This window comes from Mangrovibacter sp. MFB070, assembly GCF_000705335.1.
GTDB classification, from domain to species: domain Bacteria; phylum Pseudomonadota; class Gammaproteobacteria; order Enterobacterales; family Enterobacteriaceae; genus Mangrovibacter; species Mangrovibacter plantisponsor.
Map to the genome: position 1 here is coordinate 459,561 of NZ_JJMI01000025.1, position 57,671 is coordinate 517,231.

Annotated in this window: 53 protein-coding genes (2 of these 53 cut by a window edge); 25 read left to right on the forward strand and 28 right to left on the reverse strand. The window is 51.8% G+C overall.

Going from position 1 to position 57,671, the window contains the following annotated elements; genetic code table 11:
- The 3 genes from DT73_RS14330 to DT73_RS14340 all read right to left on the reverse strand — a co-directional run.
- On the reverse strand, positions 1 to 855 hold the 5' portion of the coding sequence (locus tag DT73_RS14330; RefSeq protein WP_036110813.1) for an NADH:flavin oxidoreductase/NADH oxidase. 264 nt of this gene lie to the left of the window's left edge; the window shows 855 of its 1,119 coding nt (coding positions 1-855); the start codon lies at positions 853 to 855; its stop codon lies beyond the left edge, outside the window.
- Positions 856 to 929: 74 nt separating this feature from the next.
- Entirely contained in the window at positions 930 to 1,925 is a 996-nt protein-coding gene (locus DT73_RS14335; RefSeq protein WP_036110174.1) for a zinc-binding dehydrogenase, read from the reverse strand.
- An 18-nt stretch (positions 1,926 to 1,943) separates the two neighbouring features.
- Positions 1,944 to 2,444 carry a lactoylglutathione lyase family protein gene (locus tag DT73_RS14340; RefSeq protein ID WP_036110176.1) on the reverse strand — a complete coding sequence of 167 codons (501 nt, stop codon included), beginning with the start codon at positions 2,442 to 2,444 and terminating at the stop codon, positions 1,944 to 1,946.
- Positions 2,445 to 2,536: 92 nt separating this feature from the next.
- Between DT73_RS14340 and DT73_RS14345 the strand changes: the two genes are divergently transcribed.
- Positions 2,537 to 3,427 carry a LysR family transcriptional regulator gene (locus tag DT73_RS14345; protein WP_036110179.1) on the forward strand — a complete coding sequence of 297 codons (891 nt, stop codon included), beginning with the start codon at positions 2,537 to 2,539 and terminating at the stop codon, positions 3,425 to 3,427.
- 56 nt (positions 3,428 to 3,483) lie between these two features.
- On the opposite strand, the gene malZ is transcribed toward DT73_RS14345, so the two are convergent.
- From malZ to phoB, 5 genes are all read right to left on the reverse strand, one after another.
- Positions 3,484 to 5,301, reverse strand: a complete 1,818-nt coding sequence (malZ, locus tag DT73_RS14350) for a maltodextrin glucosidase (protein WP_036110189.1) — start codon at positions 5,299 to 5,301, stop codon at positions 3,484 to 3,486.
- Positions 5,302 to 5,465: 164 nt separating this feature from the next.
- A complete protein-coding gene (gene proY / locus DT73_RS14355; RefSeq protein WP_036110193.1) occupies positions 5,466 to 6,851 on the reverse strand; it encodes a proline-specific permease ProY in 1,386 nt (461 codons plus the stop codon).
- A 69-nt stretch (positions 6,852 to 6,920) separates the two neighbouring features.
- Complete coding sequence (gene brnQ, locus DT73_RS14360; RefSeq protein ID WP_036110195.1) at positions 6,921 to 8,240, reverse strand: branched-chain amino acid transporter carrier protein BrnQ; 1,320 nt, start codon at positions 8,238 to 8,240, stop codon at positions 6,921 to 6,923.
- 480 nt (positions 8,241 to 8,720) lie between these two features.
- Positions 8,721 to 10,031, reverse strand: coding sequence for a phosphate regulon sensor histidine kinase PhoR (phoR, locus tag DT73_RS14365; RefSeq protein WP_036110198.1), 1,311 nt, complete (start codon positions 10,029 to 10,031; stop codon positions 8,721 to 8,723).
- A 22-nt stretch (positions 10,032 to 10,053) separates the two neighbouring features.
- Positions 10,054 to 10,743: a phosphate response regulator transcription factor PhoB gene (gene phoB / locus DT73_RS14370; RefSeq protein WP_036110201.1), complete on the reverse strand. Its 690-nt coding sequence runs from the start codon at positions 10,741 to 10,743 to the stop codon at positions 10,054 to 10,056.
- 252 nt (positions 10,744 to 10,995) lie between these two features.
- Between phoB and sbcD the strand changes: the two genes are divergently transcribed.
- Together sbcD and sbcC are read left to right on the forward strand one after the other, a co-directional pair.
- Positions 10,996 to 12,204, forward strand: a complete 1,209-nt coding sequence (gene sbcD, locus DT73_RS14375) for an exonuclease subunit SbcD (RefSeq protein WP_036110203.1) — start codon at positions 10,996 to 10,998, stop codon at positions 12,202 to 12,204.
- Positions 12,201 to 15,359 carry an exonuclease subunit SbcC gene (sbcC, locus tag DT73_RS14380; RefSeq protein WP_036110206.1) on the forward strand — a complete coding sequence of 1,053 codons (3,159 nt, stop codon included), beginning with the start codon at positions 12,201 to 12,203 and terminating at the stop codon, positions 15,357 to 15,359. The genes sbcD and sbcC overlap by 4 nt, the downstream gene beginning before the upstream one ends.
- Before the next feature lie 275 nt (positions 15,360 to 15,634).
- Here sbcC and mak read toward each other — a convergent pair whose 3' ends face one another.
- Complete coding sequence (gene mak, locus DT73_RS14385) at positions 15,635 to 16,546, reverse strand: fructokinase (protein WP_036110208.1); 912 nt, start codon at positions 16,544 to 16,546, stop codon at positions 15,635 to 15,637.
- 126 nt (positions 16,547 to 16,672) lie between these two features.
- Here mak and rdgC point away from each other — a divergent pair, with 126 nt between their 5' ends.
- On the forward strand, positions 16,673 to 17,590 hold the full coding sequence (gene rdgC / locus DT73_RS14390; protein ID WP_036110212.1) for a recombination-associated protein RdgC: 918 nt from the start codon (positions 16,673 to 16,675) through the stop codon (positions 17,588 to 17,590).
- Between the two features lie 161 nt (positions 17,591 to 17,751).
- On the opposite strand, the gene ppnP is transcribed toward rdgC, so the two are convergent.
- The 3 genes from ppnP to aroL all read right to left on the reverse strand — a co-directional run bounded on the left by ppnP (position 17,752) and on the right by aroL (position 19,691).
- Positions 17,752 to 18,036, reverse strand: coding sequence for a pyrimidine/purine nucleoside phosphorylase (ppnP, locus tag DT73_RS14395; RefSeq protein WP_036110215.1), 285 nt, complete (start codon positions 18,034 to 18,036; stop codon positions 17,752 to 17,754).
- 73 nt (positions 18,037 to 18,109) lie between these two features.
- Positions 18,110 to 18,793, reverse strand: coding sequence for an AroM family protein (locus tag DT73_RS14400; RefSeq protein WP_036110817.1), 684 nt, complete (start codon positions 18,791 to 18,793; stop codon positions 18,110 to 18,112).
- 361 nt (positions 18,794 to 19,154) lie between these two features.
- Positions 19,155 to 19,691: a shikimate kinase AroL gene (gene aroL / locus DT73_RS14410; protein ID WP_036110820.1), complete on the reverse strand. Its 537-nt coding sequence runs from the start codon at positions 19,689 to 19,691 to the stop codon at positions 19,155 to 19,157.
- Between the two features lie 334 nt (positions 19,692 to 20,025).
- Between aroL and DT73_RS14415 the strand changes: the two genes are divergently transcribed.
- Both DT73_RS14415 and proC read left to right on the forward strand, forming a co-directional pair.
- Positions 20,026 to 20,778, forward strand: coding sequence for a DUF2076 domain-containing protein (locus DT73_RS14415; protein ID WP_036110220.1), 753 nt, complete (start codon positions 20,026 to 20,028; stop codon positions 20,776 to 20,778).
- A 104-nt stretch (positions 20,779 to 20,882) separates the two neighbouring features.
- Positions 20,883 to 21,692 (forward strand): pyrroline-5-carboxylate reductase, encoded by an 810-nt coding sequence (gene proC, locus DT73_RS14420; RefSeq protein WP_036110223.1) that lies wholly within the window; start codon positions 20,883 to 20,885, stop codon positions 21,690 to 21,692.
- A gap of 83 nt (positions 21,693 to 21,775) precedes the next feature.
- On the opposite strand, the gene phoA is transcribed toward proC, so the two are convergent.
- The 3 genes from phoA to DT73_RS14435 form a co-directional block, all read right to left on the reverse strand.
- Positions 21,776 to 23,185: an alkaline phosphatase gene (gene phoA / locus DT73_RS14425; protein WP_036110225.1), complete on the reverse strand. Its 1,410-nt coding sequence runs from the start codon at positions 23,183 to 23,185 to the stop codon at positions 21,776 to 21,778.
- A 163-nt stretch (positions 23,186 to 23,348) separates the two neighbouring features.
- A complete protein-coding gene (gene iraP, locus DT73_RS14430) occupies positions 23,349 to 23,600 on the reverse strand; it encodes an anti-adapter protein IraP (protein ID WP_036110228.1) in 252 nt (83 codons plus the stop codon).
- A gap of 211 nt (positions 23,601 to 23,811) precedes the next feature.
- Entirely contained in the window at positions 23,812 to 25,026 is a 1,215-nt protein-coding gene (locus tag DT73_RS14435) for a multidrug efflux MFS transporter (RefSeq protein WP_036110231.1), read from the reverse strand.
- 328 nt (positions 25,027 to 25,354) lie between these two features.
- On the opposite strand from DT73_RS14435, the gene ddlA reads away from it, so the two are divergent.
- Positions 25,355 to 26,455 (forward strand): D-alanine--D-alanine ligase, encoded by a 1,101-nt coding sequence (ddlA, locus tag DT73_RS14440; protein WP_036110234.1) that lies wholly within the window; start codon positions 25,355 to 25,357, stop codon positions 26,453 to 26,455.
- 5 nt (positions 26,456 to 26,460) lie between these two features.
- Here ddlA and DT73_RS14445 read toward each other — a convergent pair whose 3' ends face one another.
- Positions 26,461 to 26,676, reverse strand: coding sequence for a DUF2754 family protein (locus DT73_RS14445; RefSeq protein ID WP_036110237.1), 216 nt, complete (start codon positions 26,674 to 26,676; stop codon positions 26,461 to 26,463).
- 257 nt (positions 26,677 to 26,933) lie between these two features.
- On the opposite strand from DT73_RS14445, the gene DT73_RS14450 reads away from it, so the two are divergent.
- A complete protein-coding gene (locus tag DT73_RS14450) occupies positions 26,934 to 27,230 on the forward strand; it encodes a DUF2755 family protein (protein ID WP_051691413.1) in 297 nt (98 codons plus the stop codon).
- 45 nt (positions 27,231 to 27,275) lie between these two features.
- Here DT73_RS14450 and sbmA read toward each other — a convergent pair whose 3' ends face one another.
- Both sbmA and DT73_RS14460 read right to left on the reverse strand, forming a co-directional pair.
- On the reverse strand, positions 27,276 to 28,493 hold the full coding sequence (gene sbmA / locus DT73_RS14455) for a peptide antibiotic transporter SbmA (RefSeq protein WP_036110240.1): 1,218 nt from the start codon (positions 28,491 to 28,493) through the stop codon (positions 27,276 to 27,278).
- A gap of 144 nt (positions 28,494 to 28,637) precedes the next feature.
- Positions 28,638 to 29,168 (reverse strand): isochorismatase family protein, encoded by a 531-nt coding sequence (locus tag DT73_RS14460; RefSeq protein ID WP_036110827.1) that lies wholly within the window; start codon positions 29,166 to 29,168, stop codon positions 28,638 to 28,640.
- 187 nt (positions 29,169 to 29,355) lie between these two features.
- Between DT73_RS14460 and ampH the strand changes: the two genes are divergently transcribed.
- A complete protein-coding gene (gene ampH, locus DT73_RS14465; protein ID WP_036110243.1) occupies positions 29,356 to 30,513 on the forward strand; it encodes a D-alanyl-D-alanine-carboxypeptidase/endopeptidase AmpH in 1,158 nt (385 codons plus the stop codon).
- A 109-nt stretch (positions 30,514 to 30,622) separates the two neighbouring features.
- Positions 30,623 to 31,600 carry a porphobilinogen synthase gene (gene hemB / locus DT73_RS14470; protein WP_036110246.1) on the forward strand — a complete coding sequence of 326 codons (978 nt, stop codon included), beginning with the start codon at positions 30,623 to 30,625 and terminating at the stop codon, positions 31,598 to 31,600.
- An 88-nt stretch (positions 31,601 to 31,688) separates the two neighbouring features.
- Here the strand turns inward: hemB and DT73_RS14475 are convergent, their stop codons facing one another.
- The 3 genes from DT73_RS14475 to DT73_RS14485 form a co-directional block, all read right to left on the reverse strand.
- A complete protein-coding gene (locus DT73_RS14475; RefSeq protein WP_036110249.1) occupies positions 31,689 to 31,988 on the reverse strand; it encodes a hypothetical protein in 300 nt (99 codons plus the stop codon).
- Between the two features lie 174 nt (positions 31,989 to 32,162).
- Entirely contained in the window at positions 32,163 to 33,530 is a 1,368-nt protein-coding gene (locus DT73_RS14480) for a PepSY domain-containing protein (RefSeq protein ID WP_152552524.1), read from the reverse strand.
- Between the two features lie 75 nt (positions 33,531 to 33,605).
- Positions 33,606 to 34,115, reverse strand: coding sequence for a DUF2946 domain-containing protein (locus DT73_RS14485; protein WP_036110835.1), 510 nt, complete (start codon positions 34,113 to 34,115; stop codon positions 33,606 to 33,608).
- A 165-nt stretch (positions 34,116 to 34,280) separates the two neighbouring features.
- On the opposite strand from DT73_RS14485, the gene DT73_RS14490 reads away from it, so the two are divergent.
- Both DT73_RS14490 and DT73_RS14495 read left to right on the forward strand, forming a co-directional pair.
- Positions 34,281 to 35,990 (forward strand): lysophospholipid acyltransferase family protein, encoded by a 1,710-nt coding sequence (locus tag DT73_RS14490; RefSeq protein WP_036110838.1) that lies wholly within the window; start codon positions 34,281 to 34,283, stop codon positions 35,988 to 35,990.
- A gap of 102 nt (positions 35,991 to 36,092) precedes the next feature.
- Positions 36,093 to 37,190, forward strand: a complete 1,098-nt coding sequence (locus DT73_RS14495) for an ABC transporter substrate-binding protein (RefSeq protein ID WP_036110252.1) — start codon at positions 36,093 to 36,095, stop codon at positions 37,188 to 37,190.
- Here the strand turns inward: DT73_RS14495 and DT73_RS14500 are convergent.
- A complete protein-coding gene (locus DT73_RS14500; RefSeq protein WP_036110255.1) occupies positions 37,148 to 37,912 on the reverse strand; it encodes a hypothetical protein in 765 nt (254 codons plus the stop codon). The genes DT73_RS14495 and DT73_RS14500 overlap by 43 nt on opposite strands.
- Before the next feature lie 199 nt (positions 37,913 to 38,111).
- Between DT73_RS14500 and DT73_RS14505 the strand changes: the two genes are divergently transcribed.
- Entirely contained in the window at positions 38,112 to 38,642 is a 531-nt protein-coding gene (locus DT73_RS14505) for a DedA family protein (protein ID WP_036110258.1), read from the forward strand.
- Here the strand turns inward: DT73_RS14505 and DT73_RS14510 are convergent.
- Complete coding sequence (locus DT73_RS14510; protein ID WP_036110261.1) at positions 38,622 to 39,410, reverse strand: GntR family transcriptional regulator; 789 nt, start codon at positions 39,408 to 39,410, stop codon at positions 38,622 to 38,624. The two genes, DT73_RS14505 and DT73_RS14510, sit on opposite strands and share 21 nt — an antisense overlap.
- A 220-nt stretch (positions 39,411 to 39,630) precedes the next feature.
- Here DT73_RS14510 and DT73_RS14515 point away from each other — a divergent pair, with 220 nt between their 5' ends.
- Genes DT73_RS14515 through DT73_RS14525 form a run of 3 tightly spaced genes read left to right on the forward strand, consistent with a single transcriptional unit; the run spans position 39,631 to position 42,220 of the window.
- Positions 39,631 to 40,410, forward strand: coding sequence for a lysine/arginine/ornithine ABC transporter substrate-binding protein (locus DT73_RS14515; protein WP_036110263.1), 780 nt, complete (start codon positions 39,631 to 39,633; stop codon positions 40,408 to 40,410).
- A gap of 3 nt (positions 40,411 to 40,413) precedes the next feature.
- Positions 40,414 to 41,391 (forward strand): SIS domain-containing protein, encoded by a 978-nt coding sequence (locus DT73_RS14520; protein WP_036110264.1) that lies wholly within the window; start codon positions 40,414 to 40,416, stop codon positions 41,389 to 41,391.
- Positions 41,392 to 41,398: 7 nt separating this feature from the next.
- Complete coding sequence (locus DT73_RS14525; protein ID WP_036110267.1) at positions 41,399 to 42,220, forward strand: PfkB family carbohydrate kinase; 822 nt, start codon at positions 41,399 to 41,401, stop codon at positions 42,218 to 42,220.
- A 92-nt stretch (positions 42,221 to 42,312) separates the two neighbouring features.
- Here DT73_RS14525 and mmuM read toward each other — a convergent pair whose 3' ends face one another.
- The 4 genes from mmuM to DT73_RS14545 all read right to left on the reverse strand — a co-directional run bounded on the left by mmuM (position 42,313) and on the right by DT73_RS14545 (position 47,043).
- Positions 42,313 to 43,257, reverse strand: coding sequence for a homocysteine S-methyltransferase (gene mmuM / locus DT73_RS14530; RefSeq protein ID WP_036110270.1), 945 nt, complete (start codon positions 43,255 to 43,257; stop codon positions 42,313 to 42,315).
- Positions 43,244 to 44,677: an S-methylmethionine permease gene (gene mmuP / locus DT73_RS14535; RefSeq protein ID WP_036110274.1), complete on the reverse strand. Its 1,434-nt coding sequence runs from the start codon at positions 44,675 to 44,677 to the stop codon at positions 43,244 to 43,246. The genes mmuM and mmuP overlap by 14 nt, the downstream gene beginning before the upstream one ends.
- Positions 44,678 to 44,884: 207 nt before the next feature.
- Entirely contained in the window at positions 44,885 to 45,562 is a 678-nt protein-coding gene (locus DT73_RS14540) for a type 1 glutamine amidotransferase domain-containing protein (protein WP_036110277.1), read from the reverse strand.
- 32 nt (positions 45,563 to 45,594) lie between these two features.
- Positions 45,595 to 47,043 (reverse strand): coniferyl aldehyde dehydrogenase, encoded by a 1,449-nt coding sequence (locus tag DT73_RS14545; protein WP_255358362.1) that lies wholly within the window; start codon positions 47,041 to 47,043, stop codon positions 45,595 to 45,597.
- Between the two features lie 88 nt (positions 47,044 to 47,131).
- On the opposite strand from DT73_RS14545, the gene DT73_RS14550 reads away from it, so the two are divergent.
- The 9 genes from DT73_RS14550 (at position 47,132) to DT73_RS14590 (ending at position 57,001) form a co-directional block, all read left to right on the forward strand.
- Positions 47,132 to 48,022 carry a LysR family transcriptional regulator gene (locus tag DT73_RS14550; RefSeq protein WP_036110283.1) on the forward strand — a complete coding sequence of 297 codons (891 nt, stop codon included), beginning with the start codon at positions 47,132 to 47,134 and terminating at the stop codon, positions 48,020 to 48,022.
- A 148-nt stretch (positions 48,023 to 48,170) separates the two neighbouring features.
- Positions 48,171 to 48,416, forward strand: coding sequence for a DUF2543 family protein (locus DT73_RS14555; RefSeq protein WP_036110284.1), 246 nt, complete (start codon positions 48,171 to 48,173; stop codon positions 48,414 to 48,416).
- A gap of 354 nt (positions 48,417 to 48,770) precedes the next feature.
- Complete coding sequence (hutW, locus tag DT73_RS14560; protein ID WP_152552531.1) at positions 48,771 to 50,123, forward strand: heme anaerobic degradation radical SAM methyltransferase ChuW/HutW; 1,353 nt, start codon at positions 48,771 to 48,773, stop codon at positions 50,121 to 50,123.
- Positions 50,120 to 50,608, forward strand: a complete 489-nt coding sequence (gene hutX / locus DT73_RS14565) for a heme utilization cystosolic carrier protein HutX (protein WP_036110291.1) — start codon at positions 50,120 to 50,122, stop codon at positions 50,606 to 50,608. The genes hutW and hutX overlap by 4 nt, the downstream gene beginning before the upstream one ends.
- Positions 50,609 to 50,898: 290 nt before the next feature.
- Positions 50,899 to 53,271, forward strand: coding sequence for a TonB-dependent receptor domain-containing protein (locus DT73_RS14570; RefSeq protein WP_036110293.1), 2,373 nt, complete (start codon positions 50,899 to 50,901; stop codon positions 53,269 to 53,271).
- Between the two features lie 92 nt (positions 53,272 to 53,363).
- On the forward strand, positions 53,364 to 54,419 hold the full coding sequence (locus tag DT73_RS14575) for a hemin-degrading factor (RefSeq protein ID WP_036110296.1): 1,056 nt from the start codon (positions 53,364 to 53,366) through the stop codon (positions 54,417 to 54,419).
- Complete coding sequence (locus DT73_RS14580; protein ID WP_036110298.1) at positions 54,416 to 55,234, forward strand: hemin ABC transporter substrate-binding protein; 819 nt, start codon at positions 54,416 to 54,418, stop codon at positions 55,232 to 55,234. The genes DT73_RS14575 and DT73_RS14580 overlap by 4 nt, the downstream gene beginning before the upstream one ends.
- Positions 55,235 to 55,266: 32 nt before the next feature.
- A complete protein-coding gene (locus DT73_RS14585) occupies positions 55,267 to 56,232 on the forward strand; it encodes an iron ABC transporter permease (protein ID WP_036110841.1) in 966 nt (321 codons plus the stop codon).
- Positions 56,222 to 57,001 (forward strand): heme ABC transporter ATP-binding protein, encoded by a 780-nt coding sequence (locus tag DT73_RS14590; RefSeq protein ID WP_036110300.1) that lies wholly within the window; start codon positions 56,222 to 56,224, stop codon positions 56,999 to 57,001. The genes DT73_RS14585 and DT73_RS14590 overlap by 11 nt, the downstream gene beginning before the upstream one ends.
- A gap of 95 nt (positions 57,002 to 57,096) precedes the next feature.
- Here DT73_RS14590 and DT73_RS14595 read toward each other — a convergent pair whose 3' ends face one another.
- Positions 57,097 to 57,671, reverse strand: partial view of a YncE family protein gene (locus DT73_RS14595; protein WP_036110302.1) — the 3' portion only. It continues 523 nt past the right edge of the window; 575 of the gene's 1,098 nt are visible here — the last part of the coding sequence; the start codon falls outside the window, past its right edge — the gene reads right to left on this strand; it ends in the stop codon at positions 57,097 to 57,099.

Consider the following 57,671-nt stretch of genomic DNA (forward strand, 5'->3'; position numbering starts at 1 on the left):
AGGTACCATAAATGCTGGCCCCCAGGGCACATTACCCTGCGTAGTAGAAAAGCCCATTGAAACATTCAGCATATCCAACCCGGCCGCTTTGAAAGCCTTCACCAGTGCAATAGATTCTGCCAGGTTCTGCTCATCATTGCCGTCAAACTCAACCACCCCGAAACGGGCTGTCAGTGGTAAGTTTTCTGGCCATACTTCGCGTACTGCCGCCAGCGTTTCAAGCAAGAAACGGCCACGGTTTTCAGCGCTGCCGCCATACTGGTCAGTTCGCTGGTTTGCCTGTGGGGAAAAGAAGCTTTGAGCCAGGTAGCCATGGGCAAAATGCAACTCAAGCCATTCAAACCCTGCAGCCAGAGCCCGTTTAGCGGTGGCCACAAAATCCGCTTTAACACGCTGGATATCATCAATGCTCATTGCTTTCGGTACTTTCGGCAAATTAGCCCCAAACGCAATGGCTGAAGGTGCCAGTGTCTGCCAGGCATCTTTCTCACCGTCCGGGATATGGTCATCCCCATCCCATGGGCGGCGGGCGCTGGCTTTGCGGCCTGCATGGCCAATCTGAATGCCCGGAACAGCACCAGCCGCTTTAATGGCACGGGCAATATTCGCCATACCGCCAATTTGCCCGTCTTCCCATAAACCGGTACAACCAGGGGTGATACGGCCTTCCGGCGAAACAGCGGTAGCCTCGACAATAACCAGGCCCGCGCCACCACGCGCCATTCCTGCATAATGGCTTTCATGCCATTGTGTCGTGTAACCATCTTGCGCGCTGTACTGGCACATGGGTGGTATCGCAATACGGTTACGCAACACCACATCTTTTAGTTTGAACTCGCTAAATAACGCAGTCATATTTTTTATCCTGGTAATTTCAGAATCATACACAGCCTGCTTCGGCATTCCCGCTAGCAGTCACCTGAATCACTTCACACGCGCACCAGCGGCTTACCCGAAAATGCCCGGGCTTTCAGTTCACTGAGCAAATCAGGTAATTCACTAAATGGGCGAATGACCACTTCTTCAGCCTGCAGGCGCCCTTGAGATAAATCAGACAGCATCGCTTCCCCGGCAGAGGTCAATGCCTGCCAGTCTGCGTCATCGCCCCAGGTATGTAATGCGCCCAATGCCACTTCGTGCATAGATATCGCCATACCGAAAGCAGGCAATGGCCAGCCGGGTAACCGCCCCTGGATGCAGAGAATATGGCCGTTAGCACGTAATGCCGGCACCAGTTTTTCGGCATGTTGTTCACTGACAGCATCAATCACGCCATGAAACTGACGGGACAACGTGGCCGGTAATAACTCATCTTCACCACGCAGGTTAGGGAAACAGCGCTGAGCCCCTAACCGGGCCAGGCGCTCATGGTGGCGGGGATGCGCCAGTGCCGTAACACGCCACCCGGCACGCACAGCCAGTTGAACCAAATACTGCCCTACTGCGCCCCCGGCACCGCCAATTAGCAAATGCTGCCCGGCCTGCAAAGGCAACTTGCTCATTGCCTGCCAGGCGGTCAGCCCGGGGCAAGGAAAACTGGCAGCAGTTTCGAAGGACAAATTACCCGGTATCGCCATTAATGCCCGGCTTTGTACCGGCGTAAACTGGGCATAGCTGCCATGGCGCAGTAAGCTCTGGTGCCATACCACACGCTTACCAAGCCATGCTGGCGCCACTCGTTTACCTGTGGCGACAACCACACCGGCACCGTCCACCCCAGGCACATGCCCGGGTTCCCAGGGGAGATGCCCCAGTACTTTCCAGTCAACGGGGTTGAGGCCAATCACCTTATTCGCCACCAGTACTTCGTCATCGGCCAGAGGGGATACAGCCCGGCTCACCTGAGTTAACGATTTGGCATCATGGCCTTCACGCCATACCCATGCCTGATACTGTGCCGGTAATCCCTGTTGCGTTTCACCCATAATGAATTGTCCTGTTACTTACTGGTAAGCCCCGGCTGAATAGGTCAGTTCATAGCTGTGGCTGTAAATTTCGATAATATTGCCGAATGGATCTTCCATATACACCATACGATATGGTTTCTCGCCCGGATAATACTCACGTACAGGCATGCGTTGTTTACCACCAGCGGCAACGATTTTAGCGGCCAGCCCTTCCACATCCGGGTCCTGCACGCAGAAATGGAATACACCCGTTTTCCAGTATTCAAAGTTATTTTCCGGCTTTTCTGCGGCGTTAAACTCGAAGATTTCAACACCTACCCGGTCACCGGTAGAGAGATGAGCAATGCGGAAAGAAGACCAGCCGGCACCAAAGACATCGCTGCACATTACGCCAATAGCGCTGTCATCTTCTGTAATTGTGGTGGGTTGCATGATCAGGTACCAGCCCATCACTTCAGTGTAAAACTTCACGGCGGCGTCCAGGTCGGTTACCGACAACCCAATATGCGAAAAAGCGCGTGGATAAGTTTGACTCATGTTAATGCTCCGTAATTTATCTGCCACAAGACTACGCCCGCAAAGCTATAATAAGAACCATCAACAACTAATGGTTTCTATAAGAGTTCGTAATGGTTAATCCACAATGGTTACGCTCATTTGCCGCACTGGCGCAGCAGGGAAACTTCACCCGTGCAGCTGACAGCCTGTTACTGACGCAGTCGGCTGTCAGCCAGCACGTTAAACAACTGGAGGCCGAGTATGGGCAATTGATTATTCGCCACTCCCGGCATGTTGAATTAACCCCATCAGGACAGGTGCTGTTGCGTTTTTACGATGAAGTCAGTTGTGCTGAAAAACGCCTGAACGCGAGCCTTGCTGCCCGGAATGATGACCAGGGCGAAATCAGCGTGATAAGCCCAGGCAGTATTGGATTATCGCTGTATCCGTTGTTACTGGATTTACAGTTGCAGTGCCCGGCACTGACAGTGCGTTACCGCTTTGCGCCGGATAAAGAAGTGGTGGATGCTGTGCTGAATAACCATTTCGAACTGGGCATTGTGCCATTAAAACCCGACAACCCCAGCCTGAATGCCGAGTTCTTCGCTAACGAACACCTCGAGTTGATTGTCCCGGCTGGTGTCAGTGTGCAAACCTGGCAGGATCTTGAAAAACTTGGTTTTATTAACCACCCGGATGGTGCTGTAATGGCAACCCGGTTACTCAGCCGCTGGTTTCCCGGTAACCCGGGCGTGGCCAGCCTGCCAGAAAAAGGGTTTATTAACCAAATAGGCCTGATACTTGAACCTGTCGCCCGGGGCATGGGCTTTACTGTATTACCCCGCTTTGCCCGCACGGCATTTTCCCGCCAGGACGCTATTAAGACACTGGAAATTGGCCCGGAAGTGGTTAACTCACTGTGGTTAATCTTCCGGGCAGAATGGCCGCTCTCTCGACGAGCAGAACGGGCCTTGAGCGTATTACGCACCGCCTGTGAAACAAAACGGGCAACGTCTGCGTAATGCGCCACGCTGTTTGGGTACCCGCACACCCGGGGCAACCAGCCAGCCAGAGTGACTTATTTTCCCTGCCAGACAGTGGCTGATACACCCGGTAAAGCCAGTACCATGCCATCAATAACGCCACTACCTTCAAGGCATTGCCAGCTTTTCTCTGCCAGCAAGGCAGAGAAAGGCAGCGTACAAGTGGTTTTCTCCCCACGGTTCAGAGCCACCAGCACGCGTTCCTTTTGCCACACACGGGCAAACACCAGCACGTCACCGGCCGCAAAAATCACCTGGCAACCACCATGGCGCAGAGCCTTACTTTTTCGGCGTATCACTGCAATACGCTGGTACAGGCTTAACAGTTCCAGGTCCTGCTGTGCTTTATCCCACGGGAAGGGTTTACGGCACATAGGGTCGTTGCTGCCATCGAGCCCCACTTCATCGCCATAATAAATGCAGGGAACGCCCGGCCAGCAAAACAACCAGATAACCGCCAGTGGCAGGCGGGCAACATCTTTTCCCAGCAATGTTTTAAACCGCGCTGTGTCATGGCTGTCGAGTTGGTTAAACATACGTAACTGCTGTTGGTGAGATAACCCGGTCCGGTAATCTTCCAGCCAGGCCGCACAGGTTTCGGCATCAATATGATTAGGGTCGTACGAGATATCCGTATTAGCCAAAAAACCCCAAACCGGGAAGCTGAACCCACGGTAATTCATCGCGCTGTGTTCAGCATCGTTGTGCAACCATTGGCGAGCGTCACCAAAGTGTTCACCAAACACAAATGCCTCTGGGTTTGCCTCACAGGAAGCCTGAGTGATACCAGCAATATGCTGCTGATTATTTTTAGCCCCTCCCGCCTCACCCAACATTTGTACGACATCCAGCCGCCAGCCATCCATATTCCAGGGTGGCTGTAGCCAGTGGCGCACCACGCTATCCTCACCCCGGTAGATTTCATCCACTACACCAGCGCTGCGGTAGTCAAGCTTGGGCAGGCTGCTGTAGCCCAGCCAGTTCAGCGCCTGCCCTGATTCATCAAAGTGATACCACTCACGCCAGGGTGAATCCGCATTGTGGCAGGCACCCTGTGAATGCTGTTGGTAACGGTCAAACCAGGGGTGTGTATCTCCGGTGTGGTTAAAGACACCATCCAGAATCAGGCGCATTCCCTTATTTCTGGTTTGTTGCCGCAAACGCAGTAAAGCATTATTGCCGCCGAATGCCGTATCCACCTCGCGGTAATTTTGGGTATCGTATTTATGCACGCTGGGGGCAGTGAACACCGGGTTAAGGTACAGAGCGGTTACCCCAAGTTTTTGCAAATAAGGCAATTTTTCAGTGATGCCATCCAAATCCCCACCATAAAATGTCGACCCGCCCGCCTCGTGTGTCAGAGGCTCGTGCCAGGCTTTATGCCGGGTTTCAGTCCCGGCCGAGTGGTGCCAGTAAGTTCCGTCAGCCTCTGGTTTGCGCTGGTGGCTGCGGGCAAAACGGTCGGGGAAAATTTGGTAAAACACCTGGTCTGCAACCCAGCCGGGCCCGGTATCAGGGTAATCAAATGCGAAAGTTTCCAGCCGCGGTGGCGGGAAAGCCCCCATTCCCCGTGGCGAAAACCATTGCTGGCGGTCGGCCCATAACAATTTAAAGCTGTAGCGGCGGCGAGGCTGCCCCTGAGAAAGGCTGATTCGCCCGCGCCAGGCCACCACACCCCGGGCTGGAGCCACACTCTGCCGTTTCATCGGCATCATCAGTTCTTCGTTATCTTCTTCATAACGGATAACAACACGCTGCGGTAAATCATTGCCAGCAAGCCACAAGGTCACGACCAAATGGTTATCATGAACCGTGACAAACGGCGTAACTGGCAGGTGCCAGGCTGTTAACATAATCGCTCTCCCCTCTCTGGAATTGCGCCACCTTGCCATAATCGTTACACAGGAAACTCACCATTGGCGACTTTATTCGGGGAGGATAACGGGGGAGGAGAAAACGGAAAGGGAAACAGACTTACCCCGGGGAGAAACCAGACGCCTCCCCGGAGCAAAAAAAGCTAGTCGTTATCTGATACAAGCACAGCTTTACGGTTATCTGCACGGCATTTAATCACCCAACCTGCCAGCAACAGCACAATCCAGACGATACCGACATAAAGCGAAATGCGGGTTTCCGGGTGGTAGCCAATCAACCCTATAATGAAGACCAGAAATACCAGCCCGACCACTGTAGTGATTACGCCACCGGGTACTTTAAACTTCAGCGCAGCAACTTCACTGGCGGGCAAGCGGCGGCGGAAAGCAATTTGAGACAGCAGAATCATAATCCACACCCACACAGTGGCGAACGTGGCAAGGGAAGCAATCACCAGGAACACATTTTCCGGCATGATGTAGTTGAGGTACACCGCAACCAGCAGTGCCCCGGTCATCACCACAACCGTTACCCAGGGAATGCCTTTGCGCGACGTTTTCGCGAAGATTTTAGGCGCGCTCCCCTGCTCCGCCATCCCATGCAGCATGCGCCCCACGCCAAAAACATCGCTGTTAATGGCAGACAGTGACGCTGTCAGCACCACAAAGTTCAGGATGCTGGCCGCAAAGGTAATCCCCATATGCTGGAATGTCAGAACAAACGGGCTGCCGTCTGTACCCACTAAATTCCACGGGTAGATGGACATAATGACAAACAGCGTACCTACATAGAACACCAGAATACGCATCGGGACCGAGTTAATAGCACGCGGGATAGATGTTTCCGGGTCTTTGGCTTCACCTGCCGTAATGCCGATGATTTCAATCCCGCCATAGGCAAACATCACCATTTGCAGCGACATAATCATCCCCAGCCAGCCATTACTGAAGAACCCGCCATTACTCCACAGGTTATGGACCCCGGTTGGTTCTCCACCATTGCCGATACCCCACAGAATAATCCCCACCCCGGCCACAATCATGATGATAATCGTGGCGACTTTAAAGAATGAGAACCAAAACTCCAGTTCCCCGAAGACTTTGACACTCATCAGGTTGATGGCGCAAATAATCAGCACCACACTCAACACCCAGATCCAGTGCGGCACAGTCGGGAACCAGACGCCCATATAAATACCGAATGCGGTTACATCCGCAATGGCGACAATCAGTATTTCAAAACAGTAGGTCCAGCCAGTGATATACCCTGCTAACGGGCCGAGGTTTTCCTGGGCATAACGCGAAAACGAACTTGCAGAAGGGTTGTGTACCGACATCTCGCCCAGAGCACGCATTATGATGTAAGCGGCAATACCGCCAATAATGTATGCCAGCAATACACTGGGGCCTGCCATTTTTATCGCATCCGCGGAGCCGTAAAACAGGCCGGTACCAATTGCCGAGCCCAGCGCCATAAAGCGGATGTGACGCGTACTCAGACCACGTTTGAGTTTGTTCGCGTTTTCCATGTTTCTCTTACCATCTGACAAAATAAAAAACCACGGAGCAGAACCCCGTGGTTAAACAAATAATTCTGTTTAGTGAGCTGTGGATGCCACTTCACCACCAGCGACTTTATCCCAGACAACAGAGATAAGCAGCATCACAAGCGTTGGCATCAACCAGGCCAGCCCTTCTTCTGCCAACGGCAAATGGGTTGACCATGCGGGCAGAATACCGCTGAAAGGTGAAGCTTTCACGCCATCAATTAACCCAAATAACAGGCTGATTAACATGCCTGGAGCAATAATACGCGTTGGGTTACTCCACCACGGGCGGGTGAAACTTAATATGACCAGCACAATACAAGGCGGGTAGATAGCCGTAAGCACCGGCACCGAAATGTTGATCAAGTGGGTTAAACCGAGGTTAGACACCACCATAGAAAACAGGCCCAGAATAAATACCAGAGTGCGGTATGAAACCGGCAAATACTGGGCAAAGAATTCAGCACAGGCACAAGTCAGCCCTACTGCCGTTACCATACAGGCAACAAAAATGAGTATTGCCAGCAACAGGCTGCCATAAACACCAAACGTATGCTGAACATAAGCATGGAGAATAGCCGCACCGTTTGCAGACTGAGCCACCAAAGAACTGCTGTCAGAGCCAAGGCGGAACAGGCACAAATACAACAGTGTCAGGCCGACACCAGCAATCAGACCAGCCCAAATCGTGTAACGGGTTAACAGGCGTGACTCGGTTACACCGCGGGAGCGTGCAGCATTAACAATAACAATACCGAACACCAGTGCGCCCAGAGTATCCATGGTCAGATAGCCATTAACGAACCCATTAGAAAACGCAGCATTCTGGTATGCCTCGGTTGCGTCACTCAAGCCGCCTGCGGGCCAGAAAATTGCAGCACCGCCCAGAATGATTAATGCGACGATTTTTACGGGAGCCAGAAAGTGGCCTACGGTATCCAGCAACTTCCCGGGGTAGAGGGAAATCCCAATCACCAGCGCAAAATAAATCAGGCTGTAAATCAGTAAAGGGGTGGAACCATCGCCTGCCAGCGGAGCGATCCCTACTTCAAATGACACGGTTGCTGTGCGGGGGGTTGCAAAAAATGGCCCAACAGCCAGATAACAGATAGTAGCCAGCACCAGGCCTGCATGGCGGCCAATAGGTGAACTGAGGTTATCAATACCGCCGCCGACTTTTGCCAGCGAGATAACAGTGAGAACGGGCAAACCCACTGCAGTAATAAGGAAACCAATTGCCGCAACCCAAACATGTGGGCCTGCCTGCAAACCGACCATGGGCGGGAAAATAATGTTCCCTGCGCCAACAAACAACGCAAAGGTCATAAAACCTAATGCGATGATGTCACGGGATGTTAATTGACGGGTCATATTGTACTTGTAGCCTGTGGATGTGGTTATGTTGTTTGCAAAAACGAAAACCTGAATGGCCGGAAACACACTACGCTGAACGCCCCGAAAACCGGTAACGGGTATGACTATGCTGAATAGCGGCCACAGACAGAAAATGTGAATGGCCAACAACATAGCATGTACAGCGGGATATGCTCATGATTAACCATAATTAAGAATAGTTTTCCGGTTAATAACGCAATCCTGGTGCATTCATGCACAAACAGGGGCGCAATTAAAACGCTTATAGCGTTTAAAGGCAAGAAGCGATCCGAAAACAAGCGACTTATTCCGTGATCAAACTAATAAGCAGACATTATCGCTATTTTATCGTCATAAGAACCGCTTATAGTTCGAACAAAAAGTCGCCATCACGATGCATTTGTTTCATTCATTCTGCGAGACAAAAGAAAACAGGCCATAAATATGGCCTGCAGGAAAGTTATGTTTACAGTTGAATCAGGCCTGAGCTGCCAGCACCTTGTTACTTACCAGCAAACGCTCTGGTAACTCAAAAGAAAAACAGCTTCCTTTGCCTGGTGCACTTTCAATACTCAGGCGGGCATCATGATGGGTAAGCGCATGTTTGACTATTGCCAGGCCAAGACCACTGCCTCCGGTCTGGCGAGAGCGAGCTTTATCTACCCGGTAAAAACGCTCTGTCAGGCGTGGCAGGTGCTCAGGAGAGATCCCCGGCCCATTATCCTGCACAGAGAAACGCGCGCCATGAGCCACTTTTTCCCATTTAACCTGAATAAGTGTCCCTTCCGGGGTGTGGTTCACTGCGTTATAGACCAGGTTAGACATAGCGCTACGGAGCTGTTCTTCACTACCGTAAACCTGTAACGCCGGGTCAACCGTAAAGCTTATCTGGTGGCGCCCCTGGCTCAGGGTTTGCGCTTCACGATCCACCAGGCGCAGCATCAGCGGAACGTCAATTTTATCTGTAAGGCTCAGCGCCGGTGCCGCTTCAATACGAGATAACGTCAGCAACTGGCGAACCAAACCCTCCATACGAGAGGTTTGCTCCCGCATAGTGACCAACGCTTTTTCCCGCACCACGCCTTCCAGCGGCTGGTCCTGCATCATTTCCAGGTAGCCCTGCAACACGGTCAGTGGGGTACGCAATTCGTGGCTGACATTCGCAAAAAAGTTACGCCGGGCGCCTTCAAGCTGGTGCATCTGGGTTACATCACGCACCACCATCAACCACTGGCCGTCGGTGTAAGGCATGATACGAAATTCAAGATGGCGGCCATTGTTCAGCACCTGGTTGAAAGGGCGCGCAAAATCGCGTTTTTTGATGTACTGGTTAAATTCCGGGTAGCGCAGCAAATTGACAATGTTTTGCCCGTTGTCATCTGGCCACCGTAAATTAAGCAACTGAATAGCAAGGCCATTACACCAAAATATGGCACCGACCTCTGTCATCATGACCAGTGCGTCCGGCAAAGATTCCGCGCCACTGCGAAACCGCTTGATCAGGTTACCCAGTTCTTTGCGCCGCTTTTTATTGCGCATCTGCATCTGGTGAATACCATACATCAAGGGTTCCCAGCTCCCGGAACCTGTTGGTGGCGTCATACTGCGGTCAACCCACAGCCACCAGGAAAGGCGTAACAGGTTCCAAAAATGCCAGACAAGCAGGCCTGTCACACTCGCCAGTAAAAACCATGGGAGATAACCAAAGAACGCCCCCAGCAATAAAGCAGGTATGCAACACAACGCCAGTTCAAGTACCAGCCTTCGCCATGACAACCGTTCAAGCACGGGTCATACTCCATCCAGATAATTAAAAACGGGCTGAGAAGCGATAACCCGTACCGCGAACGGTTTGAACCATACGATCATGCCCACTGAGTTCCAGTGCCTTACGCAAACGGCGAATGTGAACATCTACCGTTCTGTCCTCAACGTAAACATTCGTTCCCCATACATGATTAAGGAGTTGTTCACGGCTGTAAACCCGTTCCGGGTGTGTCATGAAAAAATGCAGCAACTTAAATTCTGTCGGCCCCATATCCAGTGGGTTCTCACCAGTCATGACACGGTGAGAAGACGGATCCAGGCTGAGCCCCTGAATCTCAATCACTTCTTCTACTGCCATCGGAGAGATACGGCGCATCACCGCTTTAATACGCGCAACCAGTTCTTTGGGTGAAAACGGCTTGGTGATGTAATCATCTGCCCCAATTTCCAACCCTCTGACCCGGTCCTCTTCTTCACCGCGGGCCGTCAGCATGACTACCGGTATATCCCGTGTCATCGCTTCACGTTTCAGGTGCTTGATAAACTGAATCCCGGAGCCGCCCGGCAACATCCAGTCGAGTAAAATTAAATCCGGCCAGGGTTCGTTGAGCTGGTTTACCGCACTGTCATAATCTTCCGCCTCAACAGCCTGAAAACCATTTTGTTCGAGCACAAAACACACCATTTCACGAATGGGTGCTTCATCTTCCACAACCAGAATTCGTCTCGCCATAATCAGCCCTGTAAATATATACAATAATTTAACGCGGCGTCATTATGCGTCAGTTTTATGACAGTTTTATGAAAAAAATGACCATTACATGACCTGTCATATTATTTTATGACAAAGCGTTTCCTTCTGCTGCAAAGCAAGTAGTAACGCGCATTATCGCTGGAATCCGCTACGCAGCTTGCAACAACACACCTGCAACTTAATCCACCACATGTATATAATCACCACTTCGCTTTCTAACCAGGACAGGTTATGCGCATTCTTCACACTTCTGACTGGCATCTGGGGCAAAATTTCTATACCAAAAGCCGTGCTCCGGAACATGCAGCCTTTCTAAACTGGCTAACCGAAATGGTTGAACAGCACCAGGTTGACGCAGTCATCGTAGCGGGCGATATCTTCGATACAGGCTCACCGCCCAGTTACGCACGTGAATTGTATTACCGCTTTGTCGTTCAACTCCAGGCAACCGGCTGCACGCTCGTGGTGCTGGGCGGTAACCATGATTCCGTCGCCACACTGAACGAATCGCGTGAACTGTTGGGTTACCTCAATACCTGGGTTATCGCCAGTGCATCAGATACCGAAGCCCCCATTTTATTACCGCTTCGCAACGGGGAACCCGGTGCGGTACTCTGCCCGGTTCCTTTTTTACGCCCACGCGATATCCAGGTAAGCCAGTCCGGGCAAAGTGGCCAACAAAAGCAGCAAGAGCTGGTCGGGGCCATTCACCACTATTACCAGCAAGGCTACGAGGCAGCCTGTGACTTGCGCGGTAACCGCAAATTACCCATTATTGCCACCGGCCACCTGACAACCGTTGGAGCCAGCAAAAGCGATGCTGTGCGCGAAATCTATATCGGCACCCTTGATGCCTTCCCTGCCAGTGCATTTCCACCGGCTGATTATATTGCGCTGGGGCATATTCACCGCCCGCAAAAGGTCACCAGTAGTGAGCATATCCGCTACTGTGGGTCGCCCATTGCACTGAGTTTTGACGAAACCAACAGCACAAAAATGGTTCTGATGGTGGATTTCTCTGAAGGTGAACTGAGCGCCGTAACTCCACTCCCGGTGCCAGTAACCCAACCATTGTTAATGCTCAAAGGCTCACTGGAAAGCATTAAACAGCAACTGGAAGCCTGGCGGGATGCCCCTTCAACGCCTGTTACCTGGCTTGATATTGAACTCACTACAGACCAGTATCTCCACGACATGCAAAAACAGCTACAGGCACTAACCGCTGATTTACCAGTAGAAATTGTGTTATTGCGCCGCAGCCGCGAGCAACGGGAAAAAATCATCGCTAACCAACAAAAAGAAACCCTGAGCGAACTCAGTACCAGCGAAGTTTTTGAGCGCCGTCTGGCACAAGAAAATCTGGATGAAAGCCAGGCGTCGCGCCTGCGGGGGTTGTTTGCAGAAACCCTGCACCGCCTGGAAGAGGAACCCAAGTCATGAGAATTCTGACGCTGCGGTTAAAGAACCTCAATTCACTCAAAGGTGAATGGAAAATCGACTTTACTCAGTCGCCGTTCAACAGCAACGGTTTGTTTGCTATTACCGGGCCAACCGGCGCAGGCAAAACCACATTGCTGGATGCCATTTGCCTGGCGCTATATCACCAGACACCACGCCTCAGCACCATTTCCCAGTCCAGCAACGATTTGATGACGAGAGATACCGCAGAATGCCTTGCTGAGGTGGAATTCGAAGTTAAAGGTGTTGCCTGGCGTGCCTTCTGGAGCCAGAACCGGGCTCGCAACCAGCCCGATGGCAAACTCCAGGCACCAAGAGTGGAGCTGGCCCGTTGTGCAGATGGCAAAATTGTTGCCGACAAAGTGAAAGACAAGCTGGAAACCATTGCCCGCCTGACCGGGCTGGACTATGACCGGTTCACTCGCTCAATGTTGCTCTCCCAGGGGCAATTTGCCGCTTTTCTTAATGCCGATGCAAAAGCACGGGCAGAATTGCTGGAAGAACTCACCGGCACAGAAATTTATGGGCAAATCTCCGCACTGATTTTCGACACATGGAAACAACACAAACAGCAACTGGAACAGTTACAGGCTAAAGCCAGCGGCGTGCAATGCCTTACGGACGGTGAACGGGCAGCGCTGGAAAACCAGGTTGCCACTTTGGTACAGCAGGAGCAGCAGTTACTTAGGCAACAACGCCAGGTGCAGTCTGCAGTTCAGTGGTTGCAGCAATTAGCGCAGCAACAGCAGCAAATCAGCCAGCTTGAGCAAAAACTGGCTCAGGCAAAACGTGATTCTGAGGCAGCAGAACCAGACCGCGCACGCCTGGCACTCGCTCTGCCCGCCGAAAAGTTACGCCCGGTATGGCAACAATGTACAGGCCAGGAGGCACGGGTTCACCACCTGGAGCAGCAACTGGCTGTGTTGTCGCAACGCCTGAGTACCGCGGGCCAGGTACGCCAGCAGGTATGGCTCTCCGCCCGGAATAAATCCACTTATATAGAAACACAGCGCCAGGCTATTACTGGCTGGCTGGGCGAACACCAGGCCGTGGGTGAATGGCAGCACGAACTGGCTGGCTGGCGCAGTCGCTTTGCCCGCTACCGGGATGACAACAAACAGCTCGCAGCCTTGCAGCAAACCCTGGCAACGCAGCAAGAAAAACTGGCAGCGCAGGCGCACCCGGCACTCTCATTAACCGCAGACGAAACCATTGCACGTCTGGCAGAACACCAGCGCCACCAGGCTAAACGCGAACAACTCAGGCGGCTGGCATTTGAGTTTGCCCCGCTTCGCCAACAGCACCAACAGTTACAACAGCAACGAAATGAGCAACAGCAACGTTATCAACAGGCTGGGGAACAGCTTGCTGAACGGCGCAAAGCCTGGGCTGAAGTTAACCAGCAGTACCAGGATGTAGCCAGGATCTGTGAGCTGGAAAGCACCATTGTTAACCTGAATGCCGAGCGGGAACGCCTGCAGGCTGGGCAACCCTGCCCATTATGTGGAGCAACAGAGCACCCGGCAGTTGCCCATTACCAGGCATTGCAACCGGGCGAAAACCAGCGGCGCAAAGCTGAACTGGAAGAGCGTAAGCGCCTTCTGGCAGAAGAAGGCGCAACGTTAAAAGGCCAGCATGATGCACTGGCCGCACAAACAGAACAGTTAACCCGCCAGCAGGCCAGTGTTGAACAGTCACTGGAACGCTATCAGCAGCAATGGGCTGAATTGTGCCAGGCACTGAATCTTTCGGTAGCTCCGGGGGGCGATATCACCCAATGGTTAAGTGAAAGCGAGGCTTATCAGGCTCAACTTCAGGCTCACCAGGTATGGCTGGGGCAACAGGCACTGGTAGAACAGACCCGGGCACAAGTCACCGAATTATCACAATCATGCGAACAACAACGCCTCACCCTGCAAACCACACTGGCAACATGGCAACTGTCCTGGCCACAGCCAGGTGAAGTTGAAGCCTGGCTGGCTGCGCGTGAAAAAACGCGTGAACAATTCCTGCGGCAACAAGCCCTGCTCGCACAATTGAATACCGACGACGAAGCTATCAGGCAGATTCTCCAGACACTGGAAGACGATGGCAGTGATACACCACTACCAAACGAAGAAACCCAGCAACAACTGGTCCAGGGGTGGTCACGGCATAACAGCGAATGGGTGGCGTTACACAGCCAGTCTGAAGCACTTACCCAACAACTGCAGCAGGAAAAAGAGCAACTTGCACAATACCAACGCCAGTTGGATAACGCCCTGCAGGCCAGCCAGTTTGCATCAATAGACGCAATGACAGCAGCATTGCTCGATGACACTACTCGCCAGCAACTGGCCGACCGGCTGGCCGCGCTGGCCCAACAGGTACAACAGCAAACAGCACTGGCAGAACAGGCTCATCAACAGCTTGCCGCGCATAACGCGGCACGCCCGGAGCACCTTAGCGAACAGGACACCCAGAGCGAACTGGAAGCACAACTGGCGCTGGTTAACACCCAGTGGCGTGAGAATACCTCCGGCCAGGGGGCACTGCGCCAGCAACTGGAGCACGATACCCGCCAAAGGGAACAGCAACAAAGCCTGCTTCTCTCACTTGAACAACAGCAGCAATTAGCCACCGACTGGGGCGCATTGAATGAAATGATCGGTTCCAAAGAAGGTGATAAGTTCCGCAAATTTGCTCAGGGGCTGACACTGGATAACCTGGTATGGCTGGCTAACCAGCAACTGCACCGGTTACATGGCCGTTATCTGTTACAACGTAAAAATAACGAAGCGCTGGAGCTCGAGGTAGTGGATACCTGGCAGGCCGATGCAGTGCGCGATACCCGGACATTATCAGGTGGGGAAAGCTTCCTGGTCAGCCTGGCACTGGCGCTGGCATTGTCTGACCTGGTGAGCCATAAAACCCGTATCGATTCATTATTCCTTGATGAAGGCTTTGGTACCCTGGATGCAGAAACCCTGGATACCGCCCTTGATGCACTGGATACCCTCAATGCCAGCGGCAAAATCATTGGTGTTATCAGCCATGTAGCTGCCATGAAAGAACGTATTCCGGTGCAAATCAAAGTCCGGAAAGTGAACGGGCTGGGGTACAGCAGGCTGGATAAACATTTCGCAGTGGACAGCTAGTGCACAAAAGTAAGTGATGGCTCACTTTTGTGTGGGGCGTGAGTACCGGCAATATGCAGCCGTACTCACGCCTGAGATACCCTTTTAGCAATACCCCTGGTTATGCCAAAAACGACGTTAAAAGCTATGTTAAAAGCTATGAGCTATGAGCTATGAGCTATGAGCTATGAGCTATGAGCTATGAGCTATGTTAAAAGCTATATCAAAAGCCACGCCAAAAGTTATGTCAGTAATGGCTCACTTTCACACTGGCTCTGGCTTACCCGGGTTTGCGCTTATTTCTCTTGCGGCCATAACCAGGCAGCACCCCGGACACCACTGGAATCACCATGTTTGGCCTTGAGAACCGGGGTGGTGCATTCGCCCCCAAATACCCAGTTATTCATTAACCCCGGTACGGTTTGGTACCAACGGTCAACATTGCTCATGCCACCGCCGAGCACAATCACATCTGGATCAAGCAAATTCACTACATGCGCCAGTGATTTAGCCAGCCTCTGCTCATAACGGCATAAAACCTGTTCTGCCAGAGCATCACCTCCTGCTGCCAGGGCAACAATCTCACTACCGCGAAGTGAGTGGCCACTCAGCCGCTGGTAATCGGTCGCGAAGCCTGTCCCGGAGATAAAGGTCTCAATGCAGCCACGCTGGCCGCAATAGCAGGCGACATCATCCCGGTGGCGTAGCTCATCGTCATCCATCCAGGGCAGTGGATTGTGCCCCCACTCACCGGCAGTCCCGTTGCCTCCCGCATGGCAGCGCCCACCAATGGCGATTCCGGCGCCACACCCGGTGCCAATAATCACTGCGAATACCACCCCGGCACCCGCTGCCGCGCCATCAACAGCTTCAGACACCGCAAGGCAGTTGGCATCATTTGCCAGGCGAGCCGGTTGCCCTAATTTTGCGGTGAGATCCTGGTCCAGAGGCTGCCCATTCAGCCAAACAGAATTGGCGTTTTTGACCAGGTGCGTTTGTGGTGACAAGGTTCCCGGAATACCAATGCCGACAGTACCCTGTTGCCCGGTATGGGCCTGAGCCTGGTTAACTAACTCAACAATGACATTCAATGTTTCCTGGTAATCACCGTGTGGGGTTGCCACCCGGTGGCGAAACAGTTGCTCACCCGCGTCACTCAAGGCTATTACTTCCGTTTTTGTCCCACCCAGATCAATGCCAATTCTCACCTGTCACTCCTTATTTTCTGGCCCAATGAACAGAGCCTATGTTGCGTATCAGGAAAAGGCAATGAAAGGCTCGCGCCAATTGGGTATCATGCCCGCTGCCTTTTTACTAACAGCCGGGGAACAAACATGCTGTGGTTCAAAAATTTAATGGTCTACCGCTTAAACCGTGACGTATCACTGCGTGCGGAAGAAATGGAACAAAAACTGGCTGATATGGCATTTCGCCCATGCGGTAGCCAGGATATGGCAAAGACAGGCTGGGTTGCACCGATGGGAGCCAAAGGTGGCGATGCATTAACTCACGCGGTAGCCGGGCAAATTATGATTTGTGCCCGCAAAGAAGAAAAGATTATCCCTTCACCTGTTATCAAGCAGTCACTGGAAGCAAAAATTAATAAACTCGAAGCCGACCAGGGGCGCAAGCTACGCAAAACCGAAAAAGACGCACTCAAAGATGAAGTACTGCAAGACTTATTGCCCAGGGCATTCAGCCGTTTCAGCCAGACTATGATGTGGATCGACAGTGTCAATGGCCTGATCATGGTAGACAGCGCCAGTGCCAAAAAAGCAGAAGACACGCTGGCATTGCTGCGCAAAAGCCTCGGTTCATTACCTGTTGTGCCGCTCAGCATGGCTACTCCCATTGAGTTGAGCCTCACCGAATGGCTGAAAAGCGGTGATGTGCCTCAGGGGTTTCAGTTACTGGATGAAGCAGAGCTCAAAGCCATTCTGGAAGGCGGTGGTGTAGTGCGCTGCAAAAAACAGGATCTGATGACCGATGAAATCACCGTGCATATTGATGCCGGTAAAGTGGTCACCAAACTGGCTCTGGACTGGCAACAACGTGTGCAATTTGTTATTGCGGACGACGGCTCACTGAAACGTTTAAAATTTGCCGATGAACTACGCGAGCAAAATGACGATATCGACCGCGAAGATGTCGCACAGCGCTTCGATGCTGATTTCACGCTGATGACTGGCGAACTCTCTGCCCTGATTGCTCAACTGACCGAAGCCCTGGGTGGGGAAGCAACCAACCAGTAAGCAAACAGAAAAGCCCGTCAGAGCACGGGCTCAGGTGAGTAGCAAATCTGCCCGTTCGCCTTAGCATACAACAGCCAAAGCACTGCCCTGCGGTATTGCTTGAGATTGATGAAAAAGGCAGGGAAAAACGTAAGCTTTCCCTGCCTTTCATTGCTAGCTACTTATAAGTAGCGGCACAAATATGCAGTTGCTTCAGCCACTTTCAGGTGGAATTCGCTGTTAGCAGGAACATTAAACTGTGTACCCGGGCCAAAAGTGTTCCATTCACTTTCACCTGGCAGTTGTACCGTTAACGCCCCGGAAACAACGGTCATTTCTTCCGCCTGCCCGGTACCAAAAGTGTATTCTCCGGGTTCCATCACCCCAACACTGGCCCGGCCGGCACTTTCGCTAACAAAACCAATGGATTTCACATTACCGTCAAAATATTCATTCGACTGAAGCATTTACTGAACCCTTATGAACTGACAAAAAAACACTATAAACAGCAAATTGCAGGCCGTCACCCAAATTCACAAGTCAGTTCATGATTTCACTGGCAAGCCTCGCCACCAGCGAATTAGACAATAATACCGGTACATCAAGTGCCTTTTGCAATAAATCTCTGTGCTTTGTGTGATAACAAGGACTATCCAGCACTAAAACATCTGCACCCTGGTCCAACATTTTACGCCCGGTAGCAACTAAAGCGTCATCATCCTGGGTTAATGGGTTTGCCAGACCATACACTGGCGACATATATAACCGCCCCCATTTTGCTTCCTGGCCTGCCTGAAACTCCGGTTGAGGCAGGATTACACCAACCTGGTGCCCACCCACAATAGAAGCAACCAGAGGCGGGATCAGGCGTTCAGGTTCCAGCAACATCGCATTTGCGGTGTGCAGGCCATGAAAACGCACATGGCTTAACAACAAGATCACTTCAAAACCCTGGTTATCCAGAACCTTAAGGATAGCGTGTAATGCCTGTTCAATTTTGTATCGCGATAAACGAACACGCTGAAAATCAGCCAGTAACGCCAAAATAGTTGGTTCGCTGGCGTCGTCATCGGCCCCGTATTGCGCCAGCACTTCGGCACGTGTTTTGTTACCCAGAAGAGTAAGGTAAGTAATTTGTTGCTCAGAAATATGCTCAGACAGTAAAGGCAGCATTTCACCGACGGGCATAGTGTCGATACACAGTATCGCCATTGTCGACTGCAACACATTTTTACCATGATCTATAACAGCTTGATTTAACATGGTCTTTAACCACTGCATTGGAAAAATTGATCATAAAATGATCATTAATTCTGGCAGCAATTGGCAAAAAATCCTGCGGATATATTTACCAATCGTAACCAAACGTAAACCACGGCATCGGAACATGTGCAGTATGCTGATAAACCAGCAGATAAAACACCATGATCACACACCGCTGTGAAGGGAGATGCTGACTGGTACAGGCACAATGCCAACCGCAAAGAATACAGATTTCTTACCCACCGTATTCTTCGTGTTAACATCTCCGCCACACATAACCAGTATAGCTACAATCCGGCGTGAGCCGGGGAATTAAGGGAAATTAGCTGGCCGCTTTGCTGGCACCGGAGGCCGGGATACGTTGCAGAATATCGGCAACTATTTCAGAAGGGCTCAGAGAAGCATCAATAAAGTGATGAGCAGATTGCTGGTAGAGCGCTTCACGCGCAGCCAGGACTTCAGAAATCTCATCGGTAATTGTTTTGCCTGTTAGCGTAGGGCGCTGGCCTTCATCGGGGAATGCTTCCAGGCGGTGGGTCAGCGTATCCACTGAAGCGCGCAAATAAAGAACCACCCCTTGTTCACGCATGAACTCACGGTTTTCGTCCCGCAGTATAATACCACCTCCGGTCGCGACCACAGCACCTGGCTGGGTTGCCGACTTCAGTGCCTGGCTTTCCCGCTGACGGAAACCATCCCACCCTTCCTGCTCCACAATTTCTGCCACAGACATTCCGCTCGTTGAGAGTAACCAGTGGTCGGTATCAATAAACTGCAGCCCCAGCGCCTTAGCCAGCGCCTGACCAATAGTGGTTTTTCCGCTTCCCCTGGGGCCAACAAGAAAAATGGGTTGCGTCATGGATTTACATTCCTCTTTTTTCACAACGAACAAGTGACAGATATCAGTGGTCTGCCACTTTACCATTAATTACGCCTTGTACACATGTAAATTTTTCATTACAGCTAAGTTTTTAAAACAAGAAATTCCTTACTGCACAAGGATTCTTGAATAAAATTCGCTGTAAACAATTCATGTCAGAAGCGGGCAGTAACCATACTGGAAATGCCCGGTGAAGCACAAGAGCAATGGCCTGCAAACGGTAACAATATTCTGAAAAGCTTTACGTTGTAGCCCCTTTTTACTGCACAGAAATAATGCACACTGAATACTTCACCTGCAGGAGATACATATTATGCAACCCGAAGAAAAAAACCTGATAGACGGGCTGTTTCAGCGCCTTGAAACAGCGGAACACAGTGGCTCACCCCGTGATGAGCAGGCCATGCAATTAATCCAGCAGCACCTCACGAAACACCCCGAAGCACCTTATTATATGGCGCAGACGCTACTCATTCAGGATGCTGCCATTCGCAAACTGCACAGCCAAATTCAGCAGTTGCAAGACCAGGTCAGCCAGTTGCAAACCGCAGCTTCACAGCCTAAAAGCGGCGGTTTCCTTTCAGGGCTGTTTGGTGGCGGGCATACGGCCACACCTCAGCCACAGGCAGGTTACTCCGCACCACACCCGCCTGTGGGGTACCCGCCACAGCAGCCCACTTATGCTCCGGCATATAATGGGCGTAGTGGCGGTGGTTTCTTGTCGGGCGCCCTGCAAACCGCAGCGGGTGTTGCCGGTGGTATGGTGTTGGGGAATATGCTTACTGGCCTGTTCCATTCTTCTCGCCCGGAAGAAATCGTGAATATCATTAATGAACCTGCTTCCGGCCTGAATGGCTTTATGCCCGGCATCCAGGGTAACGACACAGCATTTCAGCCAGATGGCACCCAGGGGTTCACCGATGCCACAGACCGCTTTTATGGCGACCCGGGGCTGGGAGATGACAATGCATTTACGGGCAACGATAATTCCTTTCTGGATAACAACACTGATTTTGGCAGTAGTTTCGGCGACGGGTTTAACAGCGATGACGATAGCTGGGTTTAACCCCGGCCTTCATCTTCCTGCCTTCCTGCGGTTTCATACCCAGTGAAACCGGGGTAATCTATGCTTGTTAACATCAAAGAAACATAAACTTACGGGAGCGACGCGTGGACAGAAAAATAGGCTTTATTGGTTGCGGAAATATGGGGAAAGCGATTCTTGGCGGGTTAATTAACAGCGGCAAAGTCGCGGCCAGCCAAATCTGGGTCTATACCCCATCAGCCGATAAAGTCACCGCACTGCATCAACAATGGGGAATTAACGCCGCAGAAAGTGCAGAAGAGGTTGCTGTACAGGCTGATATAATTTTCGCAGCCGTTAAACCCAACATCATTCTTCAGGCGCTCAGCAACATAAACAGCAGCCTGAATAAAGATGCAGTGCTGGTTTCTGTCGCGGCCGGTATCACTTTAGACCAACTGGCAACTGCCGTAGGCCATGACCGCAAAATCATTCGGGCCATGCCGAACACCCCTTCGCTGGTGAATATGGGCATGACGTCGGTAACTTCTAACGCACTTATCACAGAAGAAGATCTGCAGGACGTTCTGGAGATATTCCGCAGTTTTGGCGAAGCAGAAGTTGTCAGCGAAGCCATGATTCACCCGGTTGTGGGTGTCAGTGGCTCATCTCCGGCTTATGTGTTCATGTTTATTGAAGCCATGGCCGATGCCGCCGTGCTGGGTGGCATGCCGCGCGCCCAGGCATACCGTTTTGCAGCTCAGGCTGTAATGGGGTCAGCAAAAATGGTTCTGGAAACCGGGCAACACCCGGGAGCACTGAAAGATATGGTGTGTTCGCCAGGTGGAACCACCATTGAAGCGGTAAAAGTGCTTGAAGAAAAAGGCTTCCGTTCCGCAGTAATTGAAGCTATGCAGCAGTGTATGGAAAAATCCAAAGCACTCAGTAAAAGCTGAATTTACAGGCGATTGCCGGGTATTCAATACTGGCGCGCAAACACGAATGCGCGCCATTTATTTGCTTGTTGCCCGGGGCGTGGTTACTCAAGGCCTAAGGCGTTTTTCATCGTCCAGAATAAATCGGTCTGGTCTGTCAGGCCCACAACGTTAGCAGCATGAGGGCCGTAAGCCGCCACACGCAACTGTGTACCCGTATGCGCCTGGGAATCCTCTTCCGAATTACCGTAGCTCATCACCATAATGGCGCCATCTTTGGTATTCAGTGCCTGAGTCAGGCCCGGTGCTTTGGTCTTTGGCGGGATAATCTGGCTGGCGTGCGCATGGTCTGCGGTTACAATCACCAGGGTGTTGCCATCCTCACGCGCAAACTCTAGCGCTTTTTGCACTGCTTCATCCAGGTCCACAGTTTCACCAATTTGCCCACATGGGTTCGCCGCGTGATCCTGCTTATCAATCGATGCCCCTTCTACCTGCAAGAAGAACCCTTTTTTATTCTGGCTGAGCAGGTTAATGGCTTTCTCTGTCATTTGAGCAAGTGTTGGCACTGACGCGGTGCGCGCCGGGTTCACTTCACAGGTGACAGGTGGTTTTTCCAGGTTGCCATAGTGCGAGGCTTTTGGGCCATTCCAGCGTACAGGCATATTGCCCTCAGAGAATAACCCCAGCACCGGCTTATCCTGATTAGCGGACTGAACAGCCTCAAGTGCGTTAGCATCCGTTACCACCAGGTAGCCTCGTTTTTCAGCCTGTTCAAGCAAAGACATCCCGGCCCAGTCGCCAGCAACGGCGTTTTCTGCGAAGGTTTTGGCACCACCGCCTAAAGTTACATCGGCACGGGCATTCAATAATTGTTCACTGATAGATCCCGCGCCACCGTTTTGCAGGGCATTCGCTGCGCATTTTTCCAGTGTTGCTGTTGGGCCATAGCACTTACGTGATGTCACATGAGCAACCAGCGCCGCTGGTGTGGCATCCTGAATTTCTGCTGTGGAGACATTACCGGTGGCCAGCCCGGCAGCTTTTGCCAGTTCCAGAATAGTGGGATGAGGTTTGCTATTTACATCTACCCCCAGCGCACCGTTAAAGGTTTTCACCCCGGTACTCCATGCTGTAGCTGATGCCGCTGAATCCGTAACATAGTCAGGTTTATGGGTTTGTTTATCGAGTGAGTAGTGGGTGTACTGGCCAGTAAGCGGGAGTGCGTCAATGCCCTTGAAATAGCCGCCTGCCCCCATCGCATAATTACGTGCAGCGGTAATTTCAGAATCGCCCATGCCATCGCCAATCAGCAAAATTACATTTTTTGCTGGTTTATCACTGAGGGAGTCGCGTAACGCCTGGGTTTGATCCTGAGTAATGCGCCTTGCTCCACCAGGTGCAGATAAATCACCTTGTGCAGCTCTGTCCATCAGGTCAGGGGTTTCTGCAGCGCAAACAGTTGCAGAGATGAGTAATGGCAATAACGCCATACAACAGGCTGGTTTGAACATTTGTATCTCCTTGTAAAATTACTTACCTTTTGCAATACAAGGAGACAATAGTTAATCATTATGACAGTGCCATGACAGGTATATAGCAAAAACCATCGCAGCTTTATTCGCTCCAGCCGCCGCAATACCTGCAGGTATATTGATTAATCACCGCCAGAACAACTTAATAATGCAATATTTTTTTTATATTCTGGCTCAACAGATCAATATTCGGGTCTGGCACATCTTCCCCCGGACGAAGATCGTCAAGCGCTGTCTCAATATTACCAATAAGGCTCTGGCGTTGTTGTTCCCCCATCCCTTTCAATAATGCGGTAACAACCACTTCCAGTGCTTCAACCTGGGCTACAAGTTCTCTTGTAGCGTCTTCTTTCTCAGCCAGCGTGATAAGCAAATCAGCAATTAAGTTTTTCATGCTGCAGCTCCTTGAAGGAATACGCAAACAATTCGCTATATTGCGCGTTCAGTTAGAAGAATAACAACACTATTTTTTGATGACCCGACCATTACCCAAGGATAATCTGAAAAACCAAATGGTAATAAATGATTATTCAGGCACCTTCAAACTGAAAGCGCCATCAGATAAACAAAACTCACAACACAAAAAAACCAGCTTCACCGGAAGATTAGCTTTCACGCCTGGCTGCAGCTAACTGGTTTCGCTTACGCAATACCAAAGCAAACTGCAAAATATTCAGCACAACAACCACACCAGTAACCACAAACACCCAGCGAAAACCGATTAATGCTGAAACACTGGCCCCCATCAATGGCCCCACAACATTGCCCAGGTACATAAATGACTGGTTGTACCCAAATATACGCCCGGTTACCTGCTCAGTGGAATATTTCACCAGCATGGTTTGTACCGCCGGAAGCATAGCACCATCGGCAAAGCCTAATAAAAACCGTAACACCGCCAGTTGCACCGGCGTGGCGACAAAGCTCATAGAGAAAAACAGCACCACAGCAAAGATCAGCGCACCCATTAAAATTTTATCGGTGCCAATCCGGTCGCCCAGGCGGCCAAGGCGTGGCGCGGCGAGTAAAGCAGGAATACCCGGAATAGCGGCAATCAGCCCACTCATAAACGCAATGTTATTACTGCCAGGGTCAAGATACTTAATAAACAGGGCAAGAATCGGCCCAATAGAACCATTACACAGCTGAATTACCAGTGTAGTCACACACAAACTAACTATCAAAAAAGGGTAAGGCAGTGCTTTGAATACGGCTTTACCGCTTAACTGGTCGGCCTTGCTTTGTACTGGCCGGGCCCGCTCTTTAATTAAAAACAGGGTCACTAAGAAGCTGACCATCAACAGAGCAGAGGTAAGTAAAAATACCGGTCGTAGCCCGAAGTTATCCGCCAGGATCCCGCCCATTAATGGGCCAACTATCACACCGCTTATCTGCGCGGTAGATAAAGTGCTAATCGCCCAGCCACTGCGTTCCCGGGGAGCCTGAGAGGCAACCAGCGCCAGAGCGTTAGGGATATAACCCGAAGTCAGCCCCATCAGGCCCCGCAGAATAAAGAGTTGCCAGACATTGGTGGCGTATGCCTGCAGCAAAATAGTGACAGCCATACCCAGTGATGCACGCAGTAGCATCAGCTTACGCCCTTTACGGTCGGCAAGGCTGCCCCACCAGGGCGCTACAATCGCGGAAACCAGAAAAGTAATGCTGAACGTAAACCCGGACCACATCGACAATGCTTCATGGGAATGCACACCCAACTGGGAAATATACAGCGGCAAAAAAGGTAAAATTTGGCTAATAGCCAGCCCGGTAAAAAAGCAGCCAAACCAGACTGAAATAAGGTTAACTTTCCAGGATTCCATACAGAAAACACTGCGAGATAAAGATGATGAAGTAGCGCCAGCATAACAGCGAACTATTCATCGGCTCTCACATAACATGCCATTATTATTATTTTGGTAGTTTATCGGGCAACAAGCGTGATTTGTAGTACAAATATGATAACTGATATGCAAGTATGCTGGCTGTGCAGCATCTCATTCGGCACAACCTGCCCGCTTTTTCCGGATAGCAAAATGGACAAAATAACAGCACTTTGCTCCCCTTTTCACTTCCTGTTCATGAAGCACATGAATCCACCTCGCCAGCGTGATATGGTGTCGTTTTTGATAAGCCTCAGGAATGTGCGACATGGCAAAGTTACGTGTGGGGATCGTGTTTGGCGGTAAATCTTCCGAGCATGAAGTGTCCCTTCAGTCGGCAAAAAATATTGTCGACGCCATTGATAAAACAAAATTCGACGTTGTCCTTCTGGGTATTGATAAGCAAGGCCAGTGGCATATTAACGACGCATCCAGCTATCTCCTGAATGCAAACAATCCGGCATTAATTGCCCTGAACCGTTCAGATAAAAACGTGGCGCTGGTGCCGGGTGTTGACCAAAACCAACTGATAGACTCAGGCAGCGCGCATTCGCTGGGCCAAATTGACGTAATTTTCCCGATAGTCCACGGCACGTTAGGTGAAGATGGCTCCTTGCAGGGCATGTTGCGCATGGCAAACCTGCCGTTTGTCGGTTCCAGTGTACTGGGTTCCGCCATGTGCATGGACAAAGACGTTACCAAGCGCCTCTTGCGTGATGCCGGGTTGAAAATTGCGCCGTTTGTCACTCTGACCCGCACCAATCGCCATCGCTATGATTTCCAGGCACTGGAACAGCAATTCGGTTTACCGATGTTTGTTAAACCCGCCAACCAGGGTTCTTCTGTTGGCGTGAGTAAAGTGACCAGTGAAGCTGAGTTTATCGCAGCCACAGACCTTGCTTTTGAGTTCGACCATAAAGTTGTGGTTGAACAAGGAATTAACGGGCGAGAAATTGAGTGTGCTGTACTGGGGAATGGCGACCCGCAGGCCAGCGTATGCGGTGAAATTGTCGTGAAAAGTGCATTTTACTCTTACGACACCAAATACATTGACGACCAGGGCGCCGACGTAGTTGTCCCGGCAGCGCTTACTGAAGAAGTCAGTGATAATATCCGGGCCATTGCTGTAAAAGCTTACCAGGCTCTGGATTGCCTGGGCATGGCGCGTGTGGATGTTTTCCTGACACCAGAAAACCAGGTTATTATTAATGAAATCAATACATTACCTGGATTTACTAATATCAGCATGTACCCCAAATTGTGGCAGGCCAGCGGGTTAAGCTACCAGGCGTTGATCACCCGCCTGATAGAGCTTGCACTGGAACGCCACCAACAAGATAACGCACTGAAAAGCAGCGTTGCGCATTAATTGCTTTACTCTTGTTCTTCTGCCGCTGCCTGCGGGTGGCGGCGAATAATTTTCCCCGCGAGCCAAAAACTGATAACCCAGGTAACCAGCCCCACAGAATAACTTTTCCACCCTTCAGTGGGGAAACCAGCCAGCCCTATCACACCATTGAGTATAAAAATCAGCCCAATAGCAAACGCATAATAGTGCCAGTCACGGCGAAGTTTCGTGCTCAGAGTCATACACAACAGGCTCCATTTACCCAATAAACAACCATTATCCAATATTCTGTACCGCCGGTCTGTGTCGTGTGTCGCGCCGCAGAAACGTTCTGCCAGGGCACAGAAATATGACAAGTATTACAGTCTGTAAAAACCAGGATTATTCCGTAACCCAAATTACCACTATTCTGATGTCCGGCGTGACACCAGGCTGTAACACTCTTGGTACTTTCTCAATATTTGCCATGCGCGTAACAATTACGGCAAGAGGGTGCACTATGACAGACCTGCCAATTCGTAACCTGCCCCGGGCTCGCCCCAAAGCAACGCTGCCGGGGAATATTGCTTATGCAGTTTTCGTATTGTTTTGTTTCTGGGTAGGTTCACACTTACTCAATATGTTGTCTCATTCGCAAGGTATTTTTGAACACTTGCTACAGACGAACAACCAAACAGACGGGCCGGTTATTGAAATGAGTATGCTGGTCAGCACTATTTTTGGGCTGGTGCCTGTACTGGCGGGCGGTTTTATTCTGGCGGTACTGGCGCTGGTGTTTAAACTGCGCCGTCTGTAATGTTTTTTGCCGGGAGTATTGCGCTCCCGGCAACCAGCCAGGTTATCAGGCTACTTCCACTTCTTCCGGTTCCGGAATGTTATCCAGCTCCCGTTCAAAGCTGCGCAAACGCTTATAAATTGACATCAATTCTACCAGGGTTGTCCAGGAGCTGATCAAATACTGGAATGCCCCGCGAACCTGCCCGAACACATTGGTAATCTGCGTCATCAGCCCCAGTGTGATGGTGCCTGCAGCAATCGACGGAAACAGCAGGAAAATACCAAAAACCGTATCTACCTGCAGATACAGAATGCGCACAATATTGAAGTACATATAGTGGAAATAGAGGCGGAAATAGTTTTTACGCACCCCGGTATACAGCTCTTTTACCGTAGGCGGCGTTGCGCGCATTTTGTCGTCTTCACCGTACACCAGTTCTTTTCGGTAAGCCGCTTCAACGCGCTGGTTTTTAAACTCAAGCCCCGGCAGTTTTATCCCGACCAGAGCCAAAAGACCGGTACCAAACAGAGACCAGACAATAGCCGCGATCACCAGGCCATAGGGGATCTGCCCCACGATGGGTAACTCAGGAACATGGGGCGACAACGCCACCAGCACAGGCAGGAAAGCAATCAGGGTCATGATGGCGTTAATCAGGCTGACACCCATGTCTTCCAACGTGGAAGCAAAGCGCATGGTATCTTCCTGCACACGCTGTGCTGCCCCTTCTATATGGCGCAGGCGCTGCCAGTGCTCCATATAGTGTTCGTTCATGGCGGTACGCCAGCGGAACACATAGTGGCTAATGAAGAAACTATTCAGTACTCCCACCACAACCGCTATCAGCGCAATCCCCAGGACAACGCCCAGTTCGTTATAAAACTGATTGATAGGCACGCTATTGGGTTTTGCCAGCGCTCGCTGGATCAGGTCGTAAAACGGCTGGTACCAGGCGTTAATCGCCACACTGACTTCTACCTGAAACCAGTTAACAAAGACAATTAAAGCAGAACCAAGAATAGACCAGTATTGCCAGCGATGCGGGCTGATTTTAAACCATACAAGAGCAAAGGCACCCACACAAAACAGGTAGTATGCATAAAACAACAAATAGCACCCGGACCAGAAGCGAGCGGCGCTAATCGGTACTTTGTTGGTGACTCCGGCTAAGTGTTCCAGCCAACTCTCCCCTCCCGCCTGCCAGAAAATCACTGCAATCATCGCCCAGATAAAAGCCGACAGGAAAAAGGCTGCCGGTCTGGGGAAAAAAGACTTGAACATGAAAGAACTCCTGAAAATAACTTCTCGTTATTGGGTTGTTGCTTACTGCGACGCTGGCCGGACTTCCGTCTCCATTAACCATAACGCTTTCTGCTACCAGGGCGTTGCAAAACTTGTTTCAAAGCATGAAACAGATTGACAAAATCACGCCCCGGCCCATTGTGCCAGAATGCTGGCGACGGGCTGAACCAGCACCGGGTTGCCCGGCACGGTAAAATTACGCCAGACATCATTGTGATGAGCAATCAGTACCTCTGCATTTGCCGCCGGGCGGTTTGCCGTGGTATGCGCATCTTCCGCCACTGTTACACGGTAGCCAAGGCCAGCAGCACGTTTTATTGTCGCATCGACACAAAAGTCAGTGGCGCACCCACATACTACAAACTCAGTAATGCCAGCGGATTCCAGTTCCTGAGCCAGAGAAGTGTGCCAGAAGGCATCACAGGCTGTTTTAGTCACACGTAACGCACTTGCTGGTTGATGGAGCTCCGGAAGTACCTCAAAAGCCTCTGTGCCTGGCTGCATGTCTGCTTCCGCGTGTTGAATAAAAATAACCTGTTCAGCGGCATCAATCAGTTGATTAATACGCTGGCAACACAAGTCACGCGCGACACGTTCCGTCGCAAACACACCCAACTGCATATCGACTACCATTACTGCCTGACGCTGTACCATAGCCATTCACCCCCGAAGAAAAAAAGATATTACCACAGCACAAATCGCCAAACACAGCGCCATACAAAGTGAGCGAATAACCTGAAAACCAGGCGGTTGACAATCATTTGCATTTATCACTTTGCACATACGCCAGAAGTAGTATAAATACCCATTTTATCGAGTGGTTTTACACACAGGATTCGCCTTGAAACGTTGTCTGTTCGCCGTTACGGCATTATTGATGTCATTACAACCACTGGTGGTAAAAGCCAGCCCATCTCCCGACCCGCTGCTTGCGGCTGATATTGTTGACCGTTATGCCAACCTGATTTACTACGGAACCTCTGCAACCGGCATGGCAATGGTGGTAATTGACGGGAACCAGCGGGTTTTCCGCAGCTTCGGTGAGACAAGGCCTGGCAGTAATGTGCGCCCGCAACTGGATTCAGTGATTCGCATCGCTTCACTGTCCAAACTGATGACCAGTGAAATGCTGGTCAAACTGGCAGAGCAAGGTGTGGTAAAGCTCAATGACCCGCTACAAAAATTCGCCCCTGCCGGTGATATTGTGCCTGGCCACAATGGCGTTCCTATTACGCTGGAAAACCTGGCAACTCACACCAGTGGTTTACCGCGGGAACAACCAGGGGGAGCGGCGCACCGCCCGGTATTTGTCTGGCCGACTTATACCCAGCGCTGGAACTGGTTGTCACATGCCAGCCTGAAAGTCACGCCAGGCAGCGTAGCGGCCTATTCAAACCTGGGGTTTGACCTGCTGGCTGATGCCCTGTCCCGCGCGGCAGGGCAATCCTGGGTTTCACTGTTTGACACATACATTACTCGCCCTCTCGGCATGAAAGACACCACCTATACGCCTTCACCAGACCAGTGCAGAAGGTTAATGGTGGCCGAGAAAAGTGCCAGCCCGTGCAATAACACCCTTGCCGCAATTGGTAGCGGAGGCGTGTATTCAACACCGGCAGATATGATGCGCTGGATGCAGCAATTTTTATCGTCCGATGTCTACCACCGCTCAGCACAAGCAGACCGAATGCAAACTCTGATATACCAACGCGGGCAGTTAACCCGCCTGGTGGGAATGGATGTTCCCGGTAAAGCCGATGCGCTGGGGTTAGGCTGGGTTTATATGGCACCGAAAGATGGCCGGCCAGGTATTATTCAAAAAACCGGCGGTGCCGGTGGCTTTATTACTTATATTGCGATGAACCCACAAGACAATATTGGTGTGTTTATTGTGGTGACACGCTCTGCGTCAACCCGCTTCACCACTATGAGTGATGGCGTGAACGATTTGGTTGCCGCGCTGAGCAATAATAAACCGCTGGTTATCCCGTCATCCTGACACGATTCGCGCCCATTCCCGGTTGTTGTGGGCGCGAATCGTAAAATAACCATTTGCCATTCAGGTATACTGGCATCACTGATAACAACGATGAAGAGCAGAAAGCACTATGTCTGAATTTAATCTGGCTAACCGCCCACGTCGGTTACGCAAATCACCTGCTGTTCGGGCCATGTTCGAAGAAACCACACTGACCCGCAATGATCTGATTCTGCCAATATTTGTTGAAGAAGGCCTGGATGATTACACCCCGATAGAAGCCATGCCAGGTGTAGTGCGTATCCCGGAAAAACGCCTTGCTTATGAAATTGAGCGCATCGCTAAAGCAGGCATTCGCGGTGTAATGACATTTGGTATTTCTCACCATACCGATGCAACAGGCAGCGATACCTGGAATGAAAATGGCCTGGTCGCCAGGATGTCACGTATCTGCAAATCCACCGTACCAGAAATGGTAGTGATGTCTGATACCTGCTTTTGTGAATACACCAGCCACGGCCACTGTGGCGTGCTGTGCGACCACGGTGTGGATAACGATGCAACCCTGGTAAACCTCGGCAAACAGGCTGTGGTTGCTGCTGCTGCGGGTGCTGACTTCATTGCCCCTTCTGCCGCAATGGACGGCCAGGTAAAAGCCATTCGCCAGGCGCTGGACGCTGCCGGATTCAGTGAAACCGCCATCATGGCCTATTCCACTAAGTTTGCTTCTTCATTTTACGGCCCGTTCCGTGAAGCGGCAGGTACAGCCCTGAAAGGTGACCGTAAAACCTACCAAATGAACCCGCTAAACCGCCGTGAAGCCATTCGTGAATCACTGCTGGACGAAGCAGAAGGCGCAGATGCGCTGATGGTTAAACCCGCGGGCCCGTATCTGGATATTGTGCGTGATATTCGCGAACGTACCACGCTGCCACTGGCCGCCTACCAGGTGAGCGGTGAATACTCGATGATTAAGCTGGCGGCAATTGCTGGGGCAATTAACGAAGAAAATGTGGTGCTGGAAAGCCTGGGGGCAATCAAGCGTGCTGGCGCTGATATCATTCTCAGCTATTTCGCACTGGACCTGGCAGAGAAGAATATCCTGTAACAGGCTCATGCCAACAAAAAAAGCAGGAAGCCAGGTTTCCTGCTTTGTGTCACACCGTAACAGACCGGGGCCGGTAGTGTTGTACCGCTTAAGTAACAGCTTCCGGCTCCGGAGTCAGCATGACCAGGTCTTTATCCCAGGCTTTAAAAATCCGGGTATTGGCCTGGCTACTGCAGCGGTCGCATAGCGGCAGAATATACACCCCATCTTCTTTGCCGACTTTAATCACTCTTCCTGCTTCGGTTACTTCGCGGTCGCAACCAAATGCTTCACACTCTGCTGCATGTTTCCCGCGCTGAGCTTCCCAAAACGTCAGCCAACTACGAAAACCTTTTGGTGGCGTTGATTGTGTGGCACCCGACTCAATTTTCAATGAAACCGTCGTCATAAATGTATCCTTACATTTGTGTCACCGGGCAATGTTACCCGCCCAAATTGTGCGGGTAACAGATGGCATTTCAAGCGCGACTCCGTAAAACTTTGCGTGGCTACGCATCCTTACGCAGTGAGTTGTTAATATTTGCAGTAAGGATCACGCAACCACCAGCCACCACCACCGGGCTCACTCACTCAATACCAACCGGGAGCGGGCCAGGTAGCTGCGCAACACGTCCACCGCCAAAAAAGCCGCCAGACTTACACCCATCACCGGAAGGCAATACCCAAGTGCGGCCGCGCACACCGCTACGGCAATACGTAACCCGCCAGGTAACGCAGCCCAGGCAGCACTCAATGGCTGTTCACTTCGGGCCGGGCGGCGTAACCACCACTGGCGGTAGCCCAGTGCAATTAACACGCACAACCCCAGGCCGAATACTACCAGCAGGATTTGGTTAGCCAGGCCAAACAGAATCCCCATATGAGCATCAATTCCCCAGCGGGTGAGTTTCGCCACCAGCGGGAAATTGGCAAAATGCACGGCATCAACAATCTGGAAATTCGACGGGTTTACGGAAACGGCATCTACCTGGGTGGGCCATGCGCGGTTAATTTCCGTCACTGTCCAGGCCGTGCCCATTTTTTTCGGCGGGCGAATTTCAATTTTATTTGCTGATATGCCCGCCTGCCTTGCTGCAGCCAGAACCTTATCCCAGTCCTGGACGGGGCCTGCCATCATCATGCCACCCTGCATATGATGCATGGCATGCGGGTCCATTGGTGTGGGTGTACCATCTGCCGTCAAGGATGTACTGACTTGCGGTGTCATCCAGCCCAGCTCACTACGCAGCGTATCAATATTGCCCCCGGCCCAGCGCGACCAGGTCAGCCCGGTGGCAGAGAAAAACACCATCCCCACCAGCAGGGTTAACCCCAGCATAATATGCCAGTGGCGGGTGCGCGCTTTGGCACCACGCACTGGCCCATTGCGCCGTTTTTTTACCCGGGTTTGCCACCACAGCAGCATGCCACCCACTGCCGCCACCCACATCCAGGAAGCAGCCAGTTCGCTGTAATTACGGCCCAAAACCCCCAGTTGCAAGCTACGGTGAAATTCATCAATCCAGGTGCGTAACGGTAAAATCCCACTGGTCCCGTAAACTGGCATATCACCGGTTACCGCCAGGGTATACGGGTTAATAAACACGGCACGGGAACGTGAAGCACCCAGTTCCGGGTCAGCAAACTGTACCCGGGTGGTATCTTGCGGACCGGGTGCCGGGCGCACAGCATAAAAGGGTTCAGCAGGCCCTGCATAATGCCTGGCCGCTTCCACCTGGCGGGATAATGGCTGAGCTTCACCTTGTGGCGTAACAAACAACGTGCTGGCGTACCAGGCATTTTCCAGTTGCGGAGTCAGGACATAGGCCGTCCCGGTAAGTGCGGCAAGGAAAATAAACGGCCCGACAAACAGACCAATATAAAAATGCAACCGGCGCAGCAACTGCACAACAGCGCCCCGGCCACCAGCCGGTAATATTTCAGAAGTCATGGCTTACCTGTAATCAGTTATCCAGAAATGACACAGCGGTGCAGCTATCAAGAAAGCCGCACAGCAAAATAAGTGTTAGTGGATAACCAAAACAGGCGGAGCCCTGGCCAGGAATGGACGAAACCACCCGCGGAATGCCGGTACACACACCAGCACAACAGCAGGCGTGCGCCGCAATGTAATCAGGCACCACAATAATAATGCGGCAACCCAGAAGATAAGCGGCATATGCAGTAATAACTGGCAATAGCCACAAGCCGCATCATCCATCCAGTTCACTTGCGGTGTGGTTGTGCTGTTGTGCACAACCTCATGATAAGCGGTGTTTTCCCCGGATGATGCGTGGTGCATCCCGTGCTGTTCTCCGGCCTGTTCATGAGCCATTGCTGGCTCATGCTGCATCATCTGTGGTTCATGCTGCATCATCGCCATGCCGGGCATTAGCATGTCGCCCATTTCAGGCGTCATTAACCCTTGTCGCACCAGTGTTTTTGACACAACGGGCGCAACAAACAGCATAAAGATAGCGAGCAGTGCCAGAAAAATACCCACCCGGCCCACTCTGGCGTGGAAATAATGCAACAAAACACGGCCTGCCAGAACAAAATGTTGCGCAATTGTACATGAACAGAAATTGTTTTGTTGCACAAAAATGGCAGTCAGCAGCACGCCACAAGAACGTCACCCCGCTGACATGCACCTGTCATGTTGCCGCTTTAAGGTCAGCCTCAAAATAGAGGAGGAATGACCGTGTTTAGTATCGACAACGTACTGGATGAGTTATATCCCCACCACAAGCCCGGCGAACGCGCCGTGCGTATGCTCAAACGCTTACTTCACGAACAGGATTTCCAGCAGTTTGCGCAAGATTACCGTCACCTCAAGGGGCTGGATATGGTGGAGCAAGTGCTGGAGCACTTGCAAATACAGTGTGATATCCCGGCAAGGGATCTGGAACAAATTCCCGGCCACGGGCCATTAGTTGTAGTTGCCAACCACCCCACCGGCACCGCCGATGGTTTATTGCTGTTGTATGCCATTTCGCGCGTTCGCCGCGATATCAAAGTAGTGGCAAACCGCATTCTTAGCCAGCTTGAACCGCTTTCTTCGTTGTTTATCGCCGTAGACAACATGAACAACCAGGTACGCAAATCGGCAGTGACAGAAATGGATAATCACCTTGCCGCAGGGGGCGTATTAATCTTTTTCCCTGCCGGAGAAGTGGCCCGCTGGCGGCCTGAAGGAATCAGTGACCGGCCCTGGTCTGCCGGGTTTATCAAGCTCGCCAGGCGTTACCAGGCACCGATTCTGCCAGTACAAATTCAGGCACGTAATAGCGCCCTGTTTTATCTCACATCCCTGATTTCACCGGGGTTATCGCTCCTGTTGCTGATTCGCGAAATGTTCCGCCTGCGCGGTAGCAGGTTACCAGTCAGAGTTGGCGAACGCATTCCCTGGTCTGGCTGGCAAGCTAACCAACCATCCCGTGAGCTGGCAGCACGGTTTCGCGAGCATGTCCATGAACTTGGGAAACGCGACACCGGGTATTTCCGTACTGAAAAAGGCATTGCCCCGGCGGAAGACAGGCAAACCCTGCGCCAGGCCCTTAGCCAGGCTGAATGCCTGGGAAATGCCCCCGACGGGAAACGCATTTACCTCTGGCGGCGCAATGGCGCAGAAGAAACGCCCATTTTGCGTGAGCTGGGAAGGTTACGGGAAATCGCCTTTCGGGCTGTGGGCGAAGGTACCGGGAAGCGCCGTGACGTTGACGCCTGGGATGACGACTACTGGCACCTGGTGTTATGGGATGACGACGCACTGGAAATTGTGGGTGCCTACCGCTTTATGCCAGGCAAAGATGCACTGAAACAACGGGGTTACACTGGTTTATACAGCCACAGCCTGTTCGACTACCAGCAGGAAATGGAACCCATTCTGGCACAAGGAATTGAGCTGGGTCGTAGCTTTATTCAACCCCGCTATTGGGGGAGACGCGGGCTGGATTACCTGTGGTATGGCATCGGCGCCTGGCTGGCACGTAACCCGGACTACCGTTATTTGTTTGGGCCCGTGTCTATTTCGGGTGGTATGCCGCTGGCAGCCCGCCACTTGTTGGTGGCTTTTTACCGCTTGTGGTTTGCCCCTGCCTGCCCTTTGGGCGTGTCGCGCCGCCCCTGGCCTTCTTCACTCCCGGAAGTATTGGGTGAGTTTACCGGCACAGATTACCAGCAAGACCTGGCGCACCTGAAGCAACGCCTGAATAACATGGGGTGCGGTATCCCGCCACTTTACAAGCAATATTCAGAACTGTGTGAACCCGGAGGGGTGCAGTTTATTGATTTCGGCAGCGACCCGGACTTCAACGACTGCATTGATGGCCTGGTTCTGGTTGATCTCACTTACCTGAAGAGCAGCAAGTACCAGCGCTATATCGGCACCCATTTATCACAAGAAGCCTGATAGCGGCCATCCCGTCAGCCTGGCGGGATGGCTCAACATTGCAAAAATAACTGATTATAATTATCATTTACCCCCTTTTCTCCGTTTCAGGCTACCCGCCGTATGCGTACCCTGCTTGTTGCTTTATGCCTGCTATTCAGCACACTGGTTTGTGCCAAAACCGTCACTGATATTACTGGCCGCCAGGTCACTATTCCGGATAACCCACAACGCATTGTGCTGGGTGAAAGCCGTATGCTGTATACCCTTGGCCTACTGGAACCCGGTTACCCTGCAGGTAAGATTGTTGGCTGGCCTGGTGATATGGCAAAGTACGACCCGCAAACCTGGTCGGTATGGTTAAAAGCCTTTCCGCAACTGGCCTCGGTAACCCAACTGGGTGATGGTTTTCTGGATCAAAGTAATATTGAGCAGGTTATTCGCCTTAAACCAGACTTGGTTATCCTGCCGCAACTGGCAAAGGGCAGTCATTCAGAAAGCCAGTTCATTGAATTGCTGGCGCAGGCTCACATACCGGTGATTAAAATCGATCTGCGGGTAGATCTTCTGCATAACACCGTACCCAGCATTCACCTTCTGGGCGAAGTATTAAACCAGCAACAACGGGCACAGAGTTTTATTGATTTCTACCAACAACACATGGCTCTGGTGGAAAAACGGCTGGCCACAATGAATGGCTCTAAACCCACGGTGTTTTTACACCTTCACCTCGGCAGGCGTGATACTTGCTGTACCACTGTTGCTCATGGCAATTTGGGGCAATTACTGGATTTCGCTGGCGGGGACAATATTGCAAAACCACTGCTTAAAGGCGTTTTTGGTAATCTGTCATCAGAACAATTACTCGCCAGCCAGCCTGAGGTCTACATTGGCACAGGAATGAGCAACAGTGGGCGCACATTGCAACTCGGCCCGCTGGTTAGCCAGCAACAGGCAGAAGGCAGTATGAAGCGCGCGATAGCCGCTCAACAACCGCTGAGCTACCTCAATGCGGTACGCCAGGGGAATGCATGGGGGCTGTGGCATAATTTCTACCTCAGCCCGTACCATGTTGCGGCAGTCGAATTCTTTGCAAAAACCTTCTACCCACAACAATTTGCCGACATTAACCCGGAACAAACACTGAAAACACTTTACCAGCGTTTCCTGCCCATTCCTTACAGCGGCACATTCTGGGTCAGGCTGCCAGTCGCCAAATAATGCCGGGCGGTCAAAGTATCTGACGGAAACCCGGATAACCCAATCACCCGCGCAATGGGCTCTTCTATTGCGCATTGCCAAATTCCCCCAAGCAACCTTGCCTGGGGCCGCATTTGCACCGCTATTTGCTCCATTGCTTCTTCATAGCTGGTAATCAACCCACGGGCAAAAGGTGATAACAGCACCACCAGTAAACTGTTTTGTTCAGCCAGCGGCAGGCGCGCGGTGATATTTTTTGCCAGGGTTTCCGGTTGGTAATTACGCACGATGCAGTGCTGGAGTGTCCGGCCCGCTTTAAGAATTTGCGAAACATCTTCGCATTCCGTCATGACCAGGCCCGGTTGTAACAATGGCACCAGTAACGTCATTAACCTCGCCTGCAACCCACGCATCAACGGCCCTTGTACCGGCCAGACAATAACGCCTTTGGGTAAATTAGCCGGCGCACCTGCCCCCGCAGGTAACAACAACACCACCAGGCCATCGCACTGTGCCAGAGTTTCCAGTGGAAGCTCCACCCCCGGGAAAACCAGAGTCAGAAAAGCCTGCTGTGAATTTTTCGGTGTCAGGCTGGTTATACGCTGCCAGCATGGCTGCCCACCAAATACAGGCAACTGATTAATTAAGTGGGTATCGCCATCATTCAATATCACATTAATCAATAAAGGCCGCACAAGAGATTGCATGCCAATAAAAAGTTCAGCAAACGATTGTCTGTCCATTTAATACATTCCTGTAATCGTTTTTTCCGAATAATACCTGTTGATTTCGCTTAAAGCGACGATATATCTCTGATCCAGCACAAGTACTTATCGAAAAATGCGACGGCAGAAATCAGCACGGGCCTTGCCTTGTTTAGCCATGGTTTTTGTTACAGCCACTATGCTGTTAAGCTGAAATAATCACAGGGAGAGATACGGCATGTCCATTCAGGAAATAACTCGTTGGGTGAGCGAACTGATTAACCAGCATCACTATTGGGCTGCCCCCATTGTCTTCTTACTGGCGTTTGGCGAATCACTGGCGTTCCTTTCCCTGCTACTCCCTGCCACCGTTATTTTGCTGGCGCTGGGAGCCTTGCTGGCAGACAGCGTGGTGCCATTCTGGTGGTTATGGGCAGCGGCCAGTGCGGGAGCATGGCTGGGCGACAGCGTTTCATACTGGCTGGGGTATCACTTTAAAGACAGGGTAACAAAGTGGTGGCCACTTTCACGCAAGCCATGGTTACTGGCGCGCGGCCACGCTTTCTTCGAACGCTGGGGCACATTGAGTATTTTCTTTGGCCGCTTTTTTGGGCCATTACGCGCCATTGTGCCGCTGGTAGGAGGTATTTGTGCCATGCCACGCCTGCCATTCCAGGTGGCAAACCTGGCATCGGCCTGCGTGTGGGCATTTGCCATGCTGGCACCGGGTGCTTTTGCCATGTCCTGGTTAATGGCCTGGCTCGATTAACGGCGATTGCGGTGCCACCACTATTCCCCGGTTTTGCACATTAAACACGACCCGTTCCGGGTGGTTAACTGACACCAGGTATTCCAGTGGAATGCCCAATCCATCGCTAATGGTGCCCCGATACACCAGTGACGGGCTGTCCGGTGGAACCTGCAGCAACGTATGTTCCTCTTCATTCATGCGGCCAACCTGCACTGAGCCATTGTCTGATGCCGCGTGCAGGTGATAAAACTCAGCCAATAATTTGTACAACGAACCTTGTTGTTCGAGCATATGCCCTGTCATTCCAGGCACTCTGTTCCCTGGTAAATAGCTGGTTTCAAGGCAAAATGGCTCATCATCCGCGAGCCGTAAACGCTTGATAACCACAACAGGGTCACCAGGCTGAATTTGTAACCACCGCGCAATACGTGTACTGGCCGGAGCATGCTGGAAATACAGGAGCTGGCTCCCGGCTTTCGCTCCATTCATTTCGGTTATCTGCCCAATACCTTGCTCTACAGGTGTAGTAAGTGGCCGGGCAATTGTAGCCTGGCGCAGCCATGTACCCTGATTACCTCTGCGCTCAAGAATCCCCCCCTCAACCAGCTCAGCCAGGATCTTGCGTAGTGTCATTCGGCTAACACCTAATAACGCCACCAATTCACGCTCAGGAGGAATTTGATCCCCATTGGTAAATTCTGGGGTATTCAGGTATGACAGCAATGTTTTTTTCGCCTCAATATAGGCTTTGCGTGGCCGACGCTTCCCACCTGCCAAATCACTCATGGTATAAATCACCCGTTATTCAGACCGCCACCGGTTTAGTTTTATCATTTTATAATCAGTACGTTAATCGACAACCTATTTTCTCTCCCATCAGCAAAAATATACCATAACATCATAATATAAATATATATTTCCATTTCAGATAAAATTTTATTGCACAAGAAAGAAACAGTGAGTATATATTTTATGGTATTTTTTATGGTCAACTTAAGGAATCATCATGAAGCGCGTACTGTCTGTGTTGTGCCTGAGTGTTGCCTGTTGCATTGCGTCCCCAGGTTGGGGGGCAGAAGAAGTACTGCGCCTGGGGACTGACCCAACATTTCCCCCGTTTGAATCCAAAACATCAACTGGTGCGCTTACCGGTTTTGACATCGATTTGGGAAACGCCATTTGTGCCCAAATGCAGGTGAAGTGCCAGTGGGTGGAAAACAGCTTTGATGGGCTGATTCCGGCACTGAAAGCCCGTAAATTCGATGCCATCCTGTCCTCACTTTCTATTACTGATGAACGCAAAAAAGCTATTGCCTTCAGCAATAAGCTTTTTAACACCCCGGCATACCTGGTTGCGGGGAAAAATAATGATCTGCTCCCTACGGCCGCGAGCCTGAAAGGAAAACGTATTGGTGTACAGCAGGGTTCAGTATTCGAAGTCTACGCCCAAAGGCACTGGCGTGATGCCGGAGTCGAGTTGGTCTCCTACCCCAGTGCCGAAGCCGTTTACGCCGACCTGGTTGCAGGGCGCATTGACGGAACGCTGGATGATGCAACGGTCGTTACAGAAGCTTTGCTAACTAAGCCTCAGGGCAAAAATTTCGAACTAAAAGGTGACCAGGTAAAAGACCCTGCAATATTTGGCCCTGGAACGGGAATCGGATTGCGCAAAGAAGATACAGGGCATCTGGCGCGAATAAACGCAGCAATCGCGGCAATTCGGGCAAATGGCACTTACGACAAACTGGCAAAAAAATATTTTAGTTTCAATGTATATGGCGAGTAATAAATGAATACCACCACGCTGATTACCGACTTACTGCACTCTCATTTCAGTGCGACCTTACCGTTAAAACACATTGTTCTGGTGGCCTGTGGCGGGTCACTGGTCGATATGTATCCGGCTCATTACTTTTTAAACCGTGAGGCCCGTGAACTGCGCAGTTATATGATGACAGCCAATGAGTTTGTCTGTGCCCCCCCCAGGACTCTGGGCCCGCAAACACTAACTATCGTCTGCTCACATGGTGGGAACACGCCGGAATCTGTAGCAGCAGCACAGTTGGCACAACAAAATGGCAGTGCCACAATTTGCCTTACGCATAATTCTGATGCATCACTGTTACAAGCAGCAACGAGCCACATTCTTTATGAATGGGGTGACACCAGCCAGGTCGTTAATAACCCGATGGCTATCATCCTTAGTCTGTGTGTCAATGCACTCAATCACACTGAAGGTTATGCCAGTAACTCCGCTTTTCACCACGGTATGAGCATGATAGATGCACTGATTAGCCGTGCTCGCCAGAAAATAACTGCTCGCGTTGAAGATTTTGCCCGGCGCTTTGCTGATGAATCGTTATTTTATGTCCTGTCGAGTGGTGCATCCTACGGGCACGCCTATGGTTTTGCTATCTGCTCATTGATGGAAATGCAATGGCTTAACGCCGCCAGTATCCATAGCGGTGAATATTTCCATGGTCCCTTCGAAGTCACCGATCACTCCACACCATGGATTGTGCTGGTTAACGAGGGGCTTACTCGCCCATTGGATGAGCGTGTGGTGCGGTTTCTGGCACACCACGCAGAGAAAACCGAAATTGTTGATGCCCGCGAACTGGGGCTTGGGGCAATAGACGCCAGTGTAGTGGACTACTTTAACCCCATACTGTTCTACAGTGTGATGTGTGATTACCGGGCGTCACTGGCAACAATTCGCCAGCACCCACTGGAAACACGCAGGTATATGGGCAAAATCGAATACTGAGGGCAAAATGAAAGTAATGGGATTGGGCGATAATGTTATTGACCGCTATCAACATACCGGCCTCGGTTACCCGGGAGGTAATGCGCTGAATTTCAGCGTGTTTGCCCATGAACTCAATGCTGATACGGCCTATTTGGGTATTTTTGGTGATGATGCGGCAGCAGCACATATTCGCCAGATATTGGCAAACCGGCAGATCCAAACCCGCCACTGCCTTGATGTCCCAGGTGAGAGTGGCTTTGCCACCCTCACTATTCAGAATGGCGACCGGGTATTTTTGGGCTCGAACGCCGGGGGAGTACGCCAGCGCACTCCCATGGATTTCATCCTGCAACATCAGCCCTGGCTTAGTGAGTTTTCTCTGATACACAGTGCAGCTTACAGCTATACCGAACACCTGTTACCACAACTGGCCCGCCTTCCCGGGTTGCTCAGTTATGACTTTTCAGATGACTTTACCCCAGACAACGCACTGGCCTGTTGCCAGTGGCTGGACTATGCCTTCTTTTCCTGCTCTGAACGCTCATTAAGTGAAACCCGTGAGTTGCTGGCCGAAGCGCACCATAAAGGTGGGGCCATTACTGTGGCAACCCGTGGCGAGGAAGGCGCGTTATTATTCGATGGTGAAACATGGCTGTTCCAGCACCCGACGCCGATTACAGCGGTAGATACTCTGGGTGCCGGGGATGGTTTTATTACTGCGTTCTTGCTGGCGCACCTGAGCGGGAAAAACCTGGTAACCAGCTTACAAGCAGGCGCTGATTTTGCTGCACAGGTTTGCACTACAGATGGCGCATTTGGGGAACCCATACAATTAGCACTGCTATAAAATGTGTTGAGTGAGAATGTGTTGCGCGCGCCAGAAAGCGCGCGATTCTGACCTTGCCCATCCACCCGGATGGGCCTTTTTATCTGCCAGAATTAATGGCGGTGTGCCCCGGCTGCGATGCTTGCGATATCCGCCGGTGTGGTACGGCAACAGCCACCAATTAACCGGGCACCACTTGCCAGCCAGTCTGGTAAATAGTGAGCCAGTTGGTGGCAGGCTTCACCACTGTGATGCCAGGTTTTGGTCACTGCGTCGTATTGTTCGCCTGAATTGGGGTACACCACCAGTGGCAACGCAGTCAGCTCATGAAGCGTAGTTAACGCAGCCGTGGTTTTCTCCAGCGCAATGCAGTTCACTCCCACCGCAATAACCTGCGGGTAATCTTTCAGGAAGCTCACCACTGTTGCCAGCGGCGTACCATCACTCAAGTGCTCGCTGTCACGCAGCGTAAATGAGAACCAGGCGGGCAGCGCAGGAAACTCCTCTGCCAGTAATCCAACTAATGCCTGGGTTTCAGCAAAAGAAGGCTGGGTTTCACAGGCCAGCAGATCCACACCACCTTCAACCAAAGCCGCAATACGCGGGCGGTGAAAATCCTGGAACTCCACAGCTGTACGCTGGTAATCACCACGGTACTCAGAACCGTCTGCCAGAAAAGCACCATAGGGGCCAACAGAACCGGCCACCAGTAACGCCGGGGAGCCGGAGTGTTCTGCCAGGTAATCCTCACGCGCCTGGCAAGCGAGGCGTGCACTTTGGGTAATTAATTCCAGAGACTGACCATGGCTGATGCCGCGAGCAGCAAACCCGGCAGGTGTTGCCTGGTAACTGGCTGTAATGGCAACCTGTGCCCCGGCACGGAAATAATCCAGGTGGACCTGGTAAATCAGTTGTGGGTTTTCCAGCAGAACTTTCGCCGACCAGAGGCTGTCTGTCAGGTTGCATCCCCGGCTTTCCAGTTCCGTTGCCATTGCGCCGTCCAGCACTAAAAAAGAGCTGTGTTGCAACGCGTGTTGTACGGGATCAATCAGTGACATGTTCCACCTCCGGTTGGTTACGTTTTGCCAAATACTGTGTGAGGTAATAAACGCCGTAGCACAGGGCAACAAACGGCAGCCCGCACCATAATGCAATGCGCTGCTCCGGGTCAAACGCCAGGCCAACACAAGCTAACAGACACAAAACAAACCCTAACACCGGTGTCACCGGGAACCAGGGAGCGCGGTAATGTAATTCACTTAACGCCCGCCCGGCGGCAATATGCTGGCGGCGGAACACATAATGCGCAGCACAAATACTCAGCCACACTGCCACCACAGCAAACCCGGAAATCGCCGAAAGTGCCACGTACACGGTGTCGGGAGCCACCACGCTGGAAAACAACGCCAGCACACCGCCCAGCATACTGACAGATAATGCAGTGAGCGGAACACCACGGCGGGTCAGGCGAGAGAAACAGGCCGGTAGCGTGCGTTCACGGGACAACGACCACAGCATGCGCCCGGAGGCATACAACCCGGAATTAGCGGCAGAGAGAATCGCCGTGAGGATGACGAAGTTAAAGATATCCGCAGCCCCCGGTATTCCGACTTTCTCAAACACCAGCACAAACGGGCTTTTCACCACACCAGCCTGGTCCGCAGGGATTAATGCCGCCAGCACAAAAACAGTACCAATAAAAAAGATGATCAACCGGGCAATTGTGGTGCGAATGGCAACCGGAATCACTTTTTGCGGGTTTTCTGTTTCACCTGCTGCAATACCAATTAACTCGGTACCGGAAAACGCGAAGTTCACCGCAACCATCGTCATCAAAATGGGCAAACCACCGTGAGGGAACCAGCCACTGTCGGTAATATTGTGCAGCAACGGAGCCGGTGAACCGTCTTTCATTGGCAGGAAACCGAAGATGGCCGCCGCACCCAGCACAATAAACGCCACAATGGTGATAACTTTAATAATTGAGAACCAGAACTCCCCTTCGGCAAAGAAGCGGGTAGATACCACGTTCAGGCCGAAGATCAGCACACAGAAAACCAGGCACCACACCCAGACTGGCACCTGTGGGAACCAGTACTGCATACAAAAACCGGCCGCGGTAAAACTCGACCCTAATGCAACAGTCCAGGTAAGCCAGTACAGCCAGGCGACAGTATACCCTGTTGCCGGGCCAAGGTAGCGTGCTGAGTACACATGGAATGCCCCCGTTTCCGGCATGGCGACAGAAAGCTCACCCAGGCACTGCATCACCAGCCAGACAACCAGTGCGCCTATCAAATACGCCAGTAACGTGCCCAGAGCACCGGTAGTGGAAATAATATAGCCCGTATTAAAAAACAGCCCGGTACCAATCACGCCCCCTAAAGAGAGCATAATCAGGTGGCGGGTTTTCATGGTGCGCTTAAGCTGCCCTTCTTCCTGCTGCCGGGCTGCGTGCGATGTGGTGGAGTCCTGCATATTACCTTCTGAACGTATAGACGTCTAAACTTCCGAATGGCATCTGTTATACCGTTATGGCGGGTAAAATGCAAAAAACAATTTACAAAACAATACAGAAGGCAGGGAGTTTGGCCAGGCTCCCATTCAATAGCCCCATAAGTTTTACCAGAGTGCACTGGCATGCATACCAGTGCACTCAACAGGTTACCCAGGTCTTCGCGTGCGTTACTGCACTTTTTTCAGTAACGCGGCAGCCACAGCTTCTGAACTTGCAGGGTTCTGGCCAGTAATCAGGTTGCCATCTTCCACAACATACGGCATCCAGTCCGGGCCTTTAGAATAATGAGCACCCGCTGCGATAAACTCATCTTCAATCAGGAAAGGAACCACATGAGTTAATTCAACAGCGTCTTCTTCACTATTAGTAAAGCCTGTGACATTACGCCCTTTAATCAGCAGCTCACCCTGGTTATTTTTCACATGGCGCAATACACCTGGTGCGTGGCACACAAACGCAACTGGCTTCCCGGCACGGTTGAACGACTCAATCAGTTCAATGGATGTGCTGGATTCAGCCAGATCCCATAACGGCCCGTGACCGCCTGGATAAAACACGGTGTCAAAATCCTCTTGCGATACCGTCTCCAGTTTGACTGTATTCGCCAGCGCATTCTGGGCAACTTTATCGGTTTTGAAACGTGCCGTTAGCGCAGTCTGGAAGTCAGGCAAATCACTTTTTGGATCCAGCGGCGGCTGGCCTCCAGCAGGTGAAGCCAGTACCACTTCAGCGCCTGCATCCTTAAAGACATAATAAGGGGCAGCAAATTCTTCCAGCCAAAACCCGGTTTTCTTACCCGTGTTACCTAATGCGGAATGTGAAGTCAGAACCATTAAAATTTTCATGTTTACTCCTGAATATGGACAGTACAGATGGTTTAATTTTTTAGAAATGCTTCGGCGGCAATTACCTTGTCCTGGTAAGGTGCGCGAAGACGAAGATTAGAGTGCCCGGCACTCTCCTGAACAACGACCGGTTTGGCATGGCTGAAACGCCGGAAACCATGCACACCGTGATAAGCGCCAGTACCAGATGCCCCCACGCCACCAAATGGCAGGCTGTCTATAGATGCATGGGTCATCACATCGTTGATAACCAGAGCACCAGACGTTGTGTGTGACCGCAGCTGTTTCTGGCGTTCAGCATCATGGCCAAAGTAATACACTGCCAGTGGACGCGGGCCTGCATTGATATAACGGATAGCCTCACTGACATCGGCAGCATAAGTTTTCACCGGGAGCAGTGGGCCGAAAATCTCCTCCTGCATCACCAGCATCTCTTCCGTTACATCAAGAATAATATGGGGTGCGATTTTCCTGCTCTGGTTATCGAAAGCAGGCTCATTACCCGGTGCCAGGCTAATTACCCGGGCACCTTTGCTCCGCGCATCTTCAAGCAAGTTCACAAGACGTAAGAAATGCCGTTCGTTAATGACAGAGGTGTAGTCTTCATTGCTTTGCAGTGTCGGGAAAGTTTTGCCAACAAATGCCTGTGCTGCCGCCACAAATGCTGATTCCAGCTGTTCCGGGAGCAACACATAATCCGGCGAGATACAAATTTGCCCGGCATTGAATGTTTTTATGGTTAACGTGCGTTCGGCTGCAACGACAGGGTCGGCATCAACGTCAACCACCACAGGAGACTTGCCGCCCAACTCCAGTGTGACAGGCACCAGGTTCTCTGCCGCGGCGCGCATCACATGGCGGCCAACAGCCGTGCTACCGGTAAAGACCAGGTGGTCGAAGGGCAAACGGCTGAATGCCTGCCCGGTATCCGCATCGCCCAGGACCACAGTTAACTCATTTGGCGAAAAATAACGGGGCACCAATTCTGCAAGCAGTTCCGACGTTCTGGGGGTTAGCTCAGACGGTTTCAGCATGGCGGTATTACCTGCGGCGAAAACACCGGCAAGTGGGCCAAAAGCCAGGTTAATAGGGAAATTCCACGGGCTGATTATCCCAACAACGCCTAATGGTTGCGGCTCGGTCCATGCCTGCATGCCGTCAACAGGAACCGCGGCAACCTCCGGTTGCATCCACTGCTCCAGATTTTCGGCGGAATGGGTAAGCATATTGATTGTGGTTATCAGGTCTGCCGCCATAGTCTGGTACCCACTGCGATGGCCAAAATCGTCGCTGATGGCTGTTGTCAGCCTGGCATAGTTTTCACGTATCAGGTTGGCGCTGCGCATTAACCGGTCACGTCGTACCTGGGCAGTAGCAGGCCCGTGTTGCAGATGAAACGCCTTCATGCTGCGAAGAATGGCCGACAAATCCTGGAGTTGTTGTTGAGGCGTCATATTAGTTACCTGTCCCGTCGTCTTGATTATTGATTGCGGTCAGCTTAAAGATTCTGGCGTTCAGGTGGTAACAACGCTATTTTCACAGGGGTATAAATAAATTTATGGGTGAGCTGTGTCTTTAATACGATTGCGTACATTTATGGAAGTTTACCGCCAGCACTCCATTTCTGCGGCGGCCCGCGCACTGAACCTGACACAACCTGCTGTGTCGCAACATATCAGTGGGCTGGAAGTCGCAATAGGCAGGCCGTTGTTTGAACGGCAATCTCAGGGCGTTGTCCCGACAGCAACCGCTGACGACTTAGCGGCAGATATCGGCGATAAACTCGACGCCGCAGAGTCGGCACTGGCCTCTGCCAGGGCGCGCTCTATGGATGTCTCCGGTACATTACAAATTATTGGCCACTCAGACTTTGTGGCTGAAAAGCTGGCAGACGTTCTCCTGCCATTACTCCAGAGTGGGATCCGGGTACATCTGCATACCGGAGATGGTCCGATGGTTACGCAAATGGTGTTAGAAGGGCACTGTGACCTGGGTATCACCGCACACCCGGTTACCGATACACGCTTAAAAAGCGAAGTCATTTTCACAGACAAAATTATTGCTGTCGCTTCGCCAGAGATTGCCGCCCGCCTGAACCAAAGCAACAACTTTGCTCACGACTTACTCAAGGAACCGCTTCTGGCTTACAACCTTGAGTTGTCGCTGATTAAAGAGTGGCTGGATAAAAATAAGATCCCCTGTTCAGCCCTGCTCCCTGCTGTAGTGGGAAAAGATTTACGCGGGCAACGCACTCTGCTGTGCAAAGGTTTCGGCTGGACAGCCATGCCCGGCTTTTTATGCCGCGCCGAGATTTCACAAGGGAAACTCTGCCAATTGCTGGCGCCAGTCAGTAACACAGAGATTCGCTATAGCCTGATCTGGCTACCCAGTGCATTACGCAAACCACGCCTGGCGCACGCACGGCAAACGCTGCTACAAATATTAAACGGCCACGAGTGAAATCACTCGCCGTGGCAGGCAGGTAGCCAGTACCACCAACCAATGCAGGTTTACGCAATTTGTGCCAGAAAGCCGGGCACAAATGGTATTATCACAGCAATGTACTAAACCTGCCCACAGGCACAAACTTAACCTCCGGGGACAACCAATGAACCAGGCCATTCCGCTCAAGTTTTATGACATCACAGATGAGTATTCGACAGAAACTGAACAGGCAGTCAGCGAGGCTGAACGCGACGCGCTGGCGCACTATTTCCAGTTGCTGATTACCCGTTTAATGAATAACGAAGAAATTAGCGAACAGGCTCAGGCAGACATGGCAACCGAAGCCGGTATTAATGCACAACGTATTGATGAAATTGCCAATTTCCTCAACCAATGGGGTAATGAATAACAAACTATAAAACATGCTGCACAGGCTATCCCCCCTGTGCAGTTATCCTGTTCAGGCCAAAGAGCCAGCCACAAAACCCTATTAATTCTTTATCTGGCCTGGGAAAGTACCACATAGCCAGATAACGAATTCACACACGTCCAACTCATCCGGGCTGCGTTACTTCTACTTCTGCTTGTCGCTGCATCCATGGCTGTGCAGTGCAACAGGATTTGATATTTATCAACAACCCACCGCAATTCTCTTTCTGACGCTGGACATCCTGCGCCACCATTCTTATAAATACAATTGATTATCATTTGCATTTATTCTTTTGCAAATGAACACATAGCAAAAAGATGAAATATCAATATGTTGAAAAATAACTCAGTTCTGGATCTTACCCCCTGGTTTGCCCGGGCAGGCGGGCAACCATTTGAAGACCGGAGTGCAACCATGCCCTGGCGCGGTTCTGCACCGGTCGCCAAAGAGAAAGTACATGAAAGCTGGCAACGCCTGATAAACCACCCTGCACCGCCACGTAAGCGGCTGGTTTATCAGCATATTCCTTTCTGTGCAACACACTGTACCTTCTGTGGTTTTTACCAGAACCGTTACAATGAACAGCTCTGTGCGCACTACACCGAGCGCTTATTGCAGGAAATTGAGCAGGATGCAGACAGCGCATTGTGTCAGTCGGCACCTGTTCATGGCGTTTACTTTGGAGGAGGCACACCTTCTGCACTGGCTGCGGGTGATCTGGCACGTATCATTACCACCCTGCGTGAGCGGTTACCGCTGGCACCAGATTGTGAAATTACCATTGAAGGGCGGGTACTGAATTTCGATGATAATCGAATAGACGCTTGTCTGGATGCCGGTGCAAACCGTTTTTCCATTGGGATTCAGTCTTTTAACAGTAAAATTCGCAAAAAAATGGCTCGTACTGCCAGTGGCCCGGAAGCCGTTGCCTTTATGGAAAACCTTGTTCGCCGGGATAAGGCCGCTATTGTCTGTGACTTAATGTTCGGCCTGCCCGGGCAGGATGCTGATAACTGGGGGCAAGACCTGGCTATAGCCCGGGATATCGGGCTGGATGGTGTTGACCTCTATGCGCTTAACCTGTTTGCCGATACCCCGCTGGGCAAAGCAGTTGCCAATGGGCGCACTCAGGTAGCATCACCTGCAGAGCGACGCGACCGTTACCTGCAGGGTTGTGATTTTATGCAACAGGCTGGCTGGCGCTGTATCAGCAACAGCCACTGGGCAGGCACTCCCCGGGAGCGCAATATCTACAACCTGCTGATAAAACAGGGCGCAGATTGTCTGGCATTTGGTGCCGGGGCGGGTGGCTCGGTGAACGGCTGGTCATGGATGAACCAGCGCAATCTGGATGCCTGGCATGGCATGGTTGCAGCCCACGCAAAGCCAGTCATGGTGATGATGCGCCCAATGGAAGCCAGTTACCAATGGCGGCATCAGCTCCAGGCTGCAGTAGAAACCGCACGTATCCCGCTGCCAGAACTGACGGCTCACGCCAGTGAACTGGCACCATTATTACAACAGTGGCATCTCGCCGGGCTAACGCAGGATGCCTCAACCTGCATCCGGCTCACAAACGAAGGGCGTTTTTGGGCAAGCAATATCCTGCAAGCACTACAGGCTCTCCTCCCACAGTTAAATACCCAAACAACAGCCAATGAACAACCCGCACGGAGTGGTTTATGAGTCTCAATACATTAACGCAGTTTCTGGCAACTCAGCCAGAAGGCACACTGGAGTCCATTGCCAGCCAGTACAACACATCGCTCAGGGAGGTTATCAGCCATCTTCCCGGCGCGGTTATCGTACCAGGCAGCCATTTTGATAATATCTGGTCACAAGCTGGTGAATGGGGCACCGTTACCCTGCTGGTACATACCGAAGATGTTATTCTTGAATTTTCAGGGGTTCTGCCTTCAGGATTTCACCGCCAGGGGTATTTTAACCTGCGCGGCAAACAAGGTGTTTCAGGGCATATTCGGGCTGATAATTGCCACCACATAGCCTTTATTGAACGCCGTTTTATGGGTATGGATACAGCCTCAATCCTGTTTCTCAATAGTACGGGAAACGCGATGTTCAAAATCTTTATTGGCCGGGACGAGCACAAACAGCTATTACCCGCCCAGCTCAATGCCTTTCGGGCCCTGGCCCAGGCACTGAATGCCTGAAACCTGAAAACCACATTTCTGTTGTTCAATAGTACCCGACGACACTCACTGTAGCCGGGTACTGCTCTGTTATGTAAGTCTTTTCCACCGAAGCTCCCACAGCACCACGATGCAACCAACCGCAATGAGAATAATCCAATTACTGTATTGCATATGATAATCATAATTATTATCATTCACAAAAAATAACAATACGCGCGAATATTCAGACTGGCCCTTACCCATTGGCGGGGTTACTGGAAGGAAGGCGTGAGCCGGATACTAATAAATGCTAAGGCTTACAAAACATTATGTATAAATCGCAATTTTTTCCGCACAGTTTCCGGAAAAGCATGCTGGCGACATCGCTACTCGCAGCGCTGTACCACACCTCTGTTCTGGCAGCAGACACCGGTACAGCTACAACCAACGCCACAGAGACAAAACAAGATACCGCTGAAAAAATGGTAGTAACCGCTCCCGCGCCGGCGCAAAAAGCGGGCAGCACTCATTCCGTCAGTGCTCAGGAATTGCAGAATAAAGGCGCAAATGACTTTGGCTCTGTAATGCGCTATGAACCCTTAATCAGCGCAACAGGTGCCAGTGGTGGTTCCGGTAATGGTAAAAGCGGTTTCGACCGCGGCGGCTATACTGGCTACAACATTCGGGGTCTGGAGAGTAACCGTGTTGGTATCGATGTGGACGGGATCCCCCAACCTGATGCCACCGGGCGCAGTTATGTTAGCCGCGCCGGGCTGAATACCTTTGGCATTGGCCGCGACTATATCGACCCTTACATGTACGGCAGTGTCGATATTGAATCCGGAGCAACAGCAACCGACCAGGCGAATACCTCAATTGGTGGAAATGTCTCCTTCCGGCCAAAATCCGCAGATGATTACCTGCATCCTGGCAAAGAAACCTATTTCGGTTACCAAAGTGATTATGACTCAGCAGACCGGAGCTGGCACAACGGGATAACCAGCGCCGCAGGGGATGACAACCTGCGTGGCGTGTTTGTTTACAGCCGCCGCGATGGGCAAGAAACACGCAATAACAGCGGAACACTCAGTGCTTACCCGGCTAACTGGTATTCCGATGCCATGATGGCATCGGGAATTTGGCAACCTAACGACCAGCACAAATTTACCGGTACGCTGGATTACTACCATAAAACCAATCATACCCACTACGATGCCTGGAACAGCAGTGGCAGTTCCGTGATTGGCACCGCAGCCCAGACCAGCGAAACTCGCCGTTGGGGCCTCAGCCTGAAAGATGACTGGACACCAATGAATGACTGGCTGGACAGCATGTCCACCAAAGTTTATTACCAGCACACTGAAGCCCATGACAACACTTACATGCCAGACAGTGTCACCGCCACCATGGAGACGGTAAATTCCAACTATGATACCGACACATGGGGGATCCAGAACGCGCTGGCAAAAACCATTGGCCGCCACGACCTGAGTGCCGGATTTAATGCCAGCACCACGCAAACCAAACGCCCGTTCAGCCAGAATCCGTTGCCCAGTGTTTACAGTGAGATAATGCAACCTGAAGCCGACAGCCGTAGCTACACGCTGGGCGCGTTCATGCAGGATCAAATCAACTTCACTCCAGACGGGCACCATTTTGCCATTATTCCTGGCGTGCGCGTGGTTCATCAGTCAATCAAGCCAGAAAACCTCTCCAGCCTGACCAGCAACAGCACAGTGCTGGATGAATCAGAAGTGGCTGCTTTATATGGCAAAAACTCAGACACCCAGTTACTGCCGTCACTGACATTCCAGTACGACATCACTCCGCGCCTGATGACTTACCTGCAATATAAACGAGGTGCTGAGTTCCCGAACGCCAGCCAGTTGTACGGCTCATGGAATATGGGTTCCAGCTACGCAGGCAGCCAGCAATATGCACTGGTGGGGAATACTGATTTAAAAACTGAAACCAGTAATAACTTCGAACTGGGCCTGAAAGGCGAAGTGACTGAAGGCGTCACTCTGCATACTGCCATGTTCTATAACAGCTATAAAAACTTTATCGCTTATACCCGTTACACCCGCTCAGGTAATGCAGCCAAATTCACTAATGTACCGTCCAACATCTATACCATTTACCAGGCTGAGAACCGCGATAAAGCTTATATATGGGGCGGGGAAATTAGCGCAAAAATTAACTATGGCACCTGGTTTGAGCAAGTGGATGGCCTGAGCACCACGCTGGCACTGGGTTACACCGAAGGGAAATCCAAATCCAGCTACCTGGGCGACAAATATGTAGACCTGGACAGCGTAGCGCCAATGAAAGCAGTGATTGGTGTGGCATGGGACGACCCGGCAAAACGTTACGGTACAGCCCTTACAGCCACTTTTGTGAAAGGCAAACGCGCAACGGCCACCAACCGGGAGTCTTACACCAACACCGGCTCAGCGATTACCAGCGCCAGCAGCGAATATATGCGGGTGCCGGGTTATGGCCTGCTTGACTGGACCGCGTGGTGGAAAGTGGCAGAGCACGTCAAAATCCGTGGCGGGGTCTATAACATCACAGACCGTAAATACTGGGATTACCTGAGCAGCAGAACCATTGAGGAATCAACCGCACAGGATGCTTACGACAAAGCATTAGCCGTGATGCCCGGGCGTACCTGGCAATTGGGCGTGAACGTGGATTTCTAATTCCATCACCATTATTTCAACTTTATTCGCAGGGGATCCTGCCCCCCGGTATCGCTGCCGGGGGTGTTTACTTTCACACAGAGAACAAAAATATGCCTGCATTACTGACACCCGATTTCGCTGCCATCTGGCAGGAATATCAGGCAATAAAAAGCCATGAGCCGGGGAAATACGCCCGGGATATCGCCAGTACGCTGTCTGTCAGCGAAGCTGAACTCGCCTGTGCCCGTGTGGGGCACGATGCCGTGCGCCTGTGTGGTGAAATCGCCGATATCATCGCAGCGCTGGAAACCGTTGGTGAAACAAAATGTATTTGCCGCAATACCTGGGCCGTTCACGAGCAACTGGGCAGTTTTACCAACCAGCGTATCGGTGAGCATGCCGGTTTAGTGCTTAACCCACGCGCCCTGGATTTACGCCTGTTTTTGAACCACTGGGCCAGTGTTTTCCTCCTGCGTGAACAGGGGCCGCACGGGGTACGCCAGAGTATTCAATTTTTTGATGCACAGGGCGATGCCATTTTAAAAGTCTGGGCCACGGCACAAACCCGCATGGTGGAATGGAGCGCACTGGTAGCCCGTTTTACAGCACCGGAACCCATGGCGTTGACCATCAGCGCAGCAGAAACCGCACAGTACGCACAACAAGCCGATGGCGTGGCGGTGGACCAGGAATGGCGTGCGCTCACAGATGTGCATCAGTTCTTTGGCCTGCTGAAAAAACACCGGGTTTCACGCCAGCAGGCTTTTCGTCTGGTGGGAAATGATCTCGCCTGCCAGGTCAGCAATACTGCCCTGCCTGCTTTGCTGGAAACCGTTTTACAGCAAGGGAACGAAATTATGATTTTTGTCGGTAACCGCGGGTGCGTGCAAATTTTCACCGGGAAACTCGAAAAGCTGGCACCGATGAAAGGCTGGTTCAACATCTTCAATGAACGCTTCACGCTACACCTGGATAATGCCGCAATTGCAGAAAGCTGGGTTACGCGCAAACCCACCGCGGATGGGCATGTCACCAGTCTGGAGCTGTTTGCTGAAGATGGCACACAAATCGCGCAGTTGTATGGTCAGCGCAGTGAGGGGGAACCAGAACAGGCGCTGTGGCGTGAGCAAGTGGACGCACTGTGCAAGGCAGGAACTGTGGTATGAAAAAATATCTGTTGTTATTGATGGTTGTGCCTTTTTGGGTGTTATCTGCCACTCCCCGGGTGATTACGCTGGGCGGAGACATTACCGAAATAGCCTGGGCACTGGGTGCGCAGGCTGAACTGGTTGGGCGAGATACCACCAGCACCTGGCCTGGGGCGGCGAACAAACTGCCGGATGTCGGTTATGTCCGGCAGTTGAATACCGAAGGTATTTTGTCACTTCACCCAACGCTGGTGCTGGCAGGAAGCCAGGCACAACCATCATCGGTCTTGAATACCGTCGCGGAAAACCATGTCAGGGTCGTCACTGTTCCCGGCGATAACACACTGTCTGCTATCGACCAGAAAATTGCTGTGGTAGCCGCCGCACTGGGGAAAACCGCTCCGGGCGAAAAATTACGCCAGCATCTGGCTGCTGAAATTGCCGCGCTGCCCACAGCTCCGCTAAACAAACGGGTACTGTTTTTATTGAGCCACGGAGGTATGGGAACCCAGGTCGCAGGGCAGGAAACTGCGGCAGACAGCGCCATTCGTGCCGCTGGCCTGCAAAATGCCATGCAGGGTTTCACCCACTACCGTGGTTTGTCTCAGGAAGGGATTATTGCCAGCAAACCAGACTTAATTGTTATTTCCGCTGATGGCCTGAAAAGCCTGGGGGGTGAAGCCGGTTTGTGGAAACTCCCGGGTCTGGCGGAAACCCCCGCAGGGCGTAATAAACAAGTTCTGTTCGTCGATGATATGGCACTACTCGGTTTCAGCCTGCGTACCCCGCAGGCACTGCTGGCGTTGCGCCATAAAGCGGAGCAACTCCCGTGAACCAACGGGCTGTGGCCTGGGCATTGTGGGGAATGGTATTGCTGCTGGTGGGGCTGACACTGTTTGCCACCACGCAGGGTGCAATGTCATTACCCTTAAGGCAGTTATGGCAACCAGGCGCTGGGGCTCTGCGCCAAATATGGCTGACCGTGCGCCTTCCGCGAGTGCTTATGGCTTTACTCCTTGGTGCAGCACTGGCCGCCTCTGGCTGCGTGATGCAGGGGTTATTTCGCAACCCGTTGGCCGACCCGGGGTTGTTGGGAATTAGCAGCGGTAGCGCGCTCGCTGTTGCCTGCTGGCTGGTTTTACCCCTGCCCGTTCCTGCCTGGATAGCACTATGGATGCCTGTCGTGGCAGCATTTATCGGTAGTCTGGCCGTTATGCTGGTCATTTTCCTCCTTAGCCAGGCTCAGGATAATGCGATGTCGCGTTTGCTGCTGGTCGGGCTTGCCATTAATGCACTGTGTGGCGCAGCTGTCGGCCTGTTGTCCTGGGTAAGCAGCGACTCGCAACTACGCCAGCTCTCCCAGTGGGGCATGGGCAGTCTCGGCCAGGCTCAATGGGCAAACCTGGCAGTGGCTGCCGTATTTATTGTGCCGTCGGCCATTGTTATCAGTCTGGCCCGTCGCCAACTGGACTTACTGCAACTGGGAGAAGAAGAAGCCCACTACCTGGGTGTCAATGTGCCGCAGTTGCAACGAATACTTCTGATTTCCAGTGCCTTATTAGTGGCGGCCTCTGTGGCTGTCAGCGGTATTATTGGGTTTATTGGACTGGTTATACCGCACTTGATACGAATGTGGCTGGGGCCGAACCACCGGGCTCTGGTGCCGGGTTCACTCCTTGCCGGGGCAATGCTGTTGCTGGTTGCCGATACGGCCGCTCGCACACTGGTGGCTCCGGCGGAAATGCCGGTTGGGCTGATTACCTGCCTGCTGGGAGCCCCCTGGTTTTTATGGCTTATTTTTCGCCAGAGGAGCACGGGCCGTGAGTGGTAGCTTAATTGCGAAAAACCTGCGCATACAGCGGGAAGCACGCTGGCTGGTTGATGATATTTCACTGGAGCTCAAGCCCGGGGAACGAGTGGCATTAATCGGCCCAAACGGAGCCGGAAAATCAACACTATTGCGCCTGCTTACCGGTTATCTGCCAGCAGAACACGGTGAGTTACTGTTAGCAGGCCAGCCGCTTTCTGGCTGGCCTGCACAAGCGCTTTCCCGTCAGCGGGCAGTTATGTTGCAACATACCCGAGGGCTGGCAAACTGGCCGGTGGCGGCGGTGGTGGCGATGGGGCGTGCGCCCTGGGGGCCACGACATGAACACAGCATAGTGCAGCAAGTGCTGGCGCTTACCGGTTGCGATACGTTTGCCAACCGGCTGTGTGGCACATTATCGGGTGGTGAACAACAGCGTGTGCAACTGGCTCGTTGCCTGGCACAACTGTGGAATAATGGTGCGCCACAAGGCTGGTTGTTCCTTGATGAACCGACGTCAGCCCTGGATCTACGCCATCAGCAGCACCTGATGCGCCTGCTGAAAACCCTCACTTCGGGGGCGAACTTGCATGTTTTCACGGTACTTCACGACCTGAACCTGGCTGCGTTGTGGGCCAGCAGGGTGTTGTTGATGCACCAGGGGAAGCTGGTCGCAGAGGGGAAACCAGAGGCTGTTATTCAGGCACCAATAATTAACCGCTGGTATGGCGCAGAGGTCCTGGTGGGTGAACATCCAAAAGAAGGTGCTCCGCAGGTATTTCTGTGTTCTTGACATCCTCCCCGCCCTAAAGGACGGGGTTTTACGGCGCATCTGATAAGCACTGTGCATTCAGGGTGGCAGTGCAAGTTTATCAGCCACACCACCTGTTACTTCAGTGCAATACGCACCACGCTGTCTTTACCCGGTGTTGAGTTATCCTGGTTAAACGGTTGTTTGAGCGTAACATACAAGGTGTTGCCATCCGGTGATACCAACAGGCTGTTCGGATTGGTATCGAATGACCAACTGTGCTTCACTGCATAAGTTGTGGCATCCAGTTGCAATACCTTCTTCGTTTCGCGTTGGGAAATGTAGATTTCATTGCGCTGCGCATTGAATTTAATCCCCAGAGCATCACCCGGAATACGTTTAATTACCCGGCCAGTATGCTCATCAAAAACCAGCGTGGTTTTCCCCTGCGAATTATCGGTTACCAATAAACGCCCGGTAGCCGGGTCTTCCGCCATATTCAGGAAGAGATATTTGTTGCCATCGCCCGCTGTCCAGCGGTGCTCTATTTTGTGGGTTCGCGGGTTAATCACCAGAATCTCACCATCGCCGTTCGCTGCGTACACAACACCCATTGAAGGTGAGTAAAGCAAACCGGTTACCCACTTCCCGGCATGTTGAATAGTGCCAGCCAGTTTGAAAGTGCGGGTATCCACAATAGAAATAAAGCCCG

Excerpts from the sequence above, each read along its gene's own strand:
- DT73_RS14335 (WP_036110174.1), bottom strand. The coding sequence starts at position 1,925 with ATGGGTGAAACGCAACAGGGATTACCGGCACAGTATCAGGCATGGGTA.
- DT73_RS14340 (WP_036110176.1), bottom strand. The coding sequence starts at position 2,444 with ATGAGTCAAACTTATCCACGCGCTTTTTCGCATATTGGGTTGTCGGTA.
- DT73_RS14345 (WP_036110179.1), top strand. The coding sequence starts at position 2,537 with ATGGTTAATCCACAATGGTTACGCTCATTTGCCGCACTGGCGCAGCAG.
- malZ (WP_036110189.1), bottom strand. The coding sequence starts at position 5,301 with ATGTTAACAGCCTGGCACCTGCCAGTTACGCCGTTTGTCACGGTTCAT.
- proY (WP_036110193.1), bottom strand. The coding sequence starts at position 6,851 with ATGGAAAACGCGAACAAACTCAAACGTGGTCTGAGTACGCGTCACATC.
- brnQ (WP_036110195.1), bottom strand. The coding sequence starts at position 8,240 with ATGACCCGTCAATTAACATCCCGTGACATCATCGCATTAGGTTTTATG.
- phoB (WP_036110201.1), bottom strand. The coding sequence starts at position 10,743 with ATGGCGAGACGAATTCTGGTTGTGGAAGATGAAGCACCCATTCGTGAA.
- sbcD (WP_036110203.1), top strand. The coding sequence starts at position 10,996 with ATGCGCATTCTTCACACTTCTGACTGGCATCTGGGGCAAAATTTCTAT.
- sbcC (WP_036110206.1), top strand. The coding sequence starts at position 12,201 with ATGAGAATTCTGACGCTGCGGTTAAAGAACCTCAATTCACTCAAAGGT.
- rdgC (WP_036110212.1), top strand. The coding sequence starts at position 16,673 with ATGCTGTGGTTCAAAAATTTAATGGTCTACCGCTTAAACCGTGACGTA.
- ppnP (WP_036110215.1), bottom strand. The coding sequence starts at position 18,036 with ATGCTTCAGTCGAATGAATATTTTGACGGTAATGTGAAATCCATTGGT.
- aroL (WP_036110820.1), bottom strand. The coding sequence starts at position 19,691 with ATGACGCAACCCATTTTTCTTGTTGGCCCCAGGGGAAGCGGAAAAACC.
- DT73_RS14415 (WP_036110220.1), top strand. The coding sequence starts at position 20,026 with ATGCAACCCGAAGAAAAAAACCTGATAGACGGGCTGTTTCAGCGCCTT.
- phoA (WP_036110225.1), bottom strand. The coding sequence starts at position 23,185 with ATGTTCAAACCAGCCTGTTGTATGGCGTTATTGCCATTACTCATCTCT.
- iraP (WP_036110228.1), bottom strand. The coding sequence starts at position 23,600 with ATGAAAAACTTAATTGCTGATTTGCTTATCACGCTGGCTGAGAAAGAA.
- DT73_RS14435 (WP_036110231.1), bottom strand. The coding sequence starts at position 25,026 with ATGGAATCCTGGAAAGTTAACCTTATTTCAGTCTGGTTTGGCTGCTTT.
- ddlA (WP_036110234.1), top strand. The coding sequence starts at position 25,355 with ATGGCAAAGTTACGTGTGGGGATCGTGTTTGGCGGTAAATCTTCCGAG.
- DT73_RS14445 (WP_036110237.1), bottom strand. The coding sequence starts at position 26,676 with ATGACTCTGAGCACGAAACTTCGCCGTGACTGGCACTATTATGCGTTT.
- DT73_RS14450 (WP_051691413.1), top strand. The coding sequence starts at position 26,934 with ATGACAGACCTGCCAATTCGTAACCTGCCCCGGGCTCGCCCCAAAGCA.
- sbmA (WP_036110240.1), bottom strand. The coding sequence starts at position 28,493 with ATGTTCAAGTCTTTTTTCCCCAGACCGGCAGCCTTTTTCCTGTCGGCT.
- DT73_RS14460 (WP_036110827.1), bottom strand. The coding sequence starts at position 29,168 with ATGGTACAGCGTCAGGCAGTAATGGTAGTCGATATGCAGTTGGGTGTG.
- hemB (WP_036110246.1), top strand. The coding sequence starts at position 30,623 with ATGTCTGAATTTAATCTGGCTAACCGCCCACGTCGGTTACGCAAATCA.
- DT73_RS14475 (WP_036110249.1), bottom strand. The coding sequence starts at position 31,988 with ATGACGACGGTTTCATTGAAAATTGAGTCGGGTGCCACACAATCAACG.
- DT73_RS14480 (WP_152552524.1), bottom strand. The coding sequence starts at position 33,530 with ATGACTTCTGAAATATTACCGGCTGGTGGCCGGGGCGCTGTTGTGCAG.
- DT73_RS14495 (WP_036110252.1), top strand. The coding sequence starts at position 36,093 with ATGCGTACCCTGCTTGTTGCTTTATGCCTGCTATTCAGCACACTGGTT.
- DT73_RS14500 (WP_036110255.1), bottom strand. The coding sequence starts at position 37,912 with ATGGACAGACAATCGTTTGCTGAACTTTTTATTGGCATGCAATCTCTT.
- DT73_RS14505 (WP_036110258.1), top strand. The coding sequence starts at position 38,112 with ATGTCCATTCAGGAAATAACTCGTTGGGTGAGCGAACTGATTAACCAG.
- DT73_RS14510 (WP_036110261.1), bottom strand. The coding sequence starts at position 39,410 with ATGAGTGATTTGGCAGGTGGGAAGCGTCGGCCACGCAAAGCCTATATT.
- DT73_RS14515 (WP_036110263.1), top strand. The coding sequence starts at position 39,631 with ATGAAGCGCGTACTGTCTGTGTTGTGCCTGAGTGTTGCCTGTTGCATT.
- DT73_RS14520 (WP_036110264.1), top strand. The coding sequence starts at position 40,414 with ATGAATACCACCACGCTGATTACCGACTTACTGCACTCTCATTTCAGT.
- DT73_RS14525 (WP_036110267.1), top strand. The coding sequence starts at position 41,399 with ATGAAAGTAATGGGATTGGGCGATAATGTTATTGACCGCTATCAACAT.
- mmuM (WP_036110270.1), bottom strand. The coding sequence starts at position 43,257 with ATGTCACTGATTGATCCCGTACAACACGCGTTGCAACACAGCTCTTTT.
- mmuP (WP_036110274.1), bottom strand. The coding sequence starts at position 44,677 with ATGCAGGACTCCACCACATCGCACGCAGCCCGGCAGCAGGAAGAAGGG.
- DT73_RS14540 (WP_036110277.1), bottom strand. The coding sequence starts at position 45,562 with ATGAAAATTTTAATGGTTCTGACTTCACATTCCGCATTAGGTAACACG.
- DT73_RS14555 (WP_036110284.1), top strand. The coding sequence starts at position 48,171 with ATGAACCAGGCCATTCCGCTCAAGTTTTATGACATCACAGATGAGTAT.
- hutX (WP_036110291.1), top strand. The coding sequence starts at position 50,120 with ATGAGTCTCAATACATTAACGCAGTTTCTGGCAACTCAGCCAGAAGGC.
- DT73_RS14570 (WP_036110293.1), top strand. The coding sequence starts at position 50,899 with ATGTATAAATCGCAATTTTTTCCGCACAGTTTCCGGAAAAGCATGCTG.
- DT73_RS14575 (WP_036110296.1), top strand. The coding sequence starts at position 53,364 with ATGCCTGCATTACTGACACCCGATTTCGCTGCCATCTGGCAGGAATAT.
- DT73_RS14580 (WP_036110298.1), top strand. The coding sequence starts at position 54,416 with ATGAAAAAATATCTGTTGTTATTGATGGTTGTGCCTTTTTGGGTGTTA.
- DT73_RS14585 (WP_036110841.1), top strand. The coding sequence starts at position 55,267 with ATGGTATTGCTGCTGGTGGGGCTGACACTGTTTGCCACCACGCAGGGT.